Below are 56500 nucleotides of genomic sequence, written 5' to 3' on the forward strand. Positions count from 1 at the left end.
GAGCCAGCTGGGGAGGTTCAGGCCGGTGAGCTCGCCGGTGGAGTCCCCGGCGAGGACGCAGTAGCCGTACGCGCCGACGGCGAGGAAGAAGGCGTGGCCCATGGAGAGCTGGCCGGTGGCGCCGGTGAGGAGGTTGAGGCCGATGGCGCCGATGGCGGCGGCCATCGCGAAGAGTCCCGCCTGGAGCCAGAACCGGTCGAGGTAGAAGGGCAGCGCGAGGAGCAGGACCGCTCCGGCGGTCCACAGCGCGAGGCGGCGGATCCGCTGGGTGGGTTCAGACACGGGCCAGCTCCTTCGTACCGAAGAGGCCGGCCGGGCGGACCAGCAGGACGGCGACCATCACCAGGTAAGGCGCCAGGTCGCCGATGCCGCGGCCGAGGAAGGTCAGGTCGCTCTGGTAACCGGTGGCGAGCGATTCGGTGATGCCGACGAGCAACCCGCCGACGAGGGCTCCGGTGGTGGAGTCGAGGCCGCCGAGGATCGCGGCGGGGAAGGCCTTCATCGCGGCGAGCGAGGTGGAGCGTTCGAGGCCCGGTGTCGGGAAGACCGTCAGGAAGAGCGCGGCGACGGCGGCGAGTCCGCCCGCCACCGCCCAGGCGCCGAGGGAGACCCGGCCGAGGCGTACGCCCATCAGCGCGGCGGTCTCGGAGTTCTCCGCCGCGGCGCGCATCGCCACGCCCCAGGAGGTGAAGCGGAACGCCAGCAGGAAGACCGTGATGAGCAGTCCCGCGACGACGAACGCGGCGATCCGGGTGTGCGCCACGGTCACCCCGCCGAAGGTGAGGACGGAGTCGCCCCACGGGTCGCCCAGGGCGAGCACGTCGGTGCCGATGCGCCGGGTCAGCTCGGTGGTGAGCAGGATGTCGACGCCGATGGTGACGATGGCCAGCACGCTGTGGTTGGAACCCCGGTAGCGGCGCATCACGAGGAATTCGACTCCGGCGCCGACGGCGGCGGCCCCGCCGATCCCGGCGAGCAGCGCGAGCCAGAAGCCGATGTCGTCGTGCAGCACGGCGGTGACGTAGCCGCCGGCGAGCAGCAGTGAGGCGTGGGCGAAGTTGACGACCTCGGTGGCGCGGAAGATCACCACGAAGCCGAGGGCGATCAGGGCGTAGACGGAACCGATCGAGATCCCGTTGAGGAGCAGTTCGGCGAAGGTGGTCATGAGGTGGCCTCCTCTCCGAGGTAGGCGCGGACGACGGCGGGGTCCGACTGGACGGAGGCGGGCGTCCCGTCGGCGATCAGCCGCCCGAAGTCGAGGACGGTCACGGAGTCGGCGAGCCGCATCACCACCCCCATGTCGTGCTCGACCAGCACGATGGAGATGCCGAGGCTGTCCCGTACGCCCGCGACGACGGCGGCGGTGGCCCGGCGTTCCCCGGCGGTCATTCCGGCGACCGGTTCGTCGAGCAGCAGCAGCTTGGGCTCCATGCACAGGGCGCGGGCCAGCTCGGCGAGCTTCTGCTGCCCGTACGGCAAGGTGCCCGCCGGCCGGGCGAGTTGGTCTTCGAGCCCGACGAAGGCGGCGATCTCGCGGACGCGCTCGCGGTGCCTCGCCTCCTCCCGTACGGCCGAGGGCAGCCTCAGGCCCGACGCGACGAAGCCGGTGCGGGTCAGCCGGTGGCGGCCGAGCATCAGGCTGTCCTCGACGGTGGCGCCGGGTGGCAGGGCGAGGTTCTGGAAGGTCCTGGCGATGCCGAGGTCCGCGATGCGGTGGGGTGGCAGGCCGGTCAGCTCCTCACCGCCGAAGCGGACGCTGCCCGCGGTGGCCCGGTACACGCCGGAAAGGACGTTGAAACAGGTGGACTTGCCGGCGCCGTTGGGTCCGATGACGGCGTGCACGGTCGCGGGCCGTACGGTGAAGCCGATGGCGTCCAGTGCGGTCAGGCCGGCGAACCGTACCGTCAGGTCCCGCACTTCGAGGGTCGCCTCCGCGGTGGTCATCGTCCCTCCCAGACGCTGAGGGTGCGGTGGGCGCTCACGGCCTCGGAGGCGTCGGCCGCGGCCTCGTCGTCGACGACGCCGAGGTAGCGGCGGCGTACCTCGTCGGAGGCGGCGAGTTCACCGGCGGGCCCGGACAGTACGACCTCGCCCACGTCGAGTACGTACGCGTGCGAGGCGAGACGCAGCGCGATGGCCGCGTTCTGTTCGACCAGCAGTACGGCCGTGCCCTGCGCGTTGATCTCGGTGATCGTCTCGGCGATCCGCCGGGCCATCAGCGGGGCGAGCCCGAGCGAGGGCTCGTCGAGCAGCAGCAGCTTCGGTCCGGCCATCAGCGCCCTGGCGACCGCGAGCATCTGCTGCTCGCCGCCGGACAGCAGGCCGGCCCGCTGCCCGGCGCGGTCGGCCAGTACGGGGAACAGCTCGTGGACCCGGCGCAGCGCGGCGGCCTGCGCCGCGCGGTTGCCGGTGGAGCCGAGGGCGCCCGCGCGCAGATTGTCGGCGACGGTCATGCGCGCGAACACCTGGCGCCCTTCCGGGACCTGGCACAGCCCGGCGGCGACCACCCGGTCGGGTGACAGGCCGGTCAGCGCACGGCCGCCGAAGGCGACCGTGCCCCCGGTGACCGCTCCGCCGTGAAACGACAGCGTGCGGGAGATGGCGCGCAGGAGCGTGGACTTGCCCGCTCCGTTGCTGCCCAGTACGGCGACCACGGACCCTTCGGGCAGCGTGAGCGACACGTGTCGCAGCGCCCACACGGGTCCGTATCCCGCCGACAGATCCCGTATTTCCAGTGCGGCGCCGGCCATGGCACCCCTTCCTCGGGCCGTTCGGTGGCGCTCACCTCAGCATCGGCGAGGCCTGCCGTCCACGGGTGGCGGCACAAGCGCTGCCGGTGACCAGCCACACCCGCGACTGGTTGTGCACGCGCACAACACCGCGTGTCAGGGGGCTGTCACGGGGGCCCGGCTCGTGACACGCTCCGGCCATGAGTGGCCGCAGAGCACGGACGGGGCACGACTGGGCGGTGCTGACCGAGGCATGCACGGCGCTGCTCGACCGGCTGCCGGACCTGGTGGACCAGCACCTGCGCGAGTTGCACGCGCACTCGCCGCTGTACACGCGGGTCCTGTCGCAGGACCAGCACTGGCAGGAGACGGAGAAGGCGATGCGGATCGGCATCGAGGCGATCTCCGCGCCGAAGTCGCAGCCGCGCCGCGATCTGGAGTACGCGGAGTGGACCGGCCGGCGGCGGGCCCAGCAGGGCTTTCCGCTGGAGTTGCTGGTGCACTCCTACCGGCAGGCGGGCTATTTGATCTGGGACGCGCTGCTTGAGGGCGCGGAGGGCGGCGGTCCGGAGAAGCTGGCGGTGCTGATGCGGGCGGCGACGACGGTGTTCGCGGCGGTGGACGCGGAGACGGCGACCGCGTCGGAGGCGTACCGCGCGACCGAGGCCGAGCTGCGCCACCGTACGGACGAACGGCTCCAGGCCCTGCTCGACGCCCTGCTGGAGGGCAAGGACTCACCGGGCCTCGCGGCTCGCGCGGCGGCCGGTCTCGACCTGCCGGAGCAGGGACGGTACGCGGTGGTGGTGCTGCGGCTGGAGCGGCGGGACGGGCGCGAGCCCTTCCACCGGCGCATCCAGGGCGCTGGGATGCGGTTCATCTGGCGGATGCGTACGGACTGTGAGGTGGGGGTCGTCTCGCTGGGCGAGGACACGACGCCGGCCGCCCTGTCGGAGCTGCTCGCCGCGCGCTGTCCGGGTCCGGGCGGCATCAGCCCGGTGGTGGAAGGTCTCGCGGCTCTGGGCCGGGCCCGGCGGCTGGCGGACCTGGCCCTGCGGACCTGCGCGCCGGACGCCACCGGGATCGTACGGCTCGACGAGCGGATGCCGACGGCCTTCGTGGTGAGCCAGCCGGAGCTGGCGGAGCGGCTGGTGGCGGACGTGTTCGGCAACCTGATGGGGCTGGACCCGGCGGACCGGGTGGTGCTGCTGGAGACGCTGGACGCGTGGCTGTCCTGCGAGGGGTCGGCGGGGCGGACGGCGGGGCGGCTCTACTGCCACCGCAACACGGTGTTCAACCGGCTGCGCAGGCTTGAACAGCTGACGTCCCGTTCGCTGTCCCGGCCGCGCGATCTGATCGAGATGACGCTGGCTCTTGACGCGTTCCGGCTGTCCGGCGCGTGATGTGTGGTGTGGCAGCTCCGCCGCACCACCTTGAGTGAAGCATTGGATACAGTGAGTTAACGATTTTCTGCGATGGAGAGGGGCTGACCATGGCGGCAGTGCAGAGGCCCGGCATTCCGACGACGGCGGACGACGATGCCCATACGCGGCCTGTGGACTACGCCTTGTCGGCGCCATCGGTCACGACGGACAACGCCACGGAACCGCTCGTTTCGCCGGTCAATTCGCACAATGAGTGGGACCCGCTGGAGGAGATCATCGTCGGCCGCCTCGATGGCGCGACGATCCCCTCCAACCATCCGGTCGTCGCCTGCAACATCCCACCCTGGGCGGCGCGGTTGCAGGGACTTGCCGCGGGCGTCAGGTACCCGCGCATGCTGATCGAGCCGGCGCAGCAGGAGCTCGATCAGTTCATTACGCTCCTGCAGTCCCTCGGCATCACGGTCACGCGCCCGGACGTGGTCGACCACAGGCAACGCTTCGCCACCCCCGACTGGTCGTCGCGCGGTTTTTGCAACACCTGTCCGCGTGACAGCATGCTCGTGATCGGCGACGAGATCATCGAGACCCCGATGGCATGGCCGTGCCGGTATTTCGAGACCCACTCCTATCGCGCGCTCCTCAAGGACTACTTCCGGCGCGGCGCGCGCTGGACGGCGGCGCCGAAGCCGCAGCTCACTGACGAACTGTTCGAGGCGGATTTCCGTATCCCCGAGGCCGGCGACCCCATGCGCTACATCCTCACCGAGTTCGAGCCGGTTTTCGACGCGGCGGATTTCGTACGCGCGGGACGCGACCTGTTCGTCACGCGGAGCAACGTCACCAACCGCATGGGCATCGACTGGTTGCGCCGCCATCTCGGACCCGGGTATCGCATCCACGAGATCGAGAGCCGCTGCCGCACGCCCATGCACATCGACACGACGTTCCTCTTGCTCGCGCCCGGCAAGGTACTGGTCAATCCCGAATACATCGACGTCGACCGCCTGCCCGACGTCCTGAGCTCGTGGGACGTCCTGATCGCCCCGCAGCCCAACCCGATCGACGAGCGCTTGCTCAAGATGACCTCGATGTGCGGCAAGTGGCTCAGCATGAACCTGCTCATGGTCGACGAAAAGCGGGTGATCGCGGAGCGGCACCACACCGACATGCTGCGCGCGCTGGAAAAGTGGGGGTTCGAGCCGATCCCGTGCGACCTGCTGCACTACGCGCCGTTCGGCGGCTCGTTCCACTGCGCGACGCTCGATGTCCGGCGTCGCGGCACACTCGAATCGTATTTCGATTGATCCGCCACCGATCGTAAGTACCAGCCGGGCACGGCGTCTTGGCTACGACAGCGTGCCGGCGACGACGGATGCCGCTTCCGCGATCAGTTGGTTGTCGTGGTCGGCGTCTTTTTCGCTGCGGTTCGACATGATCGCCACGACGATGGGAGCGGCGTCGGGGGGCCACACCACGGCGATGTCGTTGCGGGCGCCGTAGGTGCTGCCGGTTCCCGTCTTGTCGCCGACCACCCAGTCCTTGGGCATCCCGGCCCTGATGACCTCGGCTCCGGTGGTGTTGGTCCGCAGCCACTTCGTGAGCTGCGCGCGTTCGCCCTTGCCGAGGACGTCTCCGAGAACGAACGCGCGCAGGTCGCCGGCCAGCGCGCGCGGCGTGGTCGTGTCACGCGTGGAGCGTGGGTCCCATTCACTGAGCTGCGGCTCGCGGCGCTCCATCCGGGTGACGTCGTCGCCCAGCTCTTCGAGTACGGCGTCCATGCCCCGGGGGCCGCCCAGTTGGTCCAGGAGGAGGTTGGCCGCGGTGTTGTCGCTGAAGCGGACGGCGGCGTCGCACAGCGCCCGCAGGCTCATCCCGGTCTCGACGTGCTTCTCGGCCACCGGGGAGTTGGCGATCAGATCGTCCCTGGAGTACTTGATCACCCGGCCCATGCCGCTCGGGGAGTACTCGCGCAGCACGGCGCCGGCGGCAAGCGCCTTGAAGGTGGAGGCGTAGGGGAACCGCTCGCCATCGTTGTAGGCCACCTCGCGCCCGGTGCCGGTGTCGACGGCGTAGACACCCAGCCGCGCGTCGAACTTGCTCTCAAGTTCCTTCAGTTCGCGGGCGAAAGGCCTCGCAGCCGCAACCGGCCTCGTCGTCTCCTTCTGCGGCGCGGACGCAGCGGGAGACGGAGGCGATGAGGCCGAGGAATCGCCTTGGCCGCAGGCGGCGAGCGGGACGAGGGAGAGCGTGGCAAGGGCACCAAGAACGGCGCGCCGGGCATGACTGTGCTGCATGGTTCAAACCTCCAGGACGCCCCGCACCGGGGGCGCATGGGGGACGGAGCGACACGGCCCGTCCCGTACGTGGTGGTGGCTGCTGGGATCACCCTCGCGCCCGGGCGGTCATGCGGTCCAATACGCTCACGCGTTGTTCCATGCCGAACTGGCATAGAGTCAGGCTGTGGATCTGGTGGGAGCGTGTCGCGCGTTCGTGAGCGTCAGCGAGTACGGCGGTTTCACCGTCGGGGCGGCCGCTGCCCGGATGTCCCAGTCGGTGGCCAGCCGTCGCGTCGCCGCCCTGGAGGAACGCTTCGGTGAGCCGTTGTTCGAGCGCACGTCGCGGCGGGCCGTCCTCACCCCCTTCGGCCGGGACATGCTGCCGGCGGCCAGGCAGCTCGTGCAGGCGGCCGATGTGCTGCTGCACGAGGCGGAAGCCGCCAAGCGCAAGCCGTGGCGGCTCGCGGTGCCCGGCATCTGCTCCACGGCCGGTCTCGCCCGCCTCGTCGCCGAGGCACGAGGGCACGGTGTCACCCTCGACCTCCGTGTCGCGGCGCCCGCGCAGCGCATGGAGCTCATCCACTCGCAGCAGGTGCGTGCCGCCTTGCTCGCGGTGCCCGCGGACGAGGCGACGTGGTCGGTGCCGCTCGGGCTTGCCGGTGCCCAGGATCCGGGCGTGAAGCGCGTCTACCTCGAAACGCTGCGGTTGGGACGAGCCTCCCCCGGCCCGGCCCGCCGTATCTGGATCCAGCCGGAGGACGCCGTGCCACACGTCCGCGACCCGCTGACGCGGCTGCGCGACGCGGTGGGCCTGCGGCCCGCACAGCTCGTCGCCGGGGCCGACCTGACGAGCGCCGCGGCAGAAGTCCTCTGCACCCGCGACCTGTTGCTGTGCTCCCCCGCACAGGCTGAGGCACTCGCCCTGAGCTGGCGGCCCATCGGTGAGACCACGCTCAGCCGGGGGTACGCCCTCGCGGTCGCCGCGGACCGCAATCCGCAGCACATCGAAGCGCGCCTGGGAGACGCCGTCGCCCGCTGCCTCGGCGCGGGAACCCGGGCGGGCACGGCGCGGGGGGCGGCGGCGTGAGCACCGAGGCACTGCTTCGCGACCTGCGCCGGCAGTTGCTCGACGGCGGTCTGCACGGCTGCCTGCTCGTGCGGGATCTGCACACGGGGGAAGAGCTGGGGATCGAGCCGGACACTCAGCTCCCCGCCGCTTCCCTGGTCAAGGTCCCGCTCGCGCTGGCGACGGCAGAGCGCATCCGACGGGGCGAGCTCGACGGAGCGACGATGCTCGACGTACGACCCGGCCGGATCACCACGCCCGGCCCCACCGGCCTGAGCCGCTTCCGCCACCCCGCCCGGATCGCGATCGACGACCTGCTCTACCTGAGCATCTGTGTGAGTGACGGGACGGCTGCCGACGCGCTGTTCGACCTCACCCCGCCCGCCCGGGTCGCCGACATCCTCCACGAGCTCGGCCTGCGCGGCCTCACCGTCCGGCACAGCATGCGGGAGCTGTCCGACACCCCGGTGGAACGCTTCGATGCCGCCCAGGCCCATCTCGCCCACGCCCTCGCCATCGAGGCGGGCACCAGCGGCCGGGGACATCGGGTGCCGCAGCTCGACACCACCCGCGCCAACACCGGCAGCGCACGCGCCTACGTCGAACTGCTGCAAGCCCTGTGGACACCCTCGAAGGTCGACCCGGAAGTGGCCGGGCGCGTGCGCGGCCTCATGGCGCACAACCTGATCCGGCACCGGCTCGCCCCGGACTTCAGCTCCGACGCCACCACCTGGTCCTCCAAGACCGGCACTCTGCTCAACCTCCGCCACGAGATCGGTGTCGTCGAGCACTCCGACGGTCATGCCTTCGCCATCGCCGTCCTCACCGAGTCACTCGTTCCGGCGGGCACCCAGCCCGGCGCCGACGCCCTCATGGCGCAGGTCGCCCGCAGTCTGCGTGACCACCTTCGGCAGCTCTAGCATCCCGGGCCGGAGCTGCTCGTCAGCGACGGCGGGCCTTGGGGCGCGGCTCGGAAGCTGGGCCGCGCCCCGGAAATCAAGCCGTCCGGCGATTGAGGACAACGCGCCCCGCAGGGCACGCGGTCCCCCGCCACCGCCACCCGCCCCCGGTGCCGTCAGGTCAGGAAGTCGCGGGCGATGTTCTCGGCCACTCGTTCCAGCAGCGGGCCCGCCTGGGCCATCGAGCGGGCCGGGTCCGGCTCCAGGTCGGCCAGGGCGTACGCGCGGCGGATGCCGGCCGCCCCGAGGACCTCCGGGGGGAGGGCCAGGCGGCCGCAGACCGCGATGACCTCGACGTTCTTGGCGCGCGCCGCCGCCGCCACACCCGCCGGCGCCTTGCCGTGCAGGGTCTGGGCGTCGAGCGAGCCCTCACCCGTGATGACGAGGGTCGCGCGGGACAGCGCCTCGGCGAATCCGAGGACGTCCAGCATCACCTCGATGCCGGGCCGGAAGCTCGCGCCGAGCGCGATCAGCGCGCCGTACCCGATGCCGCCCGCCGCACCCGCGCCGGGCGAGTCGGCGTACTGCGGCCCGAGTACGGAGGCGTAGTGGTCCAGGGCCGCGTCGAGCGTGGCCACGTCCTCCTCGCTGGCGCCCTTTTGCGGTCCGTACACCGCCGCCGCGCCCTTCGGCCCGGTCAGCGGGTTGTCGACGTCGCTGGCCAGGACCAGGTCCACGTCGGTGAGACGCGGGTCCAGGCCGGACAGGTCGGCCGTCGCCAGGTCGCGCAGAGCCCCGCCGCCAGGACCGACCGGTTCGCCCGCCGCGTCCAGGAAGCGCGCGCCGAGCGCGGCCAGCATGCCCGCGCCGCCGTCGGTGGTGGCGCTGCCGCCGACGCCGAAGACGATCGTGCGGGCGCCCGCGTCGAGTGCGGCGCGCAGCAGCTCGCCGGAGCCGTACGTCGTCGCGGTGAGCGGCGCGAATACACCCTCGGGGAGGTGCTGGAGGCCCGAGGCCTCCGCCATTTCGACCACGGCGGTGCCGTCGCGCAGCGCGAACGCCGCCGTGAGCTGCTCGCCGAGGGGTCCGGTGACCCGTACCTCCCGGCGCTCGAACCCGGCCGCGACCGCCGCGGCCACCGTGCCGTCGCCGCCGTCGGCGACAGGCAGTGCCTCGACGCTTACGCCGGGGACGACCCGCCGCAGCCCGGCCGTCACCCGCTCCGCGACCTGCACGGCCGTGAGCGAGCCCTTGAACTTGTCCGCCGCGACGAGCACGCGGGCGGTCTCAGTTACTGCTCCGTCCGTCACCTTGCTATCCCTTGCTTTCGAACAGGCAGTCGCGCCGCCCCGACCTTATCCGCAGGAAGGGGCCCCTGCCCATGGGCGTCCGGCGTGGCCCGGCTCCCCCGAACGGCACGCCAACCAGACTTGTCATCTTTTTACGCCCATAGTGGGTCGCCATGCGTACCGACCCGATCGAACAGGTTCACCCCATCGGCGGCGGCCGGAGTGGAGTCGCGACACCTCATCGCGCACCGCGTGTCTCACTTCTCTCGCATACCAGTGAAAATCACATGAATCCCCCATGCGTGACCACCGGAAGCGGGTAGACCCGACGCATGACGCCACACAGCACGCACACGGCCGACCGGATCCTCGGTGGCTGGCTGGGCAGAATCGCGGGCAACATGCTGGGCAAGCCCGTGGAGCGCGGCGACTACTGGACGCGGGCACGCATCGACCGCTATCTGCGGCTGACCGGCGCACTCCCCCTCACCGACTACCTGCCCGAGCCCCCGGCCGCCACGACCGCTTTCGAACTGCGTCCCGAATGGCAGCACTGCGTACGCGGCCGGATCAGCGGCAGCTGCCGGGACGACGACGTCGACTACGCGATCCTCGGTCTGCACCTGCTGGAGACCCACGGCTTCGCCTTCACCACCGAGGAGGTCGGCGAACTGTGGCTGCTGCGCCTGCCGTATCTGCAGACGTTCACCGCCGAGCGGGTGACGTACCGCAATCTCGCGAACGGCCTGAGGCCGCCGCTGACCGCCACCTACGAGAACCCGTACCAGGAGTGGATCGGCGCCCTCATCCGCGCCGACATCTTCGGCTGGACCAATCCGGGCGACCCGCACCGGGCGGCCGCGCTGGCCCGCCGCGACGCCGTCCTGTCGCACACCGGCAATGGCGTGTACGGCGCGATGTGGGCGGCCGCGCTGATCGCCGCAGCGTTCACCGCGTCCGGGCCGCGCGCCGCTCTGGAGGCGGCGCTGGAGCGCGTACCTGCGAGCAGCCGCCTCGCCCGTACGGTCCGTCACACGCTCGCCCTGCACGCGGCCGGTGCGGCGTGGGAGGACACGCTCACCGCGATGGACGAGGAGACGGGCCGGCTCGGCTGGATCCACGTCGTCCCGAACGCCGCGGTCATCACGGCCGGACTGCTGTACGGCGACGGCGACTTCACCCGGACCATCGCACTCACCGTGCGCGGCGGGCTCGACACCGACTCCAACGGAGCGACGGCGGGCTCGGTGGCCGGGGTGCTGGCCGGGGCGGCCGGCATCGGACGGCAGTGGACCGAGCCGCTGGAGGACACGGTGCGCAGCGCGGTGTTCGGGTTCGACGGCGTACGGATCACCGAACTGGCCCACCGTACGGCGCGGCTGGTGCTCGGCTGAATCAAGCCTGTCCGTCAACCCCGGTGACCTCTACGGTCTGTTGCCTCAGTGCCTTCACCCGGTGTTGCACCGGAGTGCACCGAACGGACCACAGCGCGGCCTAGAGTGCCTGGCATCCCCCACTCCTTCGTTCGCCATCGTCATCGTTCGCCATCGTTCCGCTTTCGTTCCGCTTCGTTCCTCGACGAAATCTGGAGAGCCCATGCGACGCACATTCGCCGGCGGAGTCCTGACTGTCCTTGCTGCCGGGGCCCTTGTGGCCCAGGGCACCGTCACAGCTGGAGCGGAGGAACCGTCCGAGCGGACGTCAACGGCCGCGGCCTCCAAGGGGAGACACCTGCCCGCCGAGATAAAGGGCGGCGCGTGGAAGGCGGGTCATGTCCAGGGCGTGGCGGTGGACCGCCGCAAGGGGTTCATGTACTTCTCCTTCACCAACCTCCTCGTCAAGACTGATTTGCGCGGAAATCCGGTGGGTTCCGTATCCGGATTCACCGGGCATCTCGGCGATCTGGACTACAACACGACGGACGGGCGGGTCTACGGCTCGCTGGAGTACAAGTCCGCGAAGGCCTTCTACATCGCGATTCTCGATGTGGACCGCATCAACCGCATGGGCATGGACGCGCGGACCAGCGACGTCGTGTCGACCGTCCACCTCCAGGAGGTCGTGGACGACTACACGGCCGACATGAACGGCGACGGGAAGTTCGACGGCGACACCGCGAACACCCCCGACCACCGGTACGGGTGCAGCGGGATCGACGGAGTCGCCTTCGGGCCCGAGCTCGACCGCGGCAGCCTCCTCAAGCGCGGCAAGCAGGTCCTGACGGTCGCGTACGGCATCTACTCGAACGTCAAGCGGCAGGACAACGACCATCAGGTCCTGCTCCAGTACGACGTACGGAAGTGGCGCAAGTACGAGCGACCGCTGCCGGAGAGCGCGCCGCACACCAGCGGTCCCGCGTACGTGGACGGCAAGTACTTCGTCCGCACCGGCAACACGCGTTACGGCGTGCAGAATCTGGAGTACGACGCGCACACCGGCAACTGGCTGATGGCGGTCTACAAGGGCGCGAAGCCGCAGTTCCCCAACTACTCGCTCTTCATCGCCGACGGTTCGAAGCGGCCGGTCACCGGGCCGGTCACCGGTCAGCCGGAGCCGGAGGTCGGCCAGTTGCTGCCGTTGCTCCGCGCGGGGCTGCACCATGAGGCGTCGGGGACGTACGGGTGGGAGTCCGGCGGGCAGTACGGTCTGATCTCGCTCGACGACGGCCGCTTCTACCTCGTGGAGGCGGGCACGGTGGTGGAGGACGGCGTGACGAAGCAGACGGCACGGGCGGTCCTGCACCGCTGGACGGGCCGCCCCCCGACCCCGGTCACCCCGGTCACCGACTAGCCCGCCTGCGGCGGAGCCTGTTCCCCGACCCGCCCCTTCCCGCTGTGACACTTTGCGGCTCCGCCGCGTGAGGGGGCAAGCCCCCAGACCCCCGGACGCCCCATACCCCGGCCCCCTCCAGCCCCTCCGGCGTTTGAGGAGCGGGGTCTGGGGCAGCGCCCCAGTTCGGGAAGGAGCGGGTCGGGGAACAAGCCCCGCGCAGCGGACCCGCACCCGCACCCGCCCTAAAAGAGCCGGCCGCCGTCCGCCCCGCCCGCCTCGAACGCCAGCAGCCTCCGCTTCCGCTCCAGACCGCCCCCGTAGCCGGTGAGGCTCCCCGCGGCCCCGACCACCCGGTGGCAGGGCACGATAATGCCGACCGGGTTCTTGCCATTGGCCAGGCCCACCGCGCGGGACGCCGCCGGATTGCCGAGGCGCTCGGCGAGTTCGCCGTACGTCCAGGTCTCGCCGTACGGGATCTGCTGGAGCTGCGCCCAGACGCCGCGCTGGAACGGCGTGCCGCCGAGGCTCAGCTCCAGGTCGAACTCCTTCAGCTCGCCCGCGAAGTACGCGTCGAGCTGCCGGACGGCCTCCCCCAGGATCCCCGTCGCCCGTTCACCGAGCGACTCCTCCGGCGGCCGGTGGCGCTGGTCCGTCATGTACAGACCCGACAGCATGCCGTCCGTCGCGACCAGCGTCAGGGGACCGTACGGGCTGTCGACAACGCTGTGCTGCTTGGTGTGCAGGTGCATGTGCATGGACGCGCTCCTCATACCGGGAGGTTGTTGATGGGGTGATCGTCGGTGGCCCAGAGGTACTGGACGGCGTACGCCCGCCACGGCCGCCAGACCGACGCCCGCGCCGTGAACGCCGCCGGCGTCGACGGCAGCCCCAGCTCCCGCGCGGCCCGCCGGATCCCGAGGTCGGTCGGCAGGAACGCGTCCGGGTCTCCGAGGGCCCGCATCGCGATCACCTCGACCGTCCAGGGCCCGAAGCCCGGCAGCGCCATGAGCTGGGCGCGGGCCCGCTCCCAGTCGCTGTCGACGCCGAGCGTGAGACTGCCGTCGGCGAGCGAGGAGACCAGCGTCATCAACGTCGTGCGGCGACTGCGCGGCAGGGCGAGCGACTCGGGGTCGAGCGCGGCCAGCCCGGCGGGGTCCGGGAAAAGGTGGGTGAGCCCGCCCGCCGGATCGTCGACCGGCGTGCCGTGCGCGCTGACCAGGCGGGCCGCGTGCGTGCGGGCCGCAGCCGTCGAAACCTGCTGGCCGAGCACCGCGCGTACCGCGAACTCCGCCGCATCGGTCGTACGCGGCACCCTGCGCCCCGGCGCCTTGTCTACGAGCGGGGCGAGCAGCGGGTCGGTGCGCAGCTGGTCGTCGATGGCGACCGGGTCGGCGTCGAGGTCGAGCAGCCTGCGGCAGCGGCTGATGGCGATGGTCAGGTCGCGCAGATCGGTGAGGGACAGCAGGCAGCCGATGTGGTCGGGATGCGGGGTCAGGGTCGCGATGCCGTGGCCGTACGGAAGGGTGAGCGTGCGCCGGTACGCTCCGTCGCGCCATTCCTCGACGCCCGGTACGGCGGTCGCGGCGAGGTGGCCGAAGAGGTTGGTGGGGTTGAGCGGGGCGCGGAACGGCAGCCGGAGCGCGATCGCGCCGGGGGTGTGCGGCTGCTTCCCGCCGCGGCTGCGCAGTTCGCTCGGCGACAGGGCGAAGACTTCGCGGACCGTGTCGTTGAACGTGCGTACCGACGAGAATCCGGCAGCGAAGGCCACGTCCGCCATGGGCAGCGGGGTCGTCTCGATCAGCAGGCGGGCGGTCTGGGCGCGCTGGGACCGGGCGAGGGCGAGCGGCCCCGCGCCGAGCTCGGCCAGCAGTTGCCGCTCGATCTGCCGGGTGCTGTAGCCGAGGCGCGCGGCGAGCCCGGGCACGCCCTCGCGGTCGACGACACCATCGCTGATCAGGCGCATCGCGCGGGCGACGGCGTCGGCGCGGGCGTTCCATCCCCAAGCTCTCAACTCCGTTCGAGCAGGGGAGACCCCATTCGGGGAGCCGGGGCTCGTGTCGGGCCGGCAGCGCTTGCAGGCCCGGAAACCGGCCTGCTGGCAGGCGGCGGCGCTCGGGTAGAAGGTCATGTTCTCGACCTTGGGCGGCACCACCGGGCAGCTGGGGCGGCAGTAGATCCGGGTGGTCAGGACCGCGGTGAAGAACCAGCCGTCGAAGCGCGAGTCCTTGGACTGGACGGCGCGTACGCAACGCTCGGTGTCGGTGTGCATGGCTCAAGCATCGGGCACGCCGCCCACCCGGGGCTGGCGAGAATCCGACATCACGGTGCGGCTGCCAGGGCCGTTTCGAACGCCCCGTACGCGGCCTCGTCGAAGAGCACGAACCGTACCTCGGTGACCGATCCGCCGGCCTCCTCCCGGACCGTACGGACGGCGATGCGTGCGCCGTCGCCCAGCGGCCACCGGAAAATACCGGTCGAGATGGCGGGGAACGCGACGGTCGCCGCCCCGAGCTCCCGCGCCACGCGCAGCGATTCGCGGTAGCAGGAGGCGAGCAGCCCGGACTGGTCCTGATCCGGCTGCCACACCGGACCAACCGTGTGGATCACCCACCGCGCGTCCAGCTCCCCCGCCGTCGTGGCGACCGCCCGCCCGGTCGGCAGCCCTTTTCCGTACGGGGAGGCGCGCAGGCGGCGGCAGTCGGCCAGGATGGCGGGGCCGCCCTTGCGGTGGATGGCGCCGTCGACGCCGCCGCCGCCCAGCAGGGACGAGTTGGCGGCGTTGACGATGGCGTCGACGTGCTGCTCGGTGATGTCACCGCGTACGAGAGTGATGGCCGTCATGGGCCCATCCTCTCCTCCCACGGCTCCTCGCTCCTCCTTCTACGACTGGGTTTCAGGCCGCGCGCAACCGCCGCCAGACCGCCTTCGCCGCGTTGTGCCCCGACATGCCGTGCACGCCGGGTCCCGGCGGAGTCGCGGAGGAGCAGATGAAGACCGCCGGATGCTTTGTCGCGTACGGGAAGAGAGTCACCTTCGGCCGCAGCATCAGCTGGAGTCCCGACGCCGCGCCGCACGCGATGTCCCCGCCGATGTAGTTGGCGTTGCGGGCGGCCAGTTCCGGCGGTCCCGCGGTGGCCCGGGCGAGCACGCGGTCGCGGAAGCCGGGCGCGAAGCGTTCGATCTGCCGCTCGATCGCGTCGGTCAGGTCGCCGTTCCAGGCGTGCGGGACATGACCGTACGCCCAGAAGACGTGCTTGCCCTCGGGGGCGCGGGACGGGTCGACCAGGCTCGGCTGGGCGGTGATCAGGAACGGTGTCCCGGGAGCCGTACCGCCCGAGGCCTGCTTCAGCGCGGTGCCGATCTCGCCGCTGGTCGGGCCGACTTGGACGGTACCGGCCCGCCGGGCCTCCTCCGCCGTCCAGGGCACCGGCCCGTCAAGCGCGTAATCGATCTTGAATACGCTCGCGCCGTACCGGTACTTCTCGTACACCTGCCCGAGTCCGGCGATCCGCGCCAGCGCGGTGGGCGACGTGTCGAAGACGTACGCGCGCGCGGGCGGCAGGTCATCCAGCCGCTTGACCTCGAAGCCGGTGTGCACCACCCCACCGAGATCACGCAGATACGCCGCCAGCGCGTCCGAGATCGACTGCGACCCGCCGCGCGGCATCGGCCAGCCACCGGTGTGCGCGGCAAGGGCGAAGACCAGCCCGACGGCGCTCGTCGCGAGACCGCCCAGCGGCGCTATGACGTGTGCGACGAGCCCGGCGAACAGGGAGCGCGCCTTGTCGTCGCGGAACCGGCGCATCAGCCACGTACTGGGCGGAAGTCCGTCGACACCGAACCGGGCCAGAGTGAGCGGGTCGCGTGGCAGCGCGCTGTACGGCAGCGACATGAAGTCCCGGGCCAGCGTGTCCCACTTCGTCAGATACGGCGCGACGAGCCGCCGGTACGTCCCGGCGTCCTGCGCGCCGAACGAAGCAGCGGTCTCGGCGACCGACCGGGACAGCACAGCCGCGGTGCCGTCGTCCCAGGGATGGGCCATGGGCAGCTCGGGGTGCAACCACTCCAGCCCGTACCGGCCGAGCGGCATGGCCTTGAAGGCCGGCGACCCCGCACCCAGCGGGTGCACGGCGGAACAGGGGTCGTGCCGGAACCCGGGGAGGGTGAGCTCCTCGGTCCTGGCGCCGCCCCCCACGGTGTCCAGCGCCTCGAACACCTCCACCGAGAAGCCCCGGCGGGCGAGTTCGACAGCGGCGGTCAGTCCGTTGGGCCCCGCCCCTACGACGACGGCATCGAGCATCGACGGCACCTTCGGACTCCTTCGTCAGCCGATGGCCAGGAGCCCCAGGATATTCCTGGCCATGGGAGCGCGGACGGCGGGAGGGTCGGGTGGCCGGAAGTGCACGCCACACCGCTACCGCCCCGCCCCGCCCTTACGCCGCCCCGCCACCCAGCAGCGCGACCACCCGTGCCACCGTGGCCGCGTCCCGCGCGGCCGTGAACGGCAGTGCGTTGCCTCCCGTCAGCCGGAACCGCTCCCCCTCGACGGTCGCGTGCGAACCGCCCGCCTCCTCGACCAGCAGCAGTCCCGCCGCGTGGTCCCAGGCGAGCTCCCACGAGAACGCCACCGCGTCCAGGTCGCCCCTGGCCACCGCCAGGTACTCAAGTCCGGCCGACCCGCAGGGGCGGGCCTCGACGCCCTTCACATTCAGGCCGAGCAGCGCCGCCTTCTGCCGCTCCGTCGTGAAGTCCGGATGGGACGTGGCGACCCGCAGCGTCGCGCCCGTGCCCGGAACTCCCGCCCGCAGCACCTCACCGTTCAGCCGCGCCCCGTCACCGCGCACAGCCACGGCCATCTCGTCGAGCACGGGCGCGTACGTCCACGAGGCGAGTACGTCGCCCCGGTGCGCCAGGGCGACGAGCGTGCAGAAACCCGCCTCGCCGCGGACGAACTGCCGGGTCCCGTCCACCGGGTCCACGATCCACACCGGCGCGTCGCCGCCCAGCGCCTCGTACACGGCCGGGTCCTCGTGGACCGCCTCCTCGCCCACGACCACTGATCCCGGCAGCAGCCGGGTCAGTGAGGCCGTGAGGTGCTCCTCCGCCTGGCGGTCGGCAATGGTGACCAGGTCGTGCGGCCCGGTCTTCTCGACGATCTCGTGTGCGGCGAGCTGGCGGTACCGCGGCAGGATCTCGGCGGCGGCCGCCTTGCGCAGGGCCTCTTCGACGTCGGACAACTTGTCATCGATCATGTATCCAGCAAAGCACGGCCCGCTGACAATGCAGGCAACGCGCGGTGCCGTCACCGTCCGACCGCGTAACCCTGCATTCCCCTGGGGTTCGCCGCGGCGGACAGCACACCCGTCCGCGGCTCCCTCGCGACCGCGCACAGCCGCCCCTCCGACCAGGGACCCCCGACCGTCACGTGGTGCCCCCGGCGCCGTAGCTCCCCGACGACTCGCGCGTCCATGCGCGACTCGACGGTGACGCTCCCCGGCCGCATCCCGCGCGGATGGAAGGAGCCGGGGAAGGAGTCGTTGTGCCAGTTGGGCGCGTCGATGGCCTCCTGCAGGGCGAGTGTGCCGCGCGCCGTCGCGCCGGCGAGCGCGACCGCGAGGAAGAAGTGCAGCTGCCACTGGTCCTGCTGGTCACCGCCGGGCGTACCGAAGGCCATGACAGCCGCTCCGTCCCGCAGCGCGAGCGACGGGCTCAGGGTGGTGCGCGGCCGCCGTCCGGGCGTGAGTGTGTTCGGCAGCCCGTCGTCCAGCCACGCCATCTGCAGCCGCGTACCGAGCGGGAAGCCGAGCTCCGGAACCACCGGGTTGGACTGGAGCCAGCCGCCGCTCGGCGTGGCCGCGACCATGTTGCCCCAGCGGTCGACGACGTCCAGGTGGCAGGTGTCGCCGCGGGTCGCCCCGTTCCCGGCGACGGTCGGTTCGCCGGCGCCGGCGGCCGGGTTCGCGGCCTCGGCTCCCAGCTCCCCGGCGGCGACGGCCGACGCGTGCGCGCTCAGCACGGGCGTACGCCCCTGGGGGCTCCCGGGCCGCAGCTCCAGCGAGGCCCTGTCCCCCACGAGCGCCCGGCGCCCAGCGTTGTACGAATCCGAAAGCAGCGCGTCGACGGGCACATCGGCGGCGTCGCCGTACCAGGCCTCCCGGTCCGCCATCGCGAGCTTGCACCCCTCGATCAGCAGGTGGACGTAGTCGGCGGAGCCGTACGCGGGCAGTCGCGGGGGCAGCAGCGCGAGCTGCTGGAGGAAGGCGGGCCCCTGGCTCCAGCCGCCCGCCTTGCACAGCGTCCAGCCGTTCCAGTCGTACGTGACGGGCGCCTCGTACGTCGCGGACCAGCCGGCCAGGTCGGCGGCGGACAGCGTCCCCGTGTGCCGGACGCCGCTGGTGTCCATGGTGGGGCGGGCGGCCTGCCGTACCAGCGCCTGCGCTATGAACCCCTCGCGCCACACCGCACGCGCCGCGTCGATCTGTCTCACCCGGTCGCGGCCGCCCGTCGCCTCGGCCTCGGCGATCAGGCGGCGCCAGGTGGCGGCGAGGGCGGGGTTGCGCAGCAGCTCGCCGGGAGTGGGGGCCCTGCCGCCCGGCAGGTACACCTCGGCTGACGAGGTCCACTCCTCCTCGAACAGGGCGCGCACCGTCTCCACGGTCTCACCGACCCGCTCGACGGGCGCGTGTCCGTCCTGCGCGTACCCGATGGCGTACCGCAGCACCTCGCTGAGCGACTTGGTGCCGTAATCACGGAGGAGAAGCATCCACGCGTCGAACGCTCCCGGCACGGCGGCGGCCAGCGGCCCGGTGCCCGGCACGAGGCCGAGTCCGAGCGCCCGGTAGTGACCGGCGCTCGCGCCGGCGGGCGCGGGCCCCTGCCCGCAGAGCACCCGCACCGGTGCGCCCACCGGCGCGAGGATGACCGGCACTTCGCCCGCGGGCCCGTTGAGGTGCGGTTCGACGACGTGCAGGACGAATCCGGCGGCGACGGCGGCGTCGAAGGCGTTGCCGCCGTCCTCCAGGACCGCCATCGCCGACTGGGAGGCGAGCCAGTGGGTGGAGGACACCATGCCGAAGGTGCCTTGGAGGGTGGGGCGGGTGGTAAACATGCGGCCTCTCGCCGTCGAGCAGTTCGCGTGGCTGTGCGGTGCGGTATGGGCCGTACGGCCCAACCGCAGCCACCGGATGACACATCAGTGAGCGCAGCACACACCCCAGACACACACCAGCCCAGGGGTGTCGACAACGCAAAGACGGCGGCCGCGGGTGGACCGGAACGGGCGACCGGCGGCCGGGCAGGGCAACGCCCAGGCGGGGCCGGCGCGCGGCCACAGCGAGAGCGCATCCGGCCGTTGCCGCGCGTTGAGCGAGCACATCATCCATTACCGGCGCAAACTGCACCTGTTTCCCTACTGAGCACCCGACGATCGAAGGAGCTTCGGCCGTGACCATCAACCTCGTGACGCAAGACGACGGTGACCTTCTGGACATGGGCACCACCCGGGTGCGGATCCTGGAGGACGGTTCCCGTACGAACAAGCGCCTCGGCGTCGCCGAGTTGTGGCTGGCGCCTGGCTTCAACGGCCCGCCGCAGCACCTGCACCGCAAGCACGAAGAGACCTTCTTCGTCCTGTCGGGCACGGTCGATTTCACTTCCGGCCACGACACGCACCGGGTGAGCCCCGGCCAGCTGGTCACCGCCCCCGTCGGTACCCCTCATACCTTCGCCAACCCGGACTCCGACCAGGACGCCAGCATCCTGTTCACCTCCACGCCCGACCTGTACATGGAGTACTTCCGGGACCTGACGCGCCTCAAGCCGGGGCCCGAGGGCCTCAACCCGGCAGACATCGCTGAAGTGATGAAGAAGTACGCCACCGAAACCTGGCAGCCCTGACCACCCCCACAACGTCGGAGCGCCCCCTCCCCCCAGCCGCGGCGGCGGACACCAGACGGTCGGAGTCAGAGGCGACGGACGGCCCCCTGCCCAGGGCCTGGTCCGGCCGGTCAAGCGGACCTGCGCAGGTGTTCAGCGAGCGCGTGAAAGACAAAGAAGTTGGGAATCTGGCTCACTTTCCTGCTGGTCAGGGGGAGCCACTTGCCCGCGACGTTGAGTGAGACGGTGCCGGCCTCAACCGAGATCTGCCGTATCTGGTCCCAGGTGACCGATCTGCCGTATGCCGTGACCGCGTCCCGGTTCACCGAGATGTCGCCGAACGAGACTGTTTCTCCCCTGCGGACGGCGGCGAGGGCAATGGGTAGTTGTGCCTCGGTCACAGCATCCTGGATGGCGGGGCCCCAGTGCTCGGGGTAGGGGATGACCCCGGGGTGCAGGAGAGTCTCGCCGTCCGGGCCCTTGAGGGTGTAGGCGTGGGATCTGCCTTGGGGGACGCCGTAGTGGTAGTGATCGACAACCTTCTGACGCACCGACAGCGCGTCCCAACGGCAGGCGGCGGGCCGCCCGTCGGCGTCGACGACGACCAGACCCTGCTCGAAGATCTGGAGCTGCGCGTAGCGCCGGTTGGCGTAGCGCGCGCCCAGCAAGAGGGCTCCGAACACCGCCGTCAACAGCCCGCAGACGGCCACTTGGTACATGTTCGGGATGGTGATCCCGATGCCGGTGAGCACCAGGAACGCGGCAGCGAGGACAGCAGGGACCATGAGCCCCCGGGGTTTCGCGTGATACGTGGTCTGGTGACCGCCGAGGCGTTCACGCTCGACCGCCGCCGAGACCTTCTCGGAGCGCTCCAGCAGCCCACGGGTCAGCTCCTGGAACCGGGCCCGGGTCACACGCTCGTACAAGTGCAGCGGGCCTTCGGCCGAGGCGGCGAGATAGGGCAACTCGATCGTGGTCTGCGAGGACGACGAAAGCTCGATCTTCGCCGCCTCGGCCGCCTCCCGTAACCGCTGCATAGCTGTCTTGTCGCTGGACAGGTCCACGCCGTGCAGGTTCTCGAACCGGGTGACCAGATAGTCCGCCACGGCCTGGTCCCAGTCGTCGCCGCCCAAACGGTCGTCGCCGCTGGTGGCCTTGACCTGGACGACGTGTTCGCCGTGGGCGTCTTCGGCGACGTCCACCAGCGATACGTCGAAGGTGCCACCGCCCAGGCGCACGACAAGCGCTGTCTTCCCCCTCTTGCCCAGTGCATGGCCCAGGCCCGCAGCGGACGGCTCGCTGATGACGCGCGGCACGTCGAGGCCCGCGAGCTCGCCGGCCTCCCGGGTGGCCTGCCGCTGTGCTTGGCAGAAGTACGCCGGGACAGTGATCACCGCCGCGGTCACCTTCTCGCCGAGGTACGCCTCGGCGTCCCGCTTGAGCTTGCGCAGCACGAAGGCGCTGATCTGCTGAGCGCTGAACGTCTTCTCGTCGATCGGTACCGACCAGTCGGTGCCCATCCGCCGTTTGACCGAGCAGACGGTGCGGCTGGCATTGGTGACAGCCTGGCGCCGGGCGGCCTCGCCGACGAGCACTTCGCCGTCCTTCGCGAAGGCGACCACGGACGGGGTGGTACGGAAGCCCTCAGCGTTGGGGATGACGGTCGGCTCGCCGTCCTGGAGGACGCAGACGACCGAGTCGGTCGTTCCAAGATCGATACCAACCGCACGTGCCACCGTTGTCCTCCTGTCGGGCCGCGTTGACTACGCGGTGAGGTTCTCGAGGACCGCGGCGCCGAGGGTGCCCGGGCTGAGTTTCAGGGTTACCGATGCACGCGCTTCGGATGCCGCCGCCTCCACGTTCCTGCCCGGTACAGGATCGACCCTGCAGAGCCTTCAAGTGCCAAGTCTGTGTGCTGCTGAGGCTGTTCCACAACAGCCAGTTCCGGGTTCACGGACGGTAGTCAGCGAACGAACGCAGATTGCACTCCACAGGGTGGAGCTCATCTCTGGCCACGCGGCTTGGCCTCGGTGACCTCACGACGCCCCACCCGGCCACAGACCCACGCTCGTGCGCACTGGATCGCATGGCCCCAGGCTAAGAGGAGATGGACCGGAACATTTGTCCAATACACCGTCGCGCAGAGACGGTGATAGTGGGTGACCGTGGAGGCGACCATAACGGCGACGCTCGCCCACGAAAACCACTACACCAACGACTACTGCTTCGTCTTCGAGCTCCGGAACGAGCTCATCCACCGAGTCCGCGAATACGTGGACACAGCCCGCGGACACCGCATGATCTTCGGCAAAGCCCCACGGTAGCCATCCCCGACCTGGCCGTGAGCCGGTCGGCTCGACGAACAGGCAGACCGGGGCGGCGAACCTACCTCGGCGCCCCTGGCGCACAACCGCAGGCCGCCCACCATCGAAAACCGCCACGCGGACCGCGCGCAGTGCCGTTGGCGTGCATTCCAAGGATCTTGTGCTGTGGGTCCGAGCGGGTTGGGAGTCGTCGCATCGTGCCTGCCCAGCGGTCAGCTGGCCGACACCGGCGTGTAGTTCGTCGACGGCATCCAGTACCAGGGTCGCCTCATCGGTCAGCTGCTGGTGCAGCGCGGCCGGTTGCGTCTCAGTGGTCATGGCAGCGGCCGTTAGTCGTTGCCGTCGCTGCGGCCGGTGCCGCCGCCGTCCGACGGCTGCTCGGCCCGCGATCGGCCCGCCGCCACCCTTGACCTGGCGCCCACGTTCCAGGTCAGGTCTGCGCCCCCTTCGGGGTCACCAGGCCCGACTCGTAGGCGAAGACGACGAGCTGGGCCCGGTCGCGGGCGCCCAGTTTGACCATCGCGCGGCTCACGTGGGTCTTGGCGGTGAAGGGGCTGATCACCATGTGGCCGGCGATCTCCTCGTTCGTCAGGCCGTGGGCGACCAGCGCCGCGACCTCGCACTCGCGCCGCGTGAGCGTCTCGAAGCCGGGGGCCGTGCGGCGGTCCGGCGGCCGGGCGACGAACTCGGTGATGAGGCGGCGGGTCACGGACGGCGAGAGCAGGGCGTCACCGCGCGCCGCGATGCGGATGGCCTGGAGCAGCTCGGCCGGTTCGGTGTCCTTGAGGAGGAACCCCGCGGCCCCGGCGCGCAGCGCGTCGAAGACGTACTCGTCCAGCCCGTAGTTGGTGAGGATGACGACGTGCACCCCGGCCAGCACCGGGTCGGCGGCGATGTGGCGGGTCGTCTCGATGCCCGTCATCACCGGCATCTGTACGTCGACGAGCGCGACGTCCGGGACGTGCCGGCGGGCGAGTTCGAGCCCCTGGCGGCCGTCGGCGGCCTCGGCGACGACCTCGATGTCGTCCTCGGCGGCCAGCAGGGCGCGGAAGCCTGCCCGCATGAGTGCCTGGTCGTCGACGATCAGCACCCGGATCACGTCGCTCACCGTACCCCCAGCGGCAGTTCGGCGCGTACGGAGAAGCCGCCGCCGGGGCGCGGAGCCGCGTGCAGGGTGCCGCCGAGGGCGGCGACGCGCTCGCGCATGCCGGTCAGGCCGGTGCCGGGGGCGGGGGGCAAGCCGTCGGGCACGGCCGAGCCCTCGTCCTCGACGTGGATGGAGAAGTGGTCGGCGGCGTAGGCGAGTCGTACGGACGTCTTCGCGCGGCCCGCGTGCCGGGCGACATTGGTGAGTGCCTCCTGGACGATGCGGTACGCCGCCCGGTCGACGTCGTCGGGCAGCGCGCGCTCGGTCCCGGTGACGGTCACCGACGCCGCGAGGCCGGCCGTACGGGCCCGCTCGACCAGTTCGCCGAGCCTCGCCAGGCCGCTGCCCGGCGCTACGACGTCCGTACGCAGCACCTCCAGCGTCGCCCGCAGCTCGCGCATCGCCTCGCCGCTCGCCTCCTGGATGGCGAGCAGCGCCTCCGGCACGTCCTCGCCCCGCTTGCGCGCGAGATGGACGGCGACTCCCGCCTGGAGCTTGACGATCGAGATGGAGTGGGTGAGCGAGTCGTGCAGCTCGCGCGCGATCCGCAGCCGCTCCTCCCCCGCCCTGCGCAGCGCCGCCTCCTCCCTCGTACGTTCGGCCTCGGCCGCGCGCTGTTCGGTCTGGCGGAGGTACGCCTGCCAGTTCTTGTCGATGAGTCCGGTCACGCCGGCGCACACGAACCAGCCGTGCAGCAGCAGCGTCCGCTCGATTCCGCCCCCCGACGGGCTCGCGAGGAAGAAGCCCACGAGGAAGACGACGCTCACCCCGACCGCCGCCGCCCGGTGCCCGGCCCTGGTCACGACGTGCACCCCGGCGATGACCGGGAAGGCCGCCGAAGTCCCCGGATTCGCGTGGACGACGTAACCGAGCATGCAGGCGGCGGTGAAGACCAGGGACACCACCGGGGCTCTGCGGTGCACCGCGAGCGCGAGCGACCCGGCCGTGATCAGGACTACGTCGGCAGTACTGGGGCCGGGGCCCGACACGGTGAAGGCGGCGAGCAGGACGGCGCCGCCGATGACGGCCGCAAGTGCGGTGTCGACAAGCCCCGTTCGCCAGGCGTCGAACTCCCGCCTCTCCCGCTTCTCCCGCTGCTCCCCGCGCATGCCCGCACCCTAGATGGCGCTCGCGGTCCCGCGCCTCCTCCGGAGAGACGGCTTTCGCACTACTACCGGGGAAGTAGACGCGGCGTGACGGTGGGGTGGCCGGCGCAGCCGGGAATGCCTCCGGCCGTACGACGACCGGGGCGGGGCCGTCGGGCGAGCATCGTCCCCATGACCGGACCCTTTCGCTACACCGATCCCGTACCTCCCAAGGCCGCGACCGGCGTCACTGCCGAGGTGTACGCCCAGCTGGCCACCGATTTCGGCATCAAGGACGCCACGACCTTCGTCGTACTCTCCCCCTCGCCGCCGCTGCTGACCGGCGCCTGGGCACTGCTGCGCGAGTCCCTGCTGGCCGGGCGGGCTTCCCGTACGGCGAAGCAGGTCGTCGCGGCCGGGGTGTCGCTCGCCAACCGCTGCCCCTTCTGCGTCGACGCGCACACCGTGCTGCTGCACGCCACCGGCGACCACCGCCTCGCCGAGGTCGTCGCACGCGGCGAGGTCCCGGCGGACCCCGGGCACGCGGCGCTGCTCGCGTGGGCGAAGGCGACGCGGACGGGAGACGCCGGTGAACCGCCCGTCCCCGCCGCGCACGCACCCGAGTTCATCGGCACGGCGCTCGCCTTCCACTTCATCAACCGGATCGTGTCGTCACTGCTGACGGAGAACATGCTGCCGGGCAACGCCCAGCGGTACCGCCTCGTACGCTCCCTCGCCGGCCGCTCCCTGTCCCGCACGGTGCGCCGTCGGCTGACGCCCGGAGCCGGCCTGGGGCTGCTGGAAACGTCGGGCCCCGAGCCCGCCTGGGCGGCCGGTTCCCCGGCAGGCACGGCCTATGCCGGCCTCCGGGAGGCTGCGCGCCTCGGCGGCGGACTGCTGTCCGACGAGGACCAGGCGTACGTACGGGACGCGGTCGCCGCGTCCGGCGGTGCCCATCCGCGGCTGACCGGTGACTGGCTGCCGGGCCGGGAGGAGCGCCCCGGCGCGAGGCTCGCGCTGCTGGCCGCCGTAGCGCCGTACCGCATCACGGACGAGGACGTGGCGGCCTGGCGCGGCCCGCAGCACACCGACCACTGCCTGGTTCATCTGATCGCGTACGGCGCGATCACAGCCACCGAACACATCGAAGCCGCCCTCACGGCCCACCGGGAGCCCGCATGAACACCACCGCCCGCTCGACCGAGACGGCCGACGCGATCGCCGCCGCCTGGAACGGCCCGGTCGGCCGCCACTGGGCCGAGCACCAGGACCGGTACGACGCCATGATGGCCGGTTTCAACGACGCCTTGTTCGGCGCCGCGGCGATCGGTGACCGGGACCGCGTCCTGGACATCGGCTGCGGCAGCGGCTGTACGACGCGGGAGGCCGCCCGCCGGGCCGGGCAGGGGCGCGTCCTGGGCGTGGACATCTCGGAGCCACTGCTCGACCGGGCCCGCGCCCTGTCGGGGCATCTCGCGCACCTCGGCTACGAGTTGGGTGACGCCCAGGTGCATCCCTTCCCGGCTTCGGCGTACGACGTGGCGATCAGCCGGGGCGGCGTGATGTTCTTCGCCGATCACACGGAGGCGTTCGCCAACATCGCCCGCGCCCTGCGCCCCGGCGGCCGGCTCGCCTTCATGTGCCCGCGGCCGCCGGCTCCGGGCACGGACGAGGGCAGGGCGCTCGGGCGGCTGGCCTCGCTGCTGGGCCAGGAGCAGGCGAGCGGGGGCGGCCTGGCCGAGGCGATGGCTTCCCTTGCGCAGCCCGGCCGCATCGAGGACGTACTGACCGGCGCCGGTTTCCATGAGATCGACGTGACGCCGGTGACGGAGGACACCCACTGGGGCAAGGACGCCGCCGACGCCGTGGACTTCTTCCTCTCCCGGACCCCGGACCGCACGGTCCCGGACGAGTCCCGCGCCGCGATGCGCGAGGCATTGCTTCCGTACGAGACGGAGCGCGGCGTGCTGCTGCGCGCCGGGGTCTGGGTGGTCACGGCTCAGGCCTGAACTACTGGCCGGCCGCGCGGGCCCTTGGTCCTGTCGGCTTGAGGGGCCGCGCGGACCACATCAGCCCCACGTAAAGCACCGACGCACACCCCAGTCCGACCGCCCACCCGTAATCCGCGAGCGGCCTCAGCAGCGGGATCAGTCCGTCCTCGGGGAACGGCCCCTTTCCCGGCGCCGAGTGCGAGCCGCCGACCGCCAGTACACCGCCCACGACGAACGCCGCCACCGCCCGCCGGTTCCAGCCCGCCGTGTACCAGTACCGGCCCTGCGGCCGGTACAGGTCGGGCAGCTCCAGCACCGTCCGCCGGATGATCCAGTAGTCGGCGATCAGGATCCCCGCGACCGTACCGAGGAGACCGCCCACCACGCCCAGCCAGGTGAAGATGTACAGCTCCGGCGTGGCGGTCAGCTTCCACGGCATGATGAGGACACCCACCACACCCGTGATGAGCGCACCCGTGCGGAAGTTGATGACCTTCGGGGCCAGGTTCGCCAGGTCGTACGCGGGGGACACGACGTTCGCCGCCAGGTTCACCGACACCGTCGCGATCAGCACCGTCACCAGCGCGAACAGCAGCCCGAAGACGTTGTCGGTCTTGGCGGCCAGCGCGACCGGGTCCCAGAGCGGCACGCCGTACACCGCCTGCGAGCCCGACGTCACGAAGACCGACAGCAGCGCGAACAGCGTCATCGTCGTCGGCAGGCCGAGCGACTGCCCCCAGATCTGGGCGCGTTGACCGGAGGCGAACCGCGTGAAGTCGGGAATGTTCAGGCTCAGCGTCGACCAGAAGGCGATCATGCCCATCAACGACGGGAAGAAGACGGGCCAGAAGCCGCTCCCCCATCCCAGCTTCGAGGGCTGGTCGAGCAGCGGACCGACGCCGCCCGCCTTCCAGGTCATCCACCCGAGCAGGACGAGCGCGCCGACGATGACGAAGGGGGCGGCCCAGTTCTCGAAGCGCCGCAATGCCTCCATTCCCCGGTAGATGATGGTGAGTTCGAGGACCCAGAAGAGCACGAAACAGACCCACAGCGTCCAGGGCTGCCCGCCGATCCTCGACGCCTCCGCCCACCCGCCGAAGATCTTCCCGAGGAGTACGAAGATCCCCTGGCCGCCGATCCAGGTCTGGATGCCGAACCACGCGCAGGCGACCCCCGCCCGGATCAGCGCGGGGAGATTGGCTCCGCGCAGCCCGAAGGACGCCCGCGCGAGTACCGGGAAGGGGATGCCGTACTTGGGTCCGGCATGCCCGGTGAGCAGCATCGGCAGCAGCACGATCACATTGGCCAGGGCGATCGTGAAGACGGCCTGCTTCCAGTCCATGCCGAGGGCGACGAGCCCCGAAGCGAGCATCCAGGAGGGGATGTTGTGCGCCATCCCGACCCACAGGGCCGCGAAGTTGTACGTCGTCCACCGGCGCCGTTCCACGGGCACGGGCAGCAGGTCGTCGTTGACGAAGCGGCTGTCGGAGCCGGCCGCGCCGGGCGCGAGCTCGACGCGGCCCTCCGGGTCGGATATGGGAGGCGGGGGCGGGGAATCGCTGGGGACGGTCGCGGTCATGGCGGCGGAACCCTTCGTCCGGTGCGTCCGGTGACTCAGGAAGTGAGCGCGGGGATGACCTCGGCGCCGTACGCGTCGATCGTCTCCTCACGCGCGTCGTGCATGTCGTAGAGGGCGAACTGGTCGACGCCGAGTCCGCGCAGCGCCCTGAGCTTCTCGATGTGCGCCTCGGCCGGTCCCAGGAGACAGAAGCGGTCGACGATCTCGTCGGGCACGAAGGCGGTGTCCGGGTTCCCGGCCCGCCCGTGGTGGCTGTAGTCGTAGCCCTGGCGCTGTTTGATGTACGCCGTCAGGGCCTCCGGCACCAGGCCGGAGTGGTCCCCGTACCGGGCGACCAGGTCGGCGACGTGGTTGCCGACCATGCCGCCGAACCACCGGCACTGGTCCCGCGCGTGGATGAGGTCGTCGCTGACGTACGCCGGGGCCGCGACGCAGATCGTCACGGACGCCGGGTCCCGTCCGGCGTCCGACGCGGCGGTACGTACCGCCTTGATCATCCACTCCGTCAGGAACGGGTCCGCGAGCTGGAGGATGAACCCGTCGGCCTTCTGCCCGGCCAGTTCCAGCGCCTTGGGCCCGTACGCCGCCATCCACACCGGCAGCCGGCCGTCGCGCACCCACGGCAGCCGCAGCCGCAGCCCACCGACCTCCGCCTCCCGGCCCTCGGCCAGGTCACGGATGACGTCGATCGCCTCGCCGAGCCGGGCCAGGGTGTTGGGTTTGCGGCCCGCGACGCGCATCGCGGAGTCGCCGCGCCCGATGCCGCACACCGTTCTGTTGCCGTACATCTCGTTGAGGGTGGCGAAGGTCGACGCGGTGACCTCCCAGGTCCGGGTGCCGGGGTTGGTCACCATCGGTCCGACGATCAGGCGATCGGTGTGTTCGAGAATGCGGCTGTAGATGACGAAGGGTTCCTGCCACAGCACGGCGGAGTCGAAGGTCCAGCCGTAGCGGAAGCCGTTGCGCTCCGCGCGCCGCATCAGGCCGACGACCGCCGAGGCGGGCGGGTCGGTCTGCAGGACGAGTCCGAAGTCCATGACGTGGACCTCCCGGTAGCTTCAGGGTCAGTTCAGGGCCTGACACGTGGATCGGGGCGTGTAGATGCCGTGACCTGCCCGGCCGGTGAACTTCCGCTGGTCGATGACGAGTTCGCCGCGCGAGAGCACCGTCTCCACCTGACCGGTGATCCGCTTTCCTTCGTAGGCCGAGTAGTCGACGTTCATGTGGTGGGTGTCCGCCGAGATGGTCTGCTCGGCGTGCGGGTCGTAGATGACGAGGTCGGCGTCGGCGCCCGGCGCGATCGTCCCCTTCTTCGGGTAGAGGCCGAACATGCGGGCCGGGGACGCGCAGGCGATCTCGATCCAGCGGCGGCGCGAGATGTGCCCGTCGACGACGGCCTGGTGGAGGAGGTCCATGCGGTTCTCGACGCCCGGCAGGCCGTTGGGGATCTTCGAGAAGTCCCCCCGTCCCAGCTCCTTCTGACCCGAGAAGCAGAAGGGGCAGTGGTCCGTCGAGACGACCTGGAGATCGTCGGTCCGCAGACCCCGCCAGAGCGCGGCCTGGTGCTCACGCGGCCGCAGCGGCGTACTGCACACGTACTTGGCGCCCTCGAAGTCCGGCTCCGCGAGGTTGTCGGTGGACAGGAAGAGGTACTGGGGGCAGGTCTCACCGAAGACGTTCAGCCCCTTGTCGCGGGCCGCGGCGATCTCGGCGACGGCCTCTTCCGCCGATACGTGAACGACGTACAGCGGGGCGTCCGCGACCCGCGCGAGCTGGATCGCGCGGTGCGTCGCCTCGGCTTCGAGGAGGACCTTGCGGACCTCTCCGTGGTAGCGGGGATCGGTGCGGCCCTCGGCCAGCGCCTGCTCGACGAGGACGTCGATGGCGATGCCGTTCTCGGCGTGCATCATGATCAGCCCGCCGTTCCGGGCGGACCGTTGCATGGCGCGAAGGATCTTGCCGTCGTCGCTGTAGAAGACACCGGGGTACGCCATGAACAGCTTGAAGGAGGTGATCCCCTCCCCCACCAGCAGGTCCATCTCCTTGAGCGAGTGCTCGTTGACGTCGGAGAGGATCATGTGGAAGGCGTAGTCGATCGCGCACTTGCCGTCGGCCTTCGCATACCAGGCGTCGAGACCTTCGCGCACCGCGTGCCCGACGCTCTGCACCGCGAAGTCGATGATGGTGGTCGTACCTCCCCAGGCGGCCGCCCGCGTCCCGGTCTCGAAGGTGTCGGAGGCGAAGGTGCCGCCGAAGGGCAGTTCCATGTGGGTGTGCGCGTCGACGCCGCCCGGGATGACGTACTTCCCGGTGGCGTCGATCGTACGGCCGGCGGTCCAGGCACCGGCCGCGCTGCTGCCGTGCGTGGCGAGGGCGGCGATGCGCCCGTCCTCGATCAGGACGTCGGCATGGATCTCGTCGGAGGCCGTGATGACGAGTCCGCCGCGGACGACGGTACGGTTCACGATTCCTGCTCCTTCCCGGGAAGAGTGGGCCCAGCAGTGCGTGCTGCTCCGTGGGAACGTGCCGGCGGAGCCGCCCTCGGCGGGGCGGCTCCGTGGCTCACCCGGCGTTTCTCAGCGCCTTTTCGAGGATGCGCGCGCCCTCCTCCGCCTCCGTGACGTTCAGCGTCAGTGGCGGGGCGATGCGCAGCACGGCGGTGTTGTGGCCGCCGCCCTTGCCGATCAGCAGGCCGCCCTCGCGGGCGGCTTCCAGTACGGCCGCCGCCGTCTCGGGCGCCGCCTCGTCGGTACCGGGCTTGACCAGTTCGATGGCCGCCATCAGGCCGCGGCCGCGTACTTCGCGTACGCACGGCACGCCGGCGGTGACGGCGCGCAGCCGTTCCAGGAGCAGGCCGCCGACCCGGCGGGCGTTGCCCTGAAGGTCGTGTTCCAGGAGGTAGTTGAGGTTGGCGAGGCCTGCCGCCATCGTGATGGGGCTGCCGCCGAAGGTGGAGATGGAGTTGGCGTCGAGGCAGTTCATGACCTCGGCGCGGGCGACGACACCGCCGATGGACATGCCGTTGCCGATGCCCTTGGCGAAGGTGAGGATGTCCGGCGGCCCGTTCTGGGCGTGGGCCTGCCACCCCCAGAAGTGCTCGCCCGTACGCCCCCATCCGGTCTGCACCTCGTCGGTGATCCACAGGATGCCGTGCCGGTCGAGGACTTCGCGGAACGCGGCGTACAGGCCGTCGGGCGGGGAGGTGAACCCGCCGACGCCCTGCACGGGTTCGGCGATGAGCGCGGCGACACGGCCGCCCGTCTGCCCGAGGAGGTCTTCGAGGTCGGCGACGCACGCCTCGATGAACTGGGCGTCGGAGAGTTGCGCGTACGGTCCGCGACTGCGGACGCCCCCGTGCACGTACAGCGTCTGGAGCGGGGACAGGCTGGTCGGGGACCAGGAGCGGTTGCCGGTGATGGACACGGCGGAGAAGGAGCGGCCGTGGTAGCTGTTGCGCATCGCCAGGATCTGGTTCGAGCGGCGGTACGTCGTGGCGAGGAGCAGGGCGGTGTCGTTGGCCTCGGTGCCCGAGGTGGTGAAGAAGACCCTCGCCTCCGGGATGCCGGAGAGGGTGGCGACGCGCTCGGCCAGCTCGACCATGGGGCGGTTGAGGTAGAGCGTCGAGGAGTGGATGATCCGGCCGGCCTGCTCGCTGATGGCCTTGGTGACCTCGGGGAGCGCGTGGGCGGTCATGGTGGTGAGGATGCCGCCGAAGAAGTCGAGGTACCGCTTGCCGTCGGCGTCGTATACGTACCGGCCCTCGCCGTGGGTGATCTCGATCGGCTGCCGGTAGTAGAGGGAGAGCCAGTCGGGCATGACGGACTGGTGGCGGCCGAGCAGGTTGTTCACGTGGTGGGTCACGGGTTCACCAGTCCTTCGTACGCGTCGGGGCGGCGGTCCCGGTAGAACGCCCACTGCTGACGTACTTCCTCGATGAGGTCGAAGTCCAGGTCCCGGACGACGAGTTCCTCTTCCTTGTCGCTGGCCGGCTCGCCGACGAACTTGCCGCGCGGGTCGACGAAGTAGCTGGTGCCGTAGAAGTCGTTGTCGCCGTACTCCTCCTGGCCGACCCGGTTGATGGCGGCGACGTAGTACTCGTTGGCGACGGCGGCGGCGGGCTGCTCCAGCTGCCAGAGGTGGGCGGAGAGGCCGCGGTGGGTGGCGGAGGGGTTGTAAACGATCTGGGCGCCGTTGAGGCCGAGTTGACGCCAGCCCTCGGGGAAATGACGGTCGTAACAGATGTAGACACCGACCTTGCCCACCGCCGTGTCGAAGACGGGCCAGCCCAGGTTCCCCGGCTTGAAGTAGAACTTCTCCCAGAAGCCCTTGACCTGGGGGATGTGGTGCTTGCGGTACTTGCCGAGGTAGCTGCCGTCGGCATCGATCACGGCGGCGGTGTTGAAGTAGAAGCCGGACTGCTCGCGCTCGAAGACGGGGACGACGATCACCATGCCGGTCTCACGGGCGAGGTCCTGCATACGGCGGACGGTCGGCCCGTCCGGGACGGCCTCCGCCCACCGGTAGTGCTCGGCGTCCTGCACCTGGCAGAAGTACGGAGCGTTGAAGACCTCCTGGAACCCTATGATCTTCGCGCCCTGCCGGGCCGCCTCGCGGGCGTGCTCCTCATGCTTGGCGATCATGGATTCGGTGTCGCCCGTCCAGGTCGCCTGGACGAGTGCGGCGCGTACGACGTTGGCCATGACTTGTCTCCTTCAACGGGACGTCAGAGACCTTCTACGCCCGTAGATTCGGGACGTAGAGGGATGAACGTAAGCCCCGGCGGGGAGTGGGGCAAGACCATCGTCGTCAACCCGCAGAGTCGATCACGTTTCGCACCCGAGGGGGTGACACCGGAGCGTCACGGTGTTCACGCGCGCGACACCTTCACGGCGCGGCGCCCGCCACGCGCAGGGCATGGACGACGTCCCGGTACCGGCTCTGCGACACCTCCCGCGCGGCGTCGAGCAGAAGCGGGGAAAGGCGGCGGGGGTCGGTCCGAGCGACCTGGGCGACGTCCTCGGGCGTACGGACGCGCACCAACGCGTCGACCAGCGCCCGTACTTCGCTCTCGTGTCCGCCCGCGTCGTCCAGGGCGAGCAGCGCGGCGGCCAATTCCGGAGCGGGGCGTACGACGCCCTGCCGCAGGAGCTGCCCGCCGTCCTCGCCGAGCCCTGCGGCGGCGAGCGTCGCGGCGACGCCGGCGACGCGGCCGGGCGGCAGCGACGCCACCTCCCACAGCAGGGTGGACCAGTCGGCGCCGAGCCCTGCCCGGTGCAGGGCTTCGGCGAGCACGGGCAGCCGACGCGCGTCGGGCCACCCGGCGGCCTCGCAGAGCAGCACGTGGGCCTCGCCGGTACGCCCCTGGGCGCGCAGCTGGAGGAGTACTGCGACGGTGTCGGCGACGGCGCGGCGGTCCTCGGCGAGGTTCGCGGCGTCCTCGGCGCGGGGCGGCGGGGCCGGCTCCTCCGCTGCCACGCCTGCGTACCGGGCGCCCCGGGGGGCGGCCGCCCGTACGGGAGGCTCCGGCATGGCAGGCCCGGCGAACGCGTCGCTGCCGTCGTCGTCGTCGAGCCCGGCGTAACGGGCTCCGCGGGGCCGCCGCTTGGGCGCGGGAGCGCGGCTGGGAGGTGTCCGGGGGATCTCTCCCCCACCCCATCCCTCCTCCCCACCGGGGCTCTGCCCCGGACCCCGGCCCTCAAGCGTCGCCGGACGGGCTGAACTCTGCCGCACCGGAATGGCCGGCCAGGCCGCATCAGGCCCGTCCGGCGCTTGAGGACCCGCCGCCCGAAGGGCGTCCGGGGGGCTGGGGGCTTGCCACTGGTTCCGGGAAGGGGCGGGGTGCGGAGGAGAAGGCTTCGCCGTGTGGCCGTTCCGCGACTGGCCGGGCCAGGGCCCGGCGGGGTCGGCGGCCTCGGGCGCCCCCGCGCGGAACCACGAGTCCGGGGCCGGTGGGCGCCCCTGAGCCGGTGGCGGCGCGTCCAGGGCGGCAAGCCGCGTGCTCAGCTCCGCGCAGCGGGCGGTGGCGCGTTCGTGGTCGTCGCGCGCCCAGGCCAGTTCGGCGTCGAGCCCCTGCCCCTCGGAACCGCCCGCCGACGTCCGCAGGCGCCGCATCAGGTCCCGCTCGCGTTCGGCGGCGTACTCCTGCTCGCGCCGCATCGCCCCGAGCCGCTCGGCCAGCGTCTCGCGCCCGCCCGGACGGCGGTCGTGCGCGGCGGCCGCCGCCCCGTGCAGGGCCCGCGCACGTACGGTCTCACGCTCGGCGACAGCCGTTCCGTGCCTGGCGGCCACGTCCTGGAGCAGGGCCTCCAGTACGTCCCAGGGCGGGAGTTCGGCGCCGTCGAGACAGGCCCGCATGCCGTCGGGGTCACGCTGCCAGAAGACGCCGCACCAGCCGGCGCCCGTGTCGACGAGCGCCGTCAGCTCGCGCAGGTAGCGCGCGAAAGCCTCGGCCTCCGCCGGGAGTTGACTCACCGTCATAGCCGTCCCGCCCCTGCCGCGCCGTCACCAACTGGAACCATCCGGTCCGCAGGCATTCGACCGCAGTCGTGTTACGGCGCGGCTACGGGCGGTTTTCGTCCAAGGCGCAGACTTCTCCTGCGGAGCGCGACCGCAGTCAGAGACTGATGCCTCAGAGACTGATGGCGATACCGACGTGCGGGCGCTTGCCCAGCCGGACGATCGCGGCGGGCACGTCGGTGAACCAGAACTGCCACGTGTACTTGCGGGCGAGCAGCTTGCGCGCCTTGCGCAGGCCGTCCGCGTCCAGCAGCCGCGCGGTGCCCTCGGCCGTCGGCGCGCCGTCCTTGACCCGTCCGCGGACGTCGCACGCCGTCACGACGACCCGCTTGTCGTTGCGGATGCGCTTGACCTTCCAGGAGTCGGCCTTGGTCCAGACGAAGAGTTCGGCACCGTCGGAGGCGGCCCACACCGGTGTGGCGACCCCCGTGCCGTTCCTGCGGAAAGTGGTCAGGCTTACGTAGGGGCTGCGGCCGAGCACGGCGAGCGGGTCCTGGTCCTGGTCCTGGTCGGAAGTCATGCCAAGAGGCTACGTCGTACGCCTGCGCGCCGGGGCGTGCGCCGGTGCGTGCTGCTCAGGCGGGTACCAGGGCGCAACGGGCCGCGACCTCGTCCATGGACAGTCCGAGTACGCCCGCCAGCGCCGCCACCGTGAAGAAGGCGGGGGTCGGGGCGCGACCCGTCTCGATCTTGCGGAGAGTTTCGGCGGAGAGGCCGGCCTGCGCCGCGACGTCCACCATGGTGCGGTCGCCGCGCGCCTGGCGGAGCAACTGGCCGAGGCGCTCGCCGCGTTCGCGCTCTTCGGGGGTGAGAGGGGTACGTACCATGCCGTCATTCTAATACCGCACCGACCGGTATAATAATTGGCATGGTTGAGATCAAGACGGATGTGTCGGTGGACGCGATGCGGGAAGCGGGCCGGGTGGTCGCCCAGGCCCTGGCCGCCGTCCAGGAGGCGGCGGGCATCGGCGTCAGTCTGCGCGAGCTGGACGAGGCGGCGCGGGCCGTGCTGCGGGAGGCGGGGGCGACGTCGCCCTTCCTGAACTACCACCCGGCCTGGGCTCCCGTGCCCTTCCCCGCGGTCATCTGCGCGTCCGTCAACGACGCGATCGTGCACGGCATTCCGACCGGCTACCGCCTGCGCGACGGCGATCTCGTCAGCATCGACTGCGGCGCGACGCTGGACGGCTGGGTCGGCGACTCGGCCGTCACCTTCAGCGTCGGCGCGGCCCGCCCCGACGACGTACGCCTGGCCGACACCGCCCGCGAGGCGCTGGACGCGGGCATCGCGGCGGCGGTGCCCGGCAACCGGATCGGCGACATCGCCCACGCGATCGGCCGCGTCTGCCGGTCCGCGGGCTACGGCATCCCGCAGGGCTTCGGCGGCCACGGCGTGGGGCGCACGATGCACGAGGGGCCGGAGGTGCCGAACGAGGGGCGGGCGGGGCGCGGCCTCGTGCTGCGGCACGGCATGGTGCTGGCCATCGAACCGATGTTGCTCGGGGGCGGCCGGGACGCGTTCTACGCGGACGCGGACGGCTGGACACTGCGCACGTCAGACGGCAGCCGGGCCGCGCACGCGGAGCACACGGTGGCGATCACGGATGCGGGGCCGCGCGTGCTGACGGTGGGGTGAGGGTGCGGTGGGGTGCGGCGCGGCGCGGGTTGCCTGCGGCGCTGTCCCCCACCCGCCCCTTCCCGAAACCGGGGGCAAGCCCCCAGCCCCCCGGACGCCCTACGGGCGTGTCGTCAAACGCCGGACGGGCTGGATGTTGCCGGGTCGGGGGGTGGAGTGCGCCCGCCCTGGCCGCAACGGCCAGGGGGACACACCCCGCCCCGCCAGGCAAACCCCGCTCCCCCGGCCCGCACCCCTCGCCCCACGCCAGGCAACTCCAGCCCCTCCGGCGCTTGAGGAGCGGGGTCCGGGGCGGAGCCCCGGCAGCACCCCCGCACCATCAGCCCGTCCGGCGTTTGAGGACCGGGGTCTGGGGCGGAGCCCCAGTGTGGGACGGGGCGGGGCGGGGTGGGGAAAGGCCCCGGCGGGGTTAGCCCGCAGCGCCGGTCGGTGTTACCACCATCGCCGAGCCGCCGCCCCGCCGCTGGCGCTCCGCCGCCGCGAGCCACCGCCCGTCCGGCAGCCGCTGCACGCCCGTCGCCGCGCCGATCTCCGGGTTCAGCTTGAAGACGTGCCCGATCGCTTCGAGCTCGTCCCGCAACGGGCGGTTGTTCCACAGCCCCGGTTCGAGCTCCGTCGTCGCCGCGTTCCGCTGACTCGCGCGCGGCGCGGCGATCGCGTCGACCAGCGGAAGCCCACGATCCAGGTGACCCGTCAGGGTCTGGAGAACGGTCGTGATGATGGTCGCGCCGCCCGGCGAACCGAGCGCGAGCAGCGGCCGCCCGTCCTCCAGCACGATCGTCGGGGACATCGACGACCGCGGGCGCTTGCCGGGCCCCGGCAGATTCGGGTCGTGGACCGCCGGGTTGGCGGGGGCGAAGGAGAAGTCCGTCAGCTCGTTGTTGAGGAGGAAGCCCCGCCCGGGAACGGTGATGCCGCTGCCGCCCGTCGACTCGATGGTCAGCGTGTACGCGACGACGTTGCCCCACTTGTCGGCGGCCGTCAGGTGCGTCGTGTTCTCGCCCTCGTACGTCGTCGGGGCCGCCTTCCCGCCGGCCCCGCACCCGCCACCGGGCTTTCGCGGGTCGCCCGGTGCGAGCGGACTCTTCAGCACCGCGTCGTCCCGGATGAGGCACTCCCGCGAGTCCGCGAACCGCTGCGACAGCAGGCCCTTCACCGGTACGTCCTCGAAGGCCGGGTCGCCGACCCACCGCCCCCGGTCCGCGAACGCGATCCGGCTCGCCTCGATGAACCGGTGCAGGTACTGCGCCTGGCTGGTCGCATCGGGCGACAGGTCGGTGCGCTCAAGGATGTTGAGCGCCTCCCCCACAGTCGTACCGCCCGAGGAGGACGGCGCCATGCCGTACACGTCGAGCCCCTGGTACGAGATCTTCGTCGGCGCCTGGCTCAGCGTGCCGTACTTCCGCAGGTCCTTCGCCGTCAGGTCACCGGCCCGCACCTTCCTCGTGGCGTCGGGGTCGACCGGAGGCTTGCGGACCGTACGGACGATGTCGCGGGCGATGTCACCCCGGTACATGTCGCCGACACCGCCGCGGCCCAGCTTCTCGTACGTACGGGCCAGATCGGGGTTCTTCATCCGGGAACCCACCACCGGCAGCTTCCCACCCGGCAGGAACAGCTCCGCCGTGTCCGGGAAGTCCCTGAACCTCGCCTCGTTCGCCGCGGTCTGCGAGCGGAACGTCGAGTCGACGGTGAAACCGTCGCGCGCGAGTTTCTCCGCCGGCCCGAGCAGCGTACGCAGTGGCTTGGTGCCCCACGCGCCGAGCACCGTGTCCCAGGTGGCCGGAGTGCCGGGCGTGCCGACGCCCAGCCCGCTCGTCATCGCCTCGTCGAACGCGATGGGCTTGCCGTTCTCCAGGAAGAGGGACTTGTCGGCGCTCAGCGGCGCGGTCTCGCGCCCGTCGACCGTGCGTACGGTGCGGGACTTGGCGTCGTAATAGACGAAGTAACCGCCACCGCCGATGCCCGCCGAGTAGGGCTCGGTGACCCCGAGCGCCGCGGCCGTCGCGACGGCCGCGTCCACCGCGTTGCCGCCCCGCCTCAGGACCTCGATGCCGGCGGCCGAGGCGTCGGCGTCGACGCTGGCGATCGCTCCCCCGTACCCGGTGGCGACCGGTGTCTTGACCGGTGGCGGCGGCGATGACGTCGCGGGGGCGGGTGCGGGAGGAGCGGGGGCGGGAGCGGAAACAGGGGCGGCGGACGAGGCAGTGGCGCCCACTGACCCCACCACCGCCGCAACGGCCCAGAACGACAGCATTCGTACCGTGGAGCGGCGCATGCGTACCTCCAGTCAACACGTGTCCGCGCAGCGTAACTTCAGCACGCCACGTGCGTCAGGACCCCCTCGAACACCGGTGCGCCGCGCCGATCACGGAACGGAGACGGCCGTGACGGTCGTCACACAACCCGGGCGACGGGGCCCGGCGCGGCTGTACGCCCGGCCTTCAGGGCCATTGGCCCCTTCCTTCATCCATCTGCGGCATTTGTCACAGCGGATTTGGGAGAATTTCCTGTCATTCGCGCAACCACTCCCTGTTCAATCGGCTCTTCGGGTCGACAGCTATCGCACCGGAGGTTTTCCAGTTGAGCCGCTCGAGCCGCACACGCAGTCACACCCGCACCCTGCTGGCCGGCACCGCGACGCTCGCCGTCGCGCTCACCGCCTGCTCCGCCGGCGGGGCCGAGGAGGCAGGGGCGGCCGGCCGGCCCGGGGCGGCCCCGCAGATCTCGGTGAACCTCCACGGGAAGCACGCCAAGGCCGGCGAGACGGTGCGGGTGAAGATCGCCGACGGCAGGCTGGACGACGTCACGGTGAGTGACTCCAAGGGCGGAAGACTCGACGGGAAGGTGTCCGGGGACGGAAAGTCCTGGACCTCGAGCCGCAAGGCCGCGCCTGGCACCAGCTACTCCGTCCGGGCCGAGGACGACCACGGCGGCAGCGCGAAGGCCGCCTTCACCACCGGGGCCCCGGACAAGGTCAACAAGCTCAATCTGGTCCCCGGCAACAAGACCACCGTCGGCGTCGCCCAGCCCCTGTCGGTCGTCTTCGACCACCCGGTCAAGAACAAGGCCGCCGTCGAGAAGCGCCTCAAGGTGACCACCTCGAACGCCACCGAGGGCTCCTGGGGCTGGATGCAGGACTATTCCGGCAAGGACCGCGTCGACTGGCGCCCCAAGGAGTACTGGAAGCCGGGCACGAAGGTCTCCCTCAAGGCGGATCTCGACGGCGTCGACTCGGGCACCGGCGGCGGCTGGTTCGTACGCGATTACGCCACGCACTTCACCATCGGCGAGCAGCAGATCGTCAAGGTCGACCTCGACAACCACCGCCTCAAGCTGATGCGCGACGGGCAGCCGGTGAAGGACGTTCCGATGTCGGCGGGCACGCCCGGCGGTGACAAGGCCTCGTGGCGCGGTACGGCCGTCCTGATGTCCAAGGAGGGCACGATCAACATGCGCTCCGAGACCGTGGGCCTCGGTGACGCGTACGACAAGATGGTCGACTCCTCGATGCGGCTGACCTGGTCCGGGATGTACGCGCACGCCGCGCCCTGGAACAAGGCCTGGTTCGGCAAGGCCAACAAGAGCTCGGGCTGTGTCGGCATGAGCGACAAGGACGCCGCGTGGATCTACCGCCACGTCCAGGTCGGTGACCCGTTCGAGATGACCGGCGACGACGCCAAGGGCACGGTCGCGGCCAACAACGGCTTCGGCGAGTGGAACCTCTCCTGGGCGGACTGGCAGACGAAGAGCGCGCTGGGCTGACAGTTCTTCCAATAATTGTTACCCCGACGTAACTTACCGGGGAGTTACCAACGGTAAGCGCTGGCGGTTACCGTCGGGTCACTTTGCACTGACACGAGTGAGGAGTGACCCGTGAGACACCCCCACATGTCCCTGCGCGGCACTACGGCGGCCGCCACCACCGCCGCCGTACTGCTCGCCGGGACCGCCGCAGGCGTGGCTCCCACAGCCCAGGCTGCTGCCCCGGCGCAGCAGCCCGCGACCGCGACCGACGCTCTCCCCGGCGTACGGTTCGCCGACATCCCCGGCGACGGCGGAACCGTACTCAAAGCCAACGTCTTCACCCCGGCCGGCGCCGACGGCAGCCGCACCTACCCCGTGATCGTGCTGCCGACCAGCTGGGCCATGCCGCAGATCGAGTACGTCGCCCAGGCCAGGAAGCTCGCCGACTCCGGTTACGTCGTCGTCAGCTACAACTCCCGCGGCTTCTGGCAGTCCGGCGGCAACATCGAGGTCGCGGGCCCGCCGGACATCGCCGACGCCTCCAAGGTGATCGACTGGGCGCTCGCCAACACCCCGGCCGACCCGCAGAAGGTGGGCATGGCGGGCGTGTCGTACGGCGCCGGGATCAGCCTCCTCGCCGCCGGACACGACAAGCGGATCAAGGCGGTGGTCGCGCTGAGCGGCTGGGCCGACCTCATCGACTCGATCTACAGCGGCCGTACGCAGCACCTCCAGGCCGCGGCGATGCTGAGCGGCGCGGGCGAACTCACCGGCCGCCCGAGCGCCGAACTCCGGCAGACCATGAAGGACTTCCTCGGCTCCAACCTGGCCAAGGAGCAGGACATGATCGAGTGGGGGCGCAAGCGCTCCCCCGTCACCTACCTCGATCAGATCAACAAGAACGGCTCGGCGATCATGCTGGGCAACGCCTGGGGCGACACCATCTTCCCGCCGAACCAGTACGCGGACTTCTACGAGAAGCTCACCGGCCCCAAGCGTCTGGAGCTGCGCCCCGGCGACCACGCCACCGCGGAGGCCACCGGCCTGCTCGGGCTGCCGAACGACGTGTGGACCAACGCCCAGCGCTGGTTCGACCACCACCTGAACGGCTCGGCGAACGGCATCGACGGCGAGCAGCCCGTCCAGCTCAAGTCCCGGTCCACCAGCGCGTACGAGGGCTACCCGAACTGGAAGTCGGTCGGCGCCGACCAGCGGAAGATCGCCATGGGCGGCAGCAAGACCATCCGGGCGAACGTCGACTCGGGTGCCAACGGCGGGATCGTCCTGCTGTCCAACGCCCTCGACCAGTTCCTGAAGCTGCCGCCGATGGCGTCCGTACCGCTACTGCCGCGAACCTACGCGTCGGTCTGGCAGTCGGAGCGGTACGCCGGGACGCAGCGCGTGCGCGGCACCGCCAGGGTCCACACGACGCTCTCCAGCACCGAGTCGAGCGGCACCCTCGTCGCATACCTCTACGACGTGGGCCCGCTCGGCCTCGGCAAGCTGGTCAGCAATGCGCCGTACACCTTCCACGACCGGACACCCGGCAAGCCGTTCCCCGTCGACCTGGAGCTTTTCTCCACCGCCTACGACGTACCGGCAGGCCACCGGCTGGCCCTGGTGATCGACACCGTCGACCCGCTCTACATCGAACACAACCCGTCCGGCGCGCAGCTGACCTTCTCGTCGCCCGAGTCCGACCCGTCGTACGTGTCGGTCCCACTGCGCGACAAGTGATCTCCGGCTGCTGCCGGGCAGCACGTGCCCTTTTTCGCTAATGCACGCCCGGCAGCAGCGTGCCCGCGTCGGCCGGGCCCACTTCCACTGCCTCGGTCTTGGGACTGCGCTTCTCCCGCTTGGCCACCCACTGGGCGAACCAGGAGAGCAGCATGCACATCCCGATGTAGATCGGCGAGATCACCATCACTACGGGGATGAACGGCAAATCGTAGTCGAGATTCGACGCGATCAGTTTGCCGGCGTGGAGGAACTCCTCATAGGTGATCAGGAAGCCGAGCGAAGTGTCCTTCAGAGCGACCACCAACTGGCTGATGATGGTCGGCAACATCGCGCGTACGCCCTGCGGTACCAGGACGTACGCCATGACCTGCGTCTTGCGCATACCGAGTGAGTACGCCGCCTCCCGCTGCCCCCTTTCCACGGAGTTGACCCCCGCACGGAACACCTCGGCGAGCACCGAGCCGTTGTACAGCGTCAGTCCGGCCACCAGAGCGGGCAGCGGCTGGACCTTCAGCGCCACGAAGATGAAGAAGATCATCACCAGTACGGGCATGGCGCGGAAGAACTCGATCAGCAGTGTCGCCGGCCGGCGCAGCGCACGGTGGTCGGAGAGCCTGCCGGTCGCGAGGAGCGCGCCGAGTGCCAGAGAGAGCACGGCGGCGTACGCGAAGGCCTTGAGGGTGTTGCCGAGCCCGCGCAGGAGCAGCTCCTGGATTCCCTCGTACGCAAAAGGATTCCACTTGGCGGACGTGAACTGGCGGGTGTCGAACAGCAGATACAGCACCCAGCCGGCGAGCGCGAGGATGAGGAGCGTCGACAGGACGCCGTAGAGGAAGTGCCGCTTGCGGGTCTGTGGCCCGGGGAGGTCGTAGAGAGCGGTGGAGGCTGCGGTCATCGGGCGACTCCCCAGCGCTTCTCCAGCACGTTGAAGAGCGCACTGATGGTCAGGGTGATGATCAGGTAGCCGACGGCGATCCAGATGAAGGTCCAGATGATGCTGTAGCCGAGCTCGTTGAGGGTCTTGTACGTGCCGAGCAGCTCGGTGACGCTGAACGCTCCCGCGATCGCCGAGTTCTTCGCGAGTGCGATGAGTGTGGAGCCGATCGGCGGGATGACGGTGCGGAAGGCCTGCGGCAGCACGACGGCGCTCAGTGTCTGACTGAACGTCATACCGAGGCTGCGGGACGCCTCGCCCTGGCCGAGCGGCACGGTGTTGATGCCGGAGCGCAGCGCCTCGCAGATGAACGCCGAGGTGTAGCAGCCGAGCGCGATCACCGCGAAGAGCTGGAACGGCAGCACGAGCCCGAAGCGCGGCAGGCCGAGCAGCACCGCGAAGAAGAGCAGCGTCAGCGGGGTGTTGCGCAGCACCGTGACCCAGACGGTCCCGAGGGCCCGCAGCGAGCCGACGGGCGCGACACGGAAGGAGGCCATGACGAAGCCGAGCACCAGGGCGAGGAGGGAGGCGTAGACCGTGAGCTCGACGGTGCCGAGGAAGCCCTTGCCGTAGAGGGAGAAGTTCTCGGTGAGTACGTCCATGTCGTCTCCCTCAGCTCGCCGGGTAGCGGTCGATGGGCGGGGGCGGCGTGGCCTTTCTGCCGGAGAGGCCGAGGGTCGCGTCGTACGCCTTCTGCCAGTCGCCGTTCTTCTCGTGGGCGGCGAGCGCGTCGTCGATCGCGAAGCGCAGGGCGTTGTCGGCGCGCGGGACGCCGATGCCGTAGGGCTCCTCCGAGAAGGGTTTGCCGACGACCTTGAGTTCGTCGGGGACCTTGGCGGCGTACCCCATCAGGATCGTGTCGTCGGTCGTGACGGCGTCGACCTGGAAGGTCAGCAGGTTGTCGACGCACACGGAGTACGTGTCGTACGCGACGAGGTCGGCCTTCGGGTAGTCCGCCTCGATCCGCTGGAACGGGGTGGAGCCGGCGGCGGAGCACACGCGCTTGCCGTCGAGGTCCTGCGGCCCGTTGATGTCGTTCTCGTCGGTGCGCACCAGGAGGGACTGGCCGGCCATGTAGTACGGACCGGCGAAGCCGACGAGTTTCTTGCGGTTGTCGTTGATGGTGTAGGTGCCGACGTAGTAGTCGATCTGGCCGTTCTGCAGGGCGGTTTCGCGGTTGGCCGACGCGATCGTCCTGAACCGGATCTTCTTCGGGTCGAAGCCCAGCGACGCGGAGACCATTTTGGCGATCTCGATGTCGAAGCCCGAGTAGACGCCGGTGGCCGGGTCCTTCTCGCCCATGTACGGCTGGTCCTCCTTGGCACCGACGACGAGACGGCCGCGGCGCTTCGCCTTCTGCCAGGTGCTGGAGCCGGGCAGCCGGAAGTCCTTCGCGACCCGGTACTCGGGCAGTTCGTCGGGCTGCGGTCCCTTCACCGGCGGGCTGCCCTCCTTGCCGCAGGCGACGGCGAGGAGAACCAGCAGGAGGGCGGCGAGCGTGCGGCGGGTGCGCTGCATCTGTCCGTACACCGCCCGTCAGTGCTTGAGGATCTTGGAGAGGAAGTCCTTGGCGCGGCCGCTCTCCGGGGCGGTGAAGAAGTCCTCGGGTGTGCGGTCCTCGACGACGCGGCCGTCGGACATGAAGACGACGCGGTTGGCCGCGGAGCGGGCGAAGCCCATCTCGTGGGTGACGACGACCATGGTCATGCCCTCGCGGGCGAGCTGCTGCATGACTTCGAGTACTTCGTTGATCATCTCCGGGTCGAGCGCCGAGGTCGGCTCGTCGAAGAGGAGGGCCTTGGGGTCCATGGCGAGGGCGCGGGCGATGGCCACGCGCTGCTTCTGACCGCCGGAGAGCTGGGCCGGGAACTTGCCGGCCTGGGAGGCGAGTCCCACGCGTTCCAGGAGTTCACGGGAGCGCCTGTCGGCGTCTTCCTTCTTGCGCCCCCGGACCTTGATCTGCGCGAGGGAGACATTGTCCAGCACGGTTTTGTGCGCGAAGAGATTGAAGGACTGGAAGACCATGCCCACCTCGGCACGGAGCCGGGCGAGTCCTCGGCCCTCTTCGGGGAGGGGCTTTCCGTCGATGAGGATGGTGCCCGACTCGACCGTCTCCAGCCGGTTCACCGCCCGGCAGAGCGTCGACTTGCCCGAACCGGACGGGCCGATGACCACCACCACCTCCCCGCGGCCGACGGTGAGACTGATGTCCTGCAGGACGTGCAACTTCCCGTAGTACTTGTTGACGTCACGCAGCTCGATCAACGGATCGACGGCCATACGCAGCCCTACCCACTCTCAGCTGTGTCAAGGTCAGCGCAAACTATCCAGCCCGATAAGGGACTTCGCGCACGACACGCTTAAATGGGACATAAGGCGCACTAAAGAGTTCGGGTGGTCAGAGCTCCGAGACCTCGGCGTACACCTGGGACAGCTCGGGCGCCCCGTTGACCGCCCAGTCGAGACCGAACTCCACCACGTTGATCTCACGGCCCGAGGCCAGCCGGACCACCGGCTGGCCGCTCGGCCAGAGCTGCCAGGCCGCCCCGGGGACCGTACGTACGATCACGGACCCGAGGTAGAGACCCGCGTCGTTGCCCAGCCAGGGCAGCTCCTCGGGGTCGTCGCGCCAGCGCGGTGTCAGCTGGTCGAGGGCCTCCAACGAGGCCGGGGAGTCGTCGAGTTCGAGGCCGGCATCCCCTGCCCGGGCGCGCAACAGCTCGCACTCGGCGAGCAGTTCCGCCAGGCCTTCCGTGTCGCTGTCTCCGTCGGCGCCGACGGCGCCGGGTGCGACCACCGCCGTACCGTGCGCCGTGTCACGGCGCTTGAGCCAGTTGTCCAGGAAAGGGATGTTCTTCATATCGCTCAGCCTCGCATTCGTTCCGCCATGTTCACCACAGGCGCGCGGAGACCGGTTTCCGCCCGTGTCCGTCAGACGTCGAGGTCGACCACGACCGGCGCGTGGTCGGACGCGCCCTTGCCCTTGCGCTCCTCACGGTCCACGTAGCTGTCCTTGACGGCGGCCGCGAAGGGGGCGTTGCCGTAGACGAGGTCGATCCGCATGCCCTTGTTCTTCGGGAAGCCGAGCAGCCGGTAGTCCCAGTAGGTATATGGACGGTCGTACTTGAGGGGGCGCGGCACCACGTCCGAGAGCCCCGCGTCGCGCAGCGCGGCGAGCGCCGCCCGCTCGGCCGGGGTGACATGGGTGGCGCCCACGAAGAGCGCCGGGTCCCAGACGTCCTCGTCGGTCGGGGCGATGTTGAAGTCACCGAGGACGGCGAACGGGCGCTCACCGGCGGCGTCGTCGGCCACGGCCTTGTTGAGCGCCTCCAGCCAGCGAAGCTTGTACGCGTAGTGGTCGTGGCCGACCTCGCGGCCGTTCGGTACGTACACCGACCAGACGCGGACCGGGCCGCACGTCGCGGAGATCGCGCGCGGCTCCTGCACGCCTTCGTAGTCAGGGCCGCCGGGCAGGCCCACGACGACGTCCTCCAGGCCGGCCTTGGAGATCACGGCCACGCCGTTCCACCGGCCCGTGGCGTTGACCGCGCACTCGTAGCCGAGGTCGCGCAGCTCCGCGGCCGGGAAACCCTCGGAGGTGGTCTTGGCCTCCTGGAGGCACAGCACGTCGGTGCCGGAGCTCTCCAGCCAGGCCAGCAGGCGGGGCAGCCGGGCGGTGATCGAGTTGACGTTCCAGGTGGCGATACGCATGTACGACAGCCTATCGGCGCGGTCTGACACTCGGCTTCCGGTTCAGAGCTCGGTCGAGTCTCCCGGCGTCAGCCGGCTGTGGTCCGCGCCGCACAGGCCGCCGATCTGGCGGTCGTAGATCGGCCGGGCGAGATCGGTGAGCAGCGCGTCGTGGATGTCGATGGCGCGCCGCGGCTTCACCTCGCGTACGTAGTCGATCACCTCGGAGATCTTCGACCACGGGGCCATCACCGGCAGCATCAGCGTCTCGACGGGCTGCCCGGGGACGGTGAGCGCGTCGCCGGGATGGAACACCGAACCGTCCACCAGGTAGCCGACGTTGGTGATCCGCGGGATGTCCGGGTGGATCACGGCGTGCAGCTCGCCGTGGACCTGCACGTCGAAACCGGCGGCGGAGAACGTGTCGCCGTGACCGACGGTGTGCACGCGGCCGGGGAAGGCCGCCGAGAGCTGGTCCGCGACGCTGCGCAGCGTCCAGATCTCGGCGCCCGGGTTGGCCTCCAGGCCGGCCCGGAGCCGGTCCTCGGCGAAGTGGTCGGGGTGCTCGTGCGTCACCAGGACGACGTCGGCGCCGACCGCCGCGTCCTCCTCGCTGAAGTTGCCGGGGTCGATGACGAGCGTGCGCCCGTCCTTCTCCAGCCGGACGCAGGCATGGGACTTCTTGGTCAGCTTCACGGGGTCGGCCTCCTCGTCGCCGTCTTGCTACGCCTGCGGTGTCGTCTCCTCCTGGATGACCGCCTGGGCCACCTTGAAGGCCGAGTTCGCCGCCGGGACGCCGCAGTAGACGGCCGTCTGGATCAGTACTTCCTTGATCTCGGCCGGGGTCAGTCCGTTGCGCAGGGCCGCCCGGGTGTGAAATGCCAGCTCGTCCAGGTGACCGCCCGCGACCAGCGCGGTCAGGGTGACACAGCTGCGCGTGCGCCGGTCGAGTCCGTCCCTGGTCCACACCTCGCCCCACGCGTAGCGAGTGATCAGCTCCTGGAAGTCACCGGTGAAGGCGTCGGCCTCGCCGAGAGCGCGGTCCACATGGGCGTCGCCCAGGACCTCGCGGCGGACCTTGAGCCCGGCGTCGTACGGGTCGGGGCGGCCATCCTCCGCCGGTACGGCGACGGGCTGCGCGGTGGGGCCGATCTCGCCGACCGGGTTGATGGGCGCGGAGATCGCCGGCATCACGGGCGGGGCCTGGATCGCCTGCATGCCCGTCGTCGAGGCGGGCGTGGCCTGCCAGGCGGTGGAGAAGTGGCGTACGAGCAGATCCGTGACGGCGACGGGCTGTTCGACGGGGGCGAGATGCGAGGCGCCGGGGACCAGCGCCAGGCGGGCGTCGGGGATGCCCGCGACCAGGGTGCGGGCCTCGGCGGGCCCGGTGACCTGGTCCTCGGAGCCGACCAGGACGAGGGTCGGGACGCCGATACGGCGCAGGTCGACCCGGATGTCGAAGGCGGCCAGTGCCTCACAGGCGGCGATGTAGCAGCCGGGGTCGGTGGTGCGGACCATCTGGACGGCCCACTCCACGATCGCGGGCTGCGCGGCGGCGAACCCGTGCGTGAACCAGCGGGCGGGCGCGGAGGCCGCCATCGGCTCCAGGCCGTTCGTCCGTACGATCACCCCGCGCTGGCGGAACTCGTCCGCGGTACCGAAGCGGGGCGACGCCGCGACCAGGGCGAGCGAGGCGATCCGCTCGGGGTGGCGCAGCGCCAGCTCCGCGCCGATCGCGCCGCCGATGGAGCAGCCGGCGTAACCGAAGCGCTGTACGCCGAGGGTGTCGAGGGTCGCCAGCAGGCGCTCCGCGAGTTCGTTGACGGAGCTGGCGGGGTGCGCGGGTGCGCCGCCATGGCCCGGCAGGTCGAAGCGGAAAACGCGCCACTGACGGGTCAGGTCCGGTATCTGCCGGTCCCACATGTGCCACGTCGTGCCGAGGGACGGGCCAAGGATGAGGACCGGGGCGTCCTCGGGGCCATCAAACCGGTACTGCAGGGGCTGCGGGGGCTTCTTTTCGGTCTCTTCGCTCACTCGCTCCAGATTAGCGATCCGGTGAAGGTCCCCGCCCCAGGGGGTCAGGGGGTGGCGGTCGAGACGACGTAGACGAAGGGATGCGCCGGGACGGTCTCGTCGACGGTGATGTCGACGGTCGGCTGCGGATCCTTCTGGTCGACCGTGGTACCGGACCACGCGCGGTCGGGGTCGAGGGTCCAGCCGGCGACCTCGGCGTCCCGCCCGCTGATCGTGATCTTGCCCTTCTTGAGGGCGGCCCGGTTGACGCCGAGGTCGTTCAGGAACCAGTCGAGGTCCGCCGGGACTGTCCTGAACTGGACGTACAGCCTGCTGGTCTTCCAGTTGTTCGTCTCGTAGAACGCGACGTCCTGGCCCGCGTTGGGGACGGGCACGTCGTAGATACGGCGCGTCATGCGGGACGGGAAGCCCTCGGTGAGGCCGGTGGCCGAGGCCACCTTCGCCTTGTCGCGGCCGCTGTCGCGGCTCTGCTCGGCGGAGATCAGCAGGTAGCCCGCCGGGATGCCGATGAGCAGCACGATGATGACCGCCGTCAGCCAGCGTCGGGCGATCATGTGGCGGCGGTTCTCGGGGAGCTTGCCCGCGTCGTCCGGTGACGGCGACGGGTGAGGCACGGAGGGGGCGGGCGGGGTCATTACTGGGGTCCCTGGGTGGTGGAGCGGATGGCCTGGGCGTAGCGCTCGTAGCGTTCGTAGCGCTCCAGGCGGCGGCGGTTGGCGCGGCGGAAGCGGCGCGCGACGAGCCGGGCGAGGTCGGCGGCACCGACCATACCGGCCTCCGGCCCGAGCTGGGCCTTGGCGATACGGGCCTCGGGGCGGTAGCCGCGGCCGGTGAGGTGGCGCCTGAAGGCATCGCGGGCCGGGCCGATGAGGAGGTCGTCGGCGGCGCTGACACCGCCGCCGATGACGAAGCAGGAGGGGTCGAGGGCGGCGGCGAGGTTGGCGATACCGACGCCGAGCCACTGGCCGATGTCCTGGAGCAGTTCGACGCACATCGCGTCGCCCTCGCGGGCGAGCTCGGTGATGAGCGGTCCGGTGATCTCGGGGATGTTGCCGCCGACGCGCTCGATGAGGCCGTACGCGACCGGGGAGTCGGCGGCGGCGAGCTCGCGGGCCTCGCGCACCAGGGCGTTGCCGGAGCTGTACTGCTCCCAGCAGCCTCGGTTGCCGCACGGGCAGCGGTGGCCGCCGGGCACCACCTGCATGTGGCCGAACTCGCCCGCGACGCCGTACTTGCCGCGCTTGACCTGGCCGTCCTCGAGGATCGCGCCGCCGATGCCGGTGCCGAGCGTGATCATGACGAGGTGGTCCTCGCCGCGTCCCGCGCCGAAGCGCCACTCCGCCCAGGCGGCGGTGTTGGCGTCGTTGTCGACCAGGACGGGGACGGCGAGACGCGCGGAGATCGCCTCGCGCAGGGGTTCGTTGCGCCAGGCCAGGTGGGGGGCGAAGAGGACGGTGGAGCGGTCGGCGTCGACCCAGCCGGCCGCGCCGATGCCCACCGCGTGGACGTCGTGGCGGTCGGAGAGGTCGAGGACCAGCTCGACGATGGTGTCCTCGACGACCTTGGGGCTCTTGGACTTGTCCGGCGTCTCGGTGCGGATTTTTTCGAGGATGACGCCGTCGGCATCGACTACGCCGGCCATCACTTTCGTACCGCCGATGTCGATGCCGACGGTGGGCACCCGGGGCGCGCTGAGGTGCGATCGCCGCTCACGGGTGCCGACGGTCCGCAGAACGGTGGCGCGGGCGGAGCCGCGGTGCGCGAAGTCTCGGTACGTGCTCATGTCCCCTGCGGGGTCGTGGGGTCGGGTGGCGGTTCTCGCGCTCGATTCTGCCATCCGGTGGGGCGGGGTGCGGTGCGGCCGGGTGCGGCGGGCGGTGCGAGCGGGCCGCTGCGCGGGGCTTTCCCCGACCCGCCCCTTCCCGAACTGGGGCTCCGCCCCAGACCCGCTCCTCAAACGCCGGAGGGGCTGGATGGTGCCGCTGCGCGGCAATTCCGGGACCTGAGGCTTGCCCTCCCCGCGGCGGAGCCGCAAATGTCACGGCCGGGAAGGGGCGGGGTGGGGAACAGGCCCCGCGCAGCGGTTACCGCTCCAGTTCGTGGCTGAGCTGGTCTAGCTCACTGCCGCCTGCCATCTCGCGCGTCAGCTCGTCGAGGGTGATCTCGTCACGGGTGTGGCTGCCCGACATCGCGCCGCGCTTGAGGAGCACGAAACGGTCGCCGACGAGATACGCGTGGTGCGGGTTGTGCGTGATGAGAACAACACCGAGACCGGCGTCACGCGCCGCCGCCACGTACTTCAGTACGACGCCCGACTGCTTGACCCCGAGCGCGGCGGTCGGCTCGTCCAGGACCAGTACCTTCGCCCCGAAGTAGACCGCTCGCGCGATCGCCACGCACTGCCGCTCGCCGCCCGAGAGCGTACCGATGGGCTGGTCCACGTCGCGCAGGTCGATGCCCATGCGCAGCAGCTCGGAGCGGGTGGTCCGGCGCATGAGGTCGACGTCGAGGCGCTTGAAGGGGCCCGCGCCCTTCGTCGGCTCGGAGCCGAGGAAGAAGTTCCGCCAGACCGGCATCAGCGGTACGACGGCGAGGTCCTGGTAGACGGTCGCGATGCCCCGGTCCAGGGCGTCGCGGGGGTTCGCCAGCCGGGTTTCCTCGCCCTCGATCGAGAAGGTGCCCGCGTCGTGCTGGTGCAGACCCGCGATGATCTTGATGAGGGTGGACTTGCCGGCGCCGTTGTCGCCCAGTACGCAGCTGATCTCGCCCGCGTGGACTTCGAGGGAGACGCCTTCCAGGGCCTTGATGTTGCCGTAGAACTTGCTGACGTCGTGGAGCTCCACAAGAGGTGCGGCAAGAGGTGCGGTCTGCGTCGTCTGCCTCGGCTGCCTGGTCATCGGGTTGCCTCCGCGCGCTTGCGTACCCATGCGTTGAGCAGGGTGGCCAGAAGGAGCATCGCTCCGAGGAAGAACTTGAACCAGTCGGGGTCCCACTCCGCGTACACGATGCCCTTGCTGGTCATGCCGAAGATGAAGGCACCGACCGCCGAGCCGATCGCCGAACCGTACCCGCCGGTGATGAGGCAGCCGCCGATGACGGCCGCGATGATGTAGATCAGTTCGTTGCCGACGCCTTCGCCGGACTGCACGACGTCGAACGAGAAGAGCAGGTGCTGGCCGGAGATCCAGGCGCCGAGACCGACGCCCATGTAGAGCCCGATCCGGGTCTTGTTGACCGGGACGCCGACCGCGCGGGCCGCTTCCGTCTCGCCGCCGACCGCGAAGATCCAGTTGCCCGCGCGGGTGCGCAGCAGGATCCAGGTCGCGACGGCGACCAGAGCCAGCCACCACAGGACGGTGATCTTGAGGTTCACGCCACCGATGGTGACCTGCGAGGCGAAGAGCGCCTTGGCGGACTCGAAGCCCTCCATGTCGGCGATGGACTTCGTCGACACGGTGCCGCTGATCATCTTGGTGAGGCCGAGGTTCAGGCCGGTCAGCATCAGGAACGTACCGAGCGTGATGATGAAGCTCGGCAGTTTCGTGCGGGTCAGCATGACGCCGTTGAACACGCCGATGGCCAGGGTCACCAGGAGCGAGACGAGGACGCCTACCCAGATGTTGGCGGTGAGCTGGTAGCTGAACATCGAGGAGACCAGCGCGGAGCTGGTCACCAGCACGCCGGCCGACAGGTCGAACTCGCCGCCGATCATCAGCAGCGCCACGGGGACGGCCATGATGCCGATCACGGACGCGGCGTACAGCACCGTGCCGAAGCTGGACGCGCGCAGGAAGCTGTCCGCGACGATCGCGAAGAAGAGGAAGACGGCGACGGCGCCGACCACCGAGCCGAGCTCGGGGCGGCCGAGCAGCCTGCGCAGCAGCGACGTCTTCAGCAGCCGTTCGTCGGCGGGCGCCTTGCCGCCGGGGGCCGGCGCCTGTGCCGGTGCGGTCGCGGTCATCGGGTCCCCCGCTTCGTGTACGCCTCCAGCTCGGCGGCGTCCTTCTTGGTGATGACCTGGGGTCCGGTGAGGACCGGCTTTCCGCCGCCGAGCACGTCGGCGTTGTACTTGTAGAGCCACAGCAGGTCGACGGCCTCGTACCCCTGGAGGTACGGCTGCTGGTCGACGGCGAAGCCGAGCGTGTCGTTCTGGAGCGCGGTCGCGACCTGGGCGTTGAGGTCGAAGGTGTCGATCTCGGCCTTGCTGCCGGCTTGCTCCTTCGCCTTGACGGCGGCGTCCGCGAAGGGCGCTCCGAGGGTCACGACGGCGTCGATGTCCTTGCTCGACTGGAGCTTTGCCTCGATGGACGCCTGTACGTCGGGCATGTTCGTACCGTCGACATAGAGGTTCTGCATCTCGCCGTCGAAGGTTTCCTTCGCTCCGGCACAGCGCTGTTCGTGGCCGACGTTGCCCTGCTCGTGCAGGACGCACAGCGCCTTCTTCTTCCCGCGCTTGCCGAGCTCCTCGCCGACGGCCTCGCCTGCGATGGTCTCGTCCTGCCCGATGTGGGCGAGTGCGCCGAAGTCCTTGGACTCGGCCGAGCCGGAGTTGACGGTGATCACCGGGATACCGGCCTTGGTGGCCTTGGCGACGACGGCCTTCATGGCGTCGGGCTTGGCGAGGGTGACGATCAGCCCGTCGACCTTCTTGTCGATGTACGAGTCGACCAGCTGGGCCTGCTGCTGGCCCTCGTCGCTGTGGGCGTACAGGAACTTGATGTTGTCCTTGACGGCGGCCTGTTCGGCGCCGCTCTGCGCGATGTCCCAGAAGGTGTCGCCGTCGCCCGAGTGGGTGACCATGCCGACGGTCCAGCGGGGCGTGTTCACCGCGGCCCTGCCCTGCGCGGCGGCCTGTTCGGCCCGTTCCTCGGCGCGCTTTCCGCCCGTACTGCTGCAGCCCGCCAGGGAAGCCCCGAGCACCGCCGCCAGCACCGCGCCCAGTGCGCGTACCCCTGTCCGAACCCTTGCCACGACGCCGTGCCCTTCTCGTACTCCTCGGTGCGGCCGGGGATCATTCACCCCGTCCCCGGCCGACCAAGTATCGGTTACGGGTGTTCGCACCGTATTCACCGGGTTCCGCGGGCCGTGTACTTCTCCAGCGCCGGCACGTCCTTCTCCGTGACGAGCGCCGGGCCGGTCAGAACGGGCTTTCCGCCGCCCAGGACGTTGCCGTTGGTCTTGTGGAGCCACAGTCCGTCGACGGCGAGGTAGCCCTGGAGGTACGGCTGCTGGTCGACGGCGAAGCCGATCTCCTTGGCCTTGAGCTGCTTCACCACTTCGGCGTTGAGGTCGAACGTGTTGACCTCGGCGTCACTGCCCGCGCCCGCCTTCGCCTTGACCGTGGCGGCGGCGAAGGGCGCGCCCAGGGTGACGACGGTGTCGATGTCCTTGCCGGTCTGGAGCTTGGCTTCGATGGAGGAGGTCGACGCCGGCATGTTGGTGCCTTCGACATTGAGGTTTTCGACCGTTCCCCGGAACGTCTTCTTCACGCCCGCGCAGCGCGCTTCGAGCGAGACGTTCCCCTGTTCGTGGATGACGCAGAGCGCCTTCTTCTTGCCGCGTGTGTTGAGTTCCTCGCCGACGGCCTCACCGGCGACGGACTCCTCCTGGCCGATGTGGCTGAGCGCGCCCACCGCATCGGAGTGTTCGCCGCCCGAGTTGATCGTGACGACGGGTATGCCGGCCGCGACGGCCTTCTGGACGGCGGCCTTCACCGCTTCGGGCTTTGCGAGGGTCACGACGATGCCGTCGACCTTCTTGGCGACGTACGAGTCGATGAGCTGCGCCTGTTCCTTGCCTTCCTTGCCGGCGGCGTACAGGAACTCGACGTTGTCCTTGGAGGCGGCCTGTTTGGCGCCGCTCTGGACGATGTCCCAGAAGGTGTCGCCCTCGCCGGAGTGCGTCACCATGGCGATCTTCAGGCGGTCCGTATTGACGGCCTTGCCGCCTGCGCCGCCTCCTTCGCCGTTCTTCTCCTCGGAGGCCTTGCCGCCCTCGGAGCTGCATCCGGCTGCGAGCGCGAGCGCGCATACGGCGAGGAGGGCTGCTGCCTTGCGGTGGGTACGCATCGTGGGTTCCGCCTTGTCTCCCGGCCGCCCCGTTGCGGCTGGGGGGAGTTCTAGCGGCGTACGCGATGCCCCGTCAATACTTTGTCCGAACATTCTTACGCGGACGGTGTCCCGGGCGGTGCTGGCTTGCGGTGGCTTCACGGCCTCACGAGCAGCTGGAACTCGAAGGCGTACCGCGAGGCCCGGTAGATGTGCGAGCCGAACTCGACCGCCCGCCCGGTGTCGTCGAACGTCGTCCGCTGCATCGTCAGCAGCGGCGCCCCCTCCGCCTCCGCCAGCTGCCGCGCCTCGTCGGCCCCGGCCGCGCGCGCCCCGACCGACTGGCGCGCGCTGTGCAGCGTGATGCCGGCGGCGCGCATCATCCGGTAGAGGCCGGTGGCTTCGAGGTGTTCGGTGTCGAGGGCCAGCAGCCCGGTGGGCAGGTGGTTGCGCAGGACGGCCATGGGCTCGTTGTGCGCGAGGCGCAGCCGCTCCACCAGGTGTACGTCGGCGCCCTCCGCCACGCCGAGCGACGCCGCGACCTCGGCGGTCGCCGGTTCGAGGGTGTTGCGCAGGACCGTGGTGGCGGGGAGCTGGCCCGCGGCTTCGAGGTCGTCGTACAGGCTGCTCAGTTCGAGGGGGCGCTTGACCTGGCTGTGCACGACCTGGGTGCCGACGCCGCGGCGCCGGACCAGCAGGCCCTTGTCGACGAGCGACTGGATGGCCTGGCGGACGGTGGGGCGGGACAGGCCGAGGCGCCCGGCCAGTTCGATCTCGTTGCCGAGGAGACTCCCGGGGGAGAGCCGGCCCTTCTCGATCGCCGCCTCCAGCTGCTGGGACAGCTGGAAATACAGCGGGACCGGGCTGTTGCGGTCCACGCCGAGCTGCAGGGAGATGGTGGGATCAGCGGCGGGTTTCGACACGCCTTTGAGCGTAACGCCAGGTAATGACTACTGGAAGTCCTGTAGTCAGATTGTCAGGACATACCCTTGACAGGGCGGCCCGCATGGCGACACTTTGGGGCATGCGCATCGGACTCATCGGCACGGGACGTATCGGTTCTTTCCACGCTGACGTGCTCAGCCGCCATCGCGAAGTGGGTGCCCTGCTCGTCGCGGACACCGATGCCGCGCGGGCCGCCGCGGTCGCCGACCGGATCGGCGCCACCGCCGCGCCGTCGGTCGACGAGATCTTCGCCTGGGGGGTCGACGCGGTCGTCATCGCCTCCGCCACCTCGGCGCACGCCGAACTGATCGGCCGGGCGGCGCGGGCGGGGCTGCCGACCTTCTGCGAGAAACCGATCGCACTGGATCTGCCCGGCACACTGGGCGCGCTGCGGGAGGTCGACGCGGCGGGGACCGTGCTCCAGCTCGGTTTCATGCGCCGTTTCGACGCCGGGTACACCACGGCGCGCGAGCTCGTACGGTCCGGGAGCCTCGGCCGGCTGCACACCGTACGCGCGATGACCTCCGACCCGGCGCCGCCGCCCGCCGCGTATCTGCCGCTCTCCGGCGGGCTCTACCGGGACTGCCTGGTCCACGACTTCGACATCCTGCGCTGGGTCACGGGACGCGAGGTGGTCGAGGTGTACGCCGCCGGGTCCGACGCGGGGCCGGCGATGTTCCGCGAGGCGGGCGACGTGGACACCGCCGCGGTGGTCCTCACCCTCGACGACGGCACGCTCGCCACAGCCACGGCCACGCGCTGCAACGGCGCCGGGTACGACGTACGGATGGAACTCG

Annotated in this window: 53 protein-coding genes (2 of these 53 cut by a window edge); 14 read left to right on the plus strand and 39 right to left on the minus strand. The window is 70.7% G+C overall.

Annotated elements, in window-relative coordinates; genetic code table 11:
* The 4 genes in view from J7E91_RS25385 to J7E91_RS25400 are tightly spaced (each overlapping or abutting the next) and all read right to left on the minus strand, a layout consistent with a single transcriptional unit that may run on beyond the window.
* On the minus strand, positions 1-282 hold the 5' portion of the coding sequence (locus J7E91_RS25385) for a branched-chain amino acid ABC transporter permease (protein ID WP_214908599.1). 783 nt of this gene lie to the left of the window's left edge; the window shows 282 of its 1065 coding nt (coding positions 1-282); its start codon is at positions 280-282; its stop codon lies beyond the left edge, outside the window.
* On the minus strand, positions 275-1165 hold the full coding sequence (locus J7E91_RS25390) for a branched-chain amino acid ABC transporter permease (protein ID WP_214908600.1): 891 nt from the start codon (positions 1163-1165) through the stop codon (positions 275-277). Before J7E91_RS25390 ends, J7E91_RS25385 begins: the two co-directional genes overlap by 8 nt.
* Positions 1162-1944 carry an ABC transporter ATP-binding protein gene (locus J7E91_RS25395; RefSeq protein ID WP_214908602.1) on the minus strand — a complete coding sequence of 261 codons (783 nt, stop codon included), beginning with the start codon at positions 1942-1944 and terminating at the stop codon, positions 1162-1164. Before J7E91_RS25395 ends, J7E91_RS25390 begins: the two co-directional genes overlap by 4 nt.
* Positions 1941-2750: an ABC transporter ATP-binding protein gene (locus J7E91_RS25400; RefSeq protein ID WP_214908604.1), complete on the minus strand. Its 810-nt coding sequence runs from the start codon at positions 2748-2750 to the stop codon at positions 1941-1943. The genes J7E91_RS25395 and J7E91_RS25400 overlap by 4 nt, the downstream gene beginning before the upstream one ends.
* Before the next feature lie 179 nt (positions 2751-2929).
* Here J7E91_RS25400 and J7E91_RS25405 point away from each other — a divergent pair, with 179 nt between their 5' ends.
* Together J7E91_RS25405 and J7E91_RS25410 are read left to right on the plus strand one after the other, a co-directional pair.
* A complete protein-coding gene (locus J7E91_RS25405; RefSeq protein WP_028812972.1) occupies positions 2930-4129 on the plus strand; it encodes a CdaR family transcriptional regulator in 1200 nt (399 codons plus the stop codon).
* 89 nt (positions 4130-4218) lie between these two features.
* The gene (locus tag J7E91_RS25410) at positions 4219-5415 is read left to right on the plus strand and encodes an amidinotransferase (protein ID WP_251016230.1); all 1197 of its coding nucleotides are present in this window, start codon (positions 4219-4221) and stop codon (positions 5413-5415) included.
* 42 nt (positions 5416-5457) lie between these two features.
* Here the strand turns inward: J7E91_RS25410 and bla are convergent, their stop codons facing one another.
* Positions 5458-6405 carry a class A beta-lactamase gene (gene bla, locus J7E91_RS25415; protein ID WP_214908605.1) on the minus strand — a complete coding sequence of 316 codons (948 nt, stop codon included), beginning with the start codon at positions 6403-6405 and terminating at the stop codon, positions 5458-5460.
* Positions 6406-6571: 166 nt separating this feature from the next.
* Between bla and J7E91_RS25420 the strand changes: the two genes are divergently transcribed.
* A complete protein-coding gene (locus J7E91_RS25420) occupies positions 6572-7474 on the plus strand; it encodes a LysR family transcriptional regulator (RefSeq protein WP_214908606.1) in 903 nt (300 codons plus the stop codon).
* Entirely contained in the window at positions 7471-8373 is a 903-nt protein-coding gene (locus J7E91_RS25425) for a serine hydrolase (protein WP_214908607.1), read from the plus strand. The genes J7E91_RS25420 and J7E91_RS25425 overlap by 4 nt, the downstream gene beginning before the upstream one ends.
* Before the next feature lie 155 nt (positions 8374-8528).
* Here the strand turns inward: J7E91_RS25425 and J7E91_RS25430 are convergent, their stop codons facing one another.
* Positions 8529-9662 carry a glycerate kinase gene (locus tag J7E91_RS25430; RefSeq protein ID WP_214908608.1) on the minus strand — a complete coding sequence of 378 codons (1134 nt, stop codon included), beginning with the start codon at positions 9660-9662 and terminating at the stop codon, positions 8529-8531.
* Between the two features lie 311 nt (positions 9663-9973).
* On the opposite strand from J7E91_RS25430, the gene J7E91_RS25435 reads away from it, so the two are divergent.
* On the plus strand, positions 9974-11035 hold the full coding sequence (locus tag J7E91_RS25435) for an ADP-ribosylglycohydrolase family protein (RefSeq protein WP_214908609.1): 1062 nt from the start codon (positions 9974-9976) through the stop codon (positions 11033-11035).
* A 202-nt stretch (positions 11036-11237) separates the two neighbouring features.
* Positions 11238-12431: a hypothetical protein gene (locus tag J7E91_RS25440; protein WP_214908611.1), complete on the plus strand. Its 1194-nt coding sequence runs from the start codon at positions 11238-11240 to the stop codon at positions 12429-12431.
* Positions 12432-12655: 224 nt separating this feature from the next.
* Here the strand turns inward: J7E91_RS25440 and J7E91_RS25445 are convergent, their stop codons facing one another.
* The 6 genes from J7E91_RS25445 to J7E91_RS25470 form a co-directional block, all read right to left on the minus strand.
* The gene (locus J7E91_RS25445) at positions 12656-13168 is read right to left on the minus strand and encodes a methylated-DNA--[protein]-cysteine S-methyltransferase (protein ID WP_251016231.1); all 513 of its coding nucleotides are present in this window, start codon (positions 13166-13168) and stop codon (positions 12656-12658) included.
* 11 nt (positions 13169-13179) lie between these two features.
* Entirely contained in the window at positions 13180-14682 is a 1503-nt protein-coding gene (locus tag J7E91_RS25450) for an AlkA N-terminal domain-containing protein (RefSeq protein ID WP_214908614.1), read from the minus strand.
* A gap of 50 nt (positions 14683-14732) precedes the next feature.
* Positions 14733-15254: an O-acetyl-ADP-ribose deacetylase gene (locus tag J7E91_RS25455; protein WP_214908616.1), complete on the minus strand. Its 522-nt coding sequence runs from the start codon at positions 15252-15254 to the stop codon at positions 14733-14735.
* 52 nt (positions 15255-15306) lie between these two features.
* On the minus strand, positions 15307-16722 hold the full coding sequence (locus J7E91_RS25460) for an NAD(P)/FAD-dependent oxidoreductase (RefSeq protein ID WP_214908618.1): 1416 nt from the start codon (positions 16720-16722) through the stop codon (positions 15307-15309).
* Between the two features lie 124 nt (positions 16723-16846).
* Entirely contained in the window at positions 16847-17665 is an 819-nt protein-coding gene (locus J7E91_RS25465; protein ID WP_214908620.1) for an inositol monophosphatase family protein, read from the minus strand.
* A gap of 50 nt (positions 17666-17715) precedes the next feature.
* Complete coding sequence (locus tag J7E91_RS25470; RefSeq protein WP_214908622.1) at positions 17716-19521, minus strand: gamma-glutamyltransferase family protein; 1806 nt, start codon at positions 19519-19521, stop codon at positions 17716-17718.
* Positions 19522-19856: 335 nt separating this feature from the next.
* Here J7E91_RS25470 and J7E91_RS25475 point away from each other — a divergent pair, with 335 nt between their 5' ends.
* Entirely contained in the window at positions 19857-20309 is a 453-nt protein-coding gene (locus J7E91_RS25475; RefSeq protein WP_308377070.1) for a cupin domain-containing protein, read from the plus strand.
* Between the two features lie 110 nt (positions 20310-20419).
* On the opposite strand, the gene J7E91_RS25480 is transcribed toward J7E91_RS25475, so the two are convergent.
* Positions 20420-22024, minus strand: coding sequence for a DUF6585 family protein (locus J7E91_RS25480; RefSeq protein WP_214908624.1), 1605 nt, complete (start codon positions 22022-22024; stop codon positions 20420-20422).
* 429 nt (positions 22025-22453) lie between these two features.
* Between J7E91_RS25480 and J7E91_RS25485 the strand changes: the two genes are divergently transcribed.
* Positions 22454-22612: a hypothetical protein gene (locus J7E91_RS25485; RefSeq protein ID WP_214908626.1), complete on the plus strand. Its 159-nt coding sequence runs from the start codon at positions 22454-22456 to the stop codon at positions 22610-22612.
* Between the two features lie 430 nt (positions 22613-23042).
* Here J7E91_RS25485 and J7E91_RS25490 read toward each other — a convergent pair whose 3' ends face one another.
* Positions 23043-23711, minus strand: a complete 669-nt coding sequence (locus J7E91_RS25490) for a response regulator transcription factor (protein WP_214908761.1) — start codon at positions 23709-23711, stop codon at positions 23043-23045.
* Between the two features lie 5 nt (positions 23712-23716).
* Positions 23717-24868, minus strand: coding sequence for a sensor histidine kinase (locus J7E91_RS25495; protein WP_214908628.1), 1152 nt, complete (start codon positions 24866-24868; stop codon positions 23717-23719).
* A gap of 168 nt (positions 24869-25036) precedes the next feature.
* On the opposite strand from J7E91_RS25495, the gene J7E91_RS25500 reads away from it, so the two are divergent.
* Both J7E91_RS25500 and J7E91_RS25505 read left to right on the plus strand, forming a co-directional pair.
* Positions 25037-26026 (plus strand): carboxymuconolactone decarboxylase family protein, encoded by a 990-nt coding sequence (locus J7E91_RS25500; protein ID WP_214908630.1) that lies wholly within the window; start codon positions 25037-25039, stop codon positions 26024-26026.
* Positions 26023-26853 carry a class I SAM-dependent methyltransferase gene (locus J7E91_RS25505; protein WP_214908631.1) on the plus strand — a complete coding sequence of 277 codons (831 nt, stop codon included), beginning with the start codon at positions 26023-26025 and terminating at the stop codon, positions 26851-26853. The genes J7E91_RS25500 and J7E91_RS25505 overlap by 4 nt, the downstream gene beginning before the upstream one ends.
* A 1-nt stretch (position 26854) precedes the next feature.
* On the opposite strand, the gene J7E91_RS25510 is transcribed toward J7E91_RS25505, so the two are convergent.
* The 8 genes from J7E91_RS25510 to J7E91_RS25545 all read right to left on the minus strand — a co-directional run bounded on the left by J7E91_RS25510 (position 26855) and on the right by J7E91_RS25545 (position 35757).
* Complete coding sequence (locus tag J7E91_RS25510; RefSeq protein WP_214908632.1) at positions 26855-28414, minus strand: NCS1 family nucleobase:cation symporter-1; 1560 nt, start codon at positions 28412-28414, stop codon at positions 26855-26857.
* Between the two features lie 35 nt (positions 28415-28449).
* Positions 28450-29451, minus strand: coding sequence for a TIGR03842 family LLM class F420-dependent oxidoreductase (locus tag J7E91_RS25515; RefSeq protein WP_214908633.1), 1002 nt, complete (start codon positions 29449-29451; stop codon positions 28450-28452).
* Between the two features lie 27 nt (positions 29452-29478).
* Positions 29479-30882, minus strand: coding sequence for a dihydropyrimidinase (gene hydA / locus J7E91_RS25520; RefSeq protein WP_214908763.1), 1404 nt, complete (start codon positions 30880-30882; stop codon positions 29479-29481).
* 94 nt (positions 30883-30976) lie between these two features.
* Positions 30977-32230: an aspartate aminotransferase family protein gene (locus J7E91_RS25525; protein WP_251016243.1), complete on the minus strand. Its 1254-nt coding sequence runs from the start codon at positions 32228-32230 to the stop codon at positions 30977-30979.
* A gap of 41 nt (positions 32231-32271) precedes the next feature.
* Complete coding sequence (locus J7E91_RS25530; RefSeq protein ID WP_214908634.1) at positions 32272-33114, minus strand: nitrilase-related carbon-nitrogen hydrolase; 843 nt, start codon at positions 33112-33114, stop codon at positions 32272-32274.
* A 184-nt stretch (positions 33115-33298) separates the two neighbouring features.
* Positions 33299-34891 (minus strand): hypothetical protein, encoded by a 1593-nt coding sequence (locus J7E91_RS25535; protein WP_214908635.1) that lies wholly within the window; start codon positions 34889-34891, stop codon positions 33299-33301.
* 151 nt (positions 34892-35042) lie between these two features.
* Complete coding sequence (locus tag J7E91_RS25540; protein ID WP_214908636.1) at positions 35043-35450, minus strand: PPOX class F420-dependent oxidoreductase; 408 nt, start codon at positions 35448-35450, stop codon at positions 35043-35045.
* 55 nt (positions 35451-35505) lie between these two features.
* Positions 35506-35757: a helix-turn-helix domain-containing protein gene (locus J7E91_RS25545; RefSeq protein WP_028812941.1), complete on the minus strand. Its 252-nt coding sequence runs from the start codon at positions 35755-35757 to the stop codon at positions 35506-35508.
* A gap of 41 nt (positions 35758-35798) precedes the next feature.
* Between J7E91_RS25545 and map the strand changes: the two genes are divergently transcribed.
* Positions 35799-36566: a type I methionyl aminopeptidase gene (map, locus tag J7E91_RS25550; RefSeq protein ID WP_214908637.1), complete on the plus strand. Its 768-nt coding sequence runs from the start codon at positions 35799-35801 to the stop codon at positions 36564-36566.
* A 409-nt stretch (positions 36567-36975) separates the two neighbouring features.
* Here the strand turns inward: map and ggt are convergent, their stop codons facing one another.
* On the minus strand, positions 36976-38844 hold the full coding sequence (ggt, locus tag J7E91_RS25555) for a gamma-glutamyltransferase (RefSeq protein ID WP_214908639.1): 1869 nt from the start codon (positions 38842-38844) through the stop codon (positions 36976-36978).
* 305 nt (positions 38845-39149) lie between these two features.
* On the opposite strand from ggt, the gene J7E91_RS25560 reads away from it, so the two are divergent.
* Together J7E91_RS25560 and J7E91_RS25565 are read left to right on the plus strand one after the other, a co-directional pair.
* Positions 39150-40331 (plus strand): Ig-like domain-containing protein, encoded by a 1182-nt coding sequence (locus J7E91_RS25560; RefSeq protein ID WP_214908641.1) that lies wholly within the window; start codon positions 39150-39152, stop codon positions 40329-40331.
* A gap of 126 nt (positions 40332-40457) precedes the next feature.
* Positions 40458-42050, plus strand: a complete 1593-nt coding sequence (locus tag J7E91_RS25565) for a CocE/NonD family hydrolase (protein ID WP_214908767.1) — start codon at positions 40458-40460, stop codon at positions 42048-42050.
* 37 nt (positions 42051-42087) lie between these two features.
* Here the strand turns inward: J7E91_RS25565 and J7E91_RS25570 are convergent, their stop codons facing one another.
* The 15 genes from J7E91_RS25570 to J7E91_RS25640 all read right to left on the minus strand — a co-directional run bounded on the left by J7E91_RS25570 (position 42088) and on the right by J7E91_RS25640 (position 55636).
* The gene (locus tag J7E91_RS25570) at positions 42088-42948 is read right to left on the minus strand and encodes an amino acid ABC transporter permease (protein ID WP_214908643.1); all 861 of its coding nucleotides are present in this window, start codon (positions 42946-42948) and stop codon (positions 42088-42090) included.
* On the minus strand, positions 42945-43589 hold the full coding sequence (locus tag J7E91_RS25575; RefSeq protein ID WP_214908645.1) for an amino acid ABC transporter permease: 645 nt from the start codon (positions 43587-43589) through the stop codon (positions 42945-42947). The genes J7E91_RS25570 and J7E91_RS25575 overlap by 4 nt, the downstream gene beginning before the upstream one ends.
* Positions 43590-43599: 10 nt before the next feature.
* Positions 43600-44505 (minus strand): glutamate ABC transporter substrate-binding protein, encoded by a 906-nt coding sequence (locus J7E91_RS25580; protein WP_214908647.1) that lies wholly within the window; start codon positions 44503-44505, stop codon positions 43600-43602.
* A gap of 18 nt (positions 44506-44523) precedes the next feature.
* Positions 44524-45267, minus strand: a complete 744-nt coding sequence (locus J7E91_RS25585; RefSeq protein ID WP_214908649.1) for an amino acid ABC transporter ATP-binding protein — start codon at positions 45265-45267, stop codon at positions 44524-44526.
* 118 nt (positions 45268-45385) lie between these two features.
* Positions 45386-45847: a DUF6278 family protein gene (locus J7E91_RS25590; RefSeq protein WP_214908651.1), complete on the minus strand. Its 462-nt coding sequence runs from the start codon at positions 45845-45847 to the stop codon at positions 45386-45388.
* 71 nt (positions 45848-45918) lie between these two features.
* Complete coding sequence (locus J7E91_RS25595) at positions 45919-46698, minus strand: exodeoxyribonuclease III (protein WP_214908653.1); 780 nt, start codon at positions 46696-46698, stop codon at positions 45919-45921.
* Positions 46699-46740: 42 nt separating this feature from the next.
* A complete protein-coding gene (locus J7E91_RS25600; RefSeq protein WP_214908655.1) occupies positions 46741-47373 on the minus strand; it encodes an MBL fold metallo-hydrolase in 633 nt (210 codons plus the stop codon).
* 27 nt (positions 47374-47400) lie between these two features.
* Positions 47401-48711 carry a 4-carboxymuconolactone decarboxylase gene (gene pcaC, locus J7E91_RS25605; protein WP_308377080.1) on the minus strand — a complete coding sequence of 437 codons (1311 nt, stop codon included), beginning with the start codon at positions 48709-48711 and terminating at the stop codon, positions 47401-47403.
* Positions 48712-48755: 44 nt separating this feature from the next.
* Positions 48756-49346 (minus strand): hypothetical protein, encoded by a 591-nt coding sequence (locus tag J7E91_RS25610; RefSeq protein ID WP_214908657.1) that lies wholly within the window; start codon positions 49344-49346, stop codon positions 48756-48758.
* Positions 49346-50494, minus strand: a complete 1149-nt coding sequence (locus J7E91_RS25615; protein ID WP_214908659.1) for an ROK family glucokinase — start codon at positions 50492-50494, stop codon at positions 49346-49348. Before J7E91_RS25615 ends, J7E91_RS25610 begins: the two co-directional genes overlap by 1 nt.
* 301 nt (positions 50495-50795) lie before the next feature.
* Positions 50796-51608: an ATP-binding cassette domain-containing protein gene (locus J7E91_RS25620; protein ID WP_214908661.1), complete on the minus strand. Its 813-nt coding sequence runs from the start codon at positions 51606-51608 to the stop codon at positions 50796-50798.
* The gene (locus tag J7E91_RS25625) at positions 51605-52672 is read right to left on the minus strand and encodes an ABC transporter permease (RefSeq protein ID WP_214908663.1); all 1068 of its coding nucleotides are present in this window, start codon (positions 52670-52672) and stop codon (positions 51605-51607) included. The genes J7E91_RS25620 and J7E91_RS25625 overlap by 4 nt, the downstream gene beginning before the upstream one ends.
* Positions 52669-53682, minus strand: a complete 1014-nt coding sequence (locus J7E91_RS25630; protein WP_308377083.1) for a sugar ABC transporter substrate-binding protein — start codon at positions 53680-53682, stop codon at positions 52669-52671. Before J7E91_RS25630 ends, J7E91_RS25625 begins: the two co-directional genes overlap by 4 nt.
* Positions 53683-53777: 95 nt before the next feature.
* Positions 53778-54779: a substrate-binding domain-containing protein gene (locus tag J7E91_RS25635; RefSeq protein WP_214908666.1), complete on the minus strand. Its 1002-nt coding sequence runs from the start codon at positions 54777-54779 to the stop codon at positions 53778-53780.
* 137 nt (positions 54780-54916) lie between these two features.
* Positions 54917-55636, minus strand: a complete 720-nt coding sequence (locus tag J7E91_RS25640) for a GntR family transcriptional regulator (protein ID WP_308377114.1) — start codon at positions 55634-55636, stop codon at positions 54917-54919.
* Between the two features lie 146 nt (positions 55637-55782).
* Here J7E91_RS25640 and J7E91_RS25645 point away from each other — a divergent pair, with 146 nt between their 5' ends.
* On the plus strand, positions 55783-56500 hold the 5' portion of the coding sequence (locus J7E91_RS25645) for a Gfo/Idh/MocA family oxidoreductase (RefSeq protein ID WP_214908668.1). Its footprint extends 287 nt past the window's final position; the window shows 718 of its 1005 coding nt (coding positions 1-718); it begins with the start codon at positions 55783-55785; its stop codon lies off the right edge, out of view.

Origin of the sequence: Streptomyces sp. ISL-99 (assembly GCF_018614005.1) — a bacterium.
Classification (GTDB): Bacteria; Actinomycetota; Actinomycetes; order Streptomycetales; family Streptomycetaceae; genus Streptomyces; species Streptomyces flavidovirens.

Bases quoted from the DNA above. Each gene is read 5' to 3' on its own strand.
- J7E91_RS25390 (WP_214908600.1), bottom strand. From the start codon at position 1,165: ATGACCACCTTCGCCGAACTGCTCCTCAACGGGATCTCGATCGGTTCC.
- J7E91_RS25395 (WP_214908602.1), bottom strand. From the start codon at position 1,944: ATGACCACCGCGGAGGCGACCCTCGAAGTGCGGGACCTGACGGTACGG.
- J7E91_RS25400 (WP_214908604.1), bottom strand. From the start codon at position 2,750: ATGGCCGGCGCCGCACTGGAAATACGGGATCTGTCGGCGGGATACGGA.
- J7E91_RS25405 (WP_028812972.1), top strand. From the start codon at position 2,930: ATGAGTGGCCGCAGAGCACGGACGGGGCACGACTGGGCGGTGCTGACC.
- J7E91_RS25410 (WP_251016230.1), top strand. From the start codon at position 4,219: ATGGCGGCAGTGCAGAGGCCCGGCATTCCGACGACGGCGGACGACGAT.
- bla (WP_214908605.1), bottom strand. From the start codon at position 6,405: ATGCAGCACAGTCATGCCCGGCGCGCCGTTCTTGGTGCCCTTGCCACG.
- J7E91_RS25435 (WP_214908609.1), top strand. From the start codon at position 9,974: ATGACGCCACACAGCACGCACACGGCCGACCGGATCCTCGGTGGCTGG.
- J7E91_RS25440 (WP_214908611.1), top strand. From the start codon at position 11,238: ATGCGACGCACATTCGCCGGCGGAGTCCTGACTGTCCTTGCTGCCGGG.
- J7E91_RS25445 (WP_251016231.1), bottom strand. From the start codon at position 13,168: ATGCACATGCACCTGCACACCAAGCAGCACAGCGTTGTCGACAGCCCG.
- J7E91_RS25450 (WP_214908614.1), bottom strand. From the start codon at position 14,682: ATGCACACCGACACCGAGCGTTGCGTACGCGCCGTCCAGTCCAAGGAC.
- J7E91_RS25455 (WP_214908616.1), bottom strand. From the start codon at position 15,254: ATGACGGCCATCACTCTCGTACGCGGTGACATCACCGAGCAGCACGTC.
- J7E91_RS25465 (WP_214908620.1), bottom strand. From the start codon at position 17,665: ATGATCGATGACAAGTTGTCCGACGTCGAAGAGGCCCTGCGCAAGGCG.
- J7E91_RS25470 (WP_214908622.1), bottom strand. From the start codon at position 19,521: ATGTTTACCACCCGCCCCACCCTCCAAGGCACCTTCGGCATGGTGTCC.
- J7E91_RS25495 (WP_214908628.1), bottom strand. From the start codon at position 24,868: ATGCGCGGGGAGCAGCGGGAGAAGCGGGAGAGGCGGGAGTTCGACGCC.
- J7E91_RS25500 (WP_214908630.1), top strand. From the start codon at position 25,037: ATGACCGGACCCTTTCGCTACACCGATCCCGTACCTCCCAAGGCCGCG.
- J7E91_RS25505 (WP_214908631.1), top strand. From the start codon at position 26,023: ATGAACACCACCGCCCGCTCGACCGAGACGGCCGACGCGATCGCCGCC.
- J7E91_RS25510 (WP_214908632.1), bottom strand. From the start codon at position 28,414: ATGACCGCGACCGTCCCCAGCGATTCCCCGCCCCCGCCTCCCATATCC.
- J7E91_RS25515 (WP_214908633.1), bottom strand. From the start codon at position 29,451: ATGGACTTCGGACTCGTCCTGCAGACCGACCCGCCCGCCTCGGCGGTC.
- J7E91_RS25525 (WP_251016243.1), bottom strand. From the start codon at position 32,230: ATGCCCGACTGGCTCTCCCTCTACTACCGGCAGCCGATCGAGATCACC.
- J7E91_RS25530 (WP_214908634.1), bottom strand. From the start codon at position 33,114: ATGGCCAACGTCGTACGCGCCGCACTCGTCCAGGCGACCTGGACGGGC.
- J7E91_RS25535 (WP_214908635.1), bottom strand. From the start codon at position 34,891: ATGACGGTGAGTCAACTCCCGGCGGAGGCCGAGGCTTTCGCGCGCTAC.
- J7E91_RS25540 (WP_214908636.1), bottom strand. From the start codon at position 35,450: ATGACTTCCGACCAGGACCAGGACCAGGACCCGCTCGCCGTGCTCGGC.
- J7E91_RS25545 (WP_028812941.1), bottom strand. From the start codon at position 35,757: ATGGTACGTACCCCTCTCACCCCCGAAGAGCGCGAACGCGGCGAGCGC.
- map (WP_214908637.1), top strand. From the start codon at position 35,799: ATGGTTGAGATCAAGACGGATGTGTCGGTGGACGCGATGCGGGAAGCG.
- ggt (WP_214908639.1), bottom strand. From the start codon at position 38,844: ATGCGCCGCTCCACGGTACGAATGCTGTCGTTCTGGGCCGTTGCGGCG.
- J7E91_RS25565 (WP_214908767.1), top strand. From the start codon at position 40,458: ATGTCCCTGCGCGGCACTACGGCGGCCGCCACCACCGCCGCCGTACTG.
- J7E91_RS25570 (WP_214908643.1), bottom strand. From the start codon at position 42,948: ATGACCGCAGCCTCCACCGCTCTCTACGACCTCCCCGGGCCACAGACC.
- J7E91_RS25575 (WP_214908645.1), bottom strand. From the start codon at position 43,589: ATGGACGTACTCACCGAGAACTTCTCCCTCTACGGCAAGGGCTTCCTC.
- J7E91_RS25580 (WP_214908647.1), bottom strand. From the start codon at position 44,505: ATGCAGCGCACCCGCCGCACGCTCGCCGCCCTCCTGCTGGTTCTCCTC.
- J7E91_RS25585 (WP_214908649.1), bottom strand. From the start codon at position 45,267: ATGGCCGTCGATCCGTTGATCGAGCTGCGTGACGTCAACAAGTACTAC.
- J7E91_RS25590 (WP_214908651.1), bottom strand. From the start codon at position 45,847: ATGAAGAACATCCCTTTCCTGGACAACTGGCTCAAGCGCCGTGACACG.
- J7E91_RS25595 (WP_214908653.1), bottom strand. From the start codon at position 46,698: ATGCGTATCGCCACCTGGAACGTCAACTCGATCACCGCCCGGCTGCCC.
- J7E91_RS25610 (WP_214908657.1), bottom strand. From the start codon at position 49,346: ATGACCCCGCCCGCCCCCTCCGTGCCTCACCCGTCGCCGTCACCGGAC.
- J7E91_RS25615 (WP_214908659.1), bottom strand. From the start codon at position 50,494: ATGAGCACGTACCGAGACTTCGCGCACCGCGGCTCCGCCCGCGCCACC.
- J7E91_RS25620 (WP_214908661.1), bottom strand. From the start codon at position 51,608: ATGACCAGGCAGCCGAGGCAGACGACGCAGACCGCACCTCTTGCCGCA.
- J7E91_RS25625 (WP_214908663.1), bottom strand. From the start codon at position 52,672: ATGACCGCGACCGCACCGGCACAGGCGCCGGCCCCCGGCGGCAAGGCG.
- J7E91_RS25635 (WP_214908666.1), bottom strand. From the start codon at position 54,779: ATGCGTACCCACCGCAAGGCAGCAGCCCTCCTCGCCGTATGCGCGCTC.